Consider the following 57,671-nt stretch of genomic DNA (forward strand, 5'->3'; position numbering starts at 1 on the left):
ACCCAGGAAATGTATGCCAAGCGCCGCCATATTTATGTGCGCGAGATTAAAGGCCTGTTTCAAAAAATCCGACGCAGTGCCAACTGGGCGCTAATGCTAGCTTTCTTCTTACTGCCTTGGATTAACTGGGGCAATCGTCCCATGGTCTGGTTTGATTTGCCTGGCCGGGAGTTTCATATCCTTTCAGCCACATTTTATCCTCAGGAGTTTATCTTACTCTCCTGGCTACTGATCATTTGTGCCTTTGGGCTGTTTTTTATTACTGTCTTCGCAGGACGGGTCTGGTGTGGCTACACTTGCCCCCAAAGTGTCTGGACGTTCCTGTTTATGTGGCTGGAACACCGTATTGAGGGTACAAGAAACCAGCGCATCAAGCTGGATAAACAGCCCATGCATACCCATAAGGCATGGCGTAAAACAGCCAAACATACTGCCTGGCTCCTTATCGCCCTGGTCACAGGCATTACCTTTGTCGGCTACTTCACCCCTATTCGAACACTGGTTGCAGAGCTACCCACACTTAATGCGCACGGATGGTCCTATTTCTGGGTCGGCTTCTTCCTGGTGTTTACCTACCTGAATGCTGGCTGGCTGCGCGAGCAGGTGTGCATTTATATGTGCCCCTATGCACGCTTTCAATCGGTGATGTTTGATCGGGACACCTTGATTGTGTCCTACGACCAGACACGAGGGGAGCCTCGTGGAAGCCGTAAAAAATCGCTCAGTCACACTCAGGCGCGTGAAGCCGGGAATGGAGACTGCATTGATTGTGAACTGTGTGTCCAAGTTTGCCCAACCGGCATTGATATACGCGAAGGCCTGCAGTACGAATGTATTACCTGCGCCGCCTGCATTGATGCCTGCGACAGTATTATGGATAAAATGGGTTACCCTAAAGGGCTTATCCGCTATACAACTGAAAACTCACTAGAGGGCAAGAAGAGCCATATATTGCGCCCTCGCCTACTTGGCTACTTTGCCGCACTGGTGGTGATGGTGGCCACCTTTGCCTGGGCTGTTAACGACCGTATGCCCCTGGGCTTTGAAGTTGAGCGAGAGCGCACTCAGCTTTATCAAACCACCCGTGATGGTCGCATTAGCAACGTCTATAGCCTGAATATCCGTAACCTGGATAACCAGGATCACACCTACCGTATCAGTGCAGCTGGTTTACCCAGTCTATCTCTGGACGATGTCACGGTAAGCGTTCCTGCAGGCGGTTCCCGCCTTCAGGTGGTTACCGTCCTGGCCGACCCAGATGACTTGCAGCAGCCCAGCCACCCCATCACCTTTACTTTGCAGGCCCAGCAGGATGAGCGTATCCGCTTAGAGCGCGAAACTCGCTTCCTGGGCGATATTAGGAGATAAAGACACGATGCCTTCCCATAACGTTACCCCCTGGTACAAACAGTTTTGGCCCTGGTTTTTAATTGGGCTACTGTTCTCATCAATTATTGTAAGTACCACCTTTGCCGTCCTTTCGATTAAAACCGCAGACGGCATGGTGGTACAGGAAGACTATTACGAGCATGGCAAAGCCATCAATATGATTCTTGCCAAACAGGAGCGTGCCGAGGAACTCAACCTTTCAGCCGAGCTGCGCATAGATCCGCTGACCAGCGATATTGTGCTCGACTTGGCCGGTGATGAGCGCCCGGACAAACTCTACCTGATGCTCATTTTCCCTACCCAGGATGATCGGGACCAGGAGTTTGTGTTAGAACACGTGCGAGACGGGCGTTACACTGCGCAAGGGCCGGATAATCTGCGCTACCGCTGGTACCTACAGTTACAGCCAGAGCAGACAGAAGCCGATTGGCGCCTGATTGGTGTTGCCCGTTTCCCCGATGAAAACAGTATTGCACTGCTACCTGGAGGGCGTTCCGCGAGCGAATGAGCACTACCGCTAACGTCCCTGGCTGCTATCACTGTGGCAATCCGGTGCCCTCAGGAGCACCTTGGCAGATCACCTTTGACGATGCCACCCATCCGCTTTGCTGCCCTGGCTGCGAAGCGGTGGCCCATGCCATTGTGGATGGTGGTCTGGAGAGTTATTACCACTACCGCACTGAACTCCCTGAACGTCCTGATGAGCGTCAGGCAGCTAAAGCCGAAACATGGTCGGTATTTGATGACCCTGGCTTACAGGCACAGTTTGTTCATCCCGACGGCGACGATGGAACGGTCAGAGCGACACTGGCAATAGAGGGCATTACCTGTGCCGCCTGCGCCTGGTTGATTGAGCACCGTTTAAATGCCCTTGAAGGTGTTACCTCAAGTGCCGTGAACTTAACTCACCATCGCCTTCGAGTAAGCTGGGCCCCTGACGTCATCACGCTTTCCCAGCTCTTCGCCGAGCTTGCTGCGATTGGTTATGACGCTCAACCCTACGAGCCAGACCAGGCCCAAGCGCGCTTGCAGCACGAAGAGCGTATGAACGTTCGCCGCCTGATCGTTGCCGCCGTCGGCATGATGCAGGTCATGATGTTCTCTATTCCTATCTATGTTGCCGGGCCAGGGGAACTGAGTGCCGACTTCTATGCACTGTTTCATTGGCTCTCCTTTGCATTGGCGACACCGGTCGTGTTTTTCTCGGCCCAGCCCTTCTTCCGTAATGCACTGCGCGATCTGAAAACCGGTGTACTGGGTATGGATGTGCCGGTTTCACTAGCTATCGGTGGCGCCTACCTGGCCAGTGGCTATGCCGTACTGTTTGATGTGGGTGAGGTTTATTTCGACTCAGTGGCAATGTTCACCTTCTTCCTGTTGTTTGGCCGCTATGTGGAAGGACGGGCCAGACGACGCAGCGGGCATAGCGGTAATGCCCTTAGCGGTGTCCTCCCCGTTTCAGCCACACGCCTGGAAGCCGATGGCAGCGAACGTATTTTACCCGCCAGTGAACTGGCCGCCGGTGATCGCGTGCTCATCAAGCCAGGTCATGGCGTTCCTGCGGACGGCATTATTGAAGAAGGAGAGTCAAGCCTCGACGAATCCATGCTTACCGGAGAGTACCTGCCGGTCACCCGGCGTGTTGGCGACAGTGTGACGGGGGGTAGCCAGAATATGGAAAACCCGCTGATCATCAAGGTCACTCATGCGGGTAACGAAGCAAGAGTGGCGGGCATTGTCGATTTAACCGATCGCGCATTTGCCAGCCGCCCCCGGCTTGCGCAAATGGCCGCACGTATGGCACACCTGTTTGTATTGCGCCTGCTGGTGGTGACCGCCTGCGTTACCGTCGCCTGGTGGTTTATCGACCCCTCCAGGGTGCTATGGATAATGCTCTCAGTACTGGTGGTTACCTGCCCCTGCGCCCTGGCCCTGGCGACCCCCACCGCCCTGACAGCCGGGCACGGGCAACTGCGCCAGCGGGGCGTATTGATCACCCGTGCCGATGCAATGGAGTCGCTATCCAACGTTACCCGGGTGATTTTCGACAAGACAGGGACGCTAACCCGGGGCGAAATGCACCTAACCCAGACAGACCCTATCTCCTCCGAACTCAGCGCTGAACGAGCACGCGCTATCGCTGCGGCCCTGGAGGCTCACTCCGAGCATCCCATTGCTCGTGCATTCCGTCCGTTTCGCGATGCCACGCTACAGGCTCGCCATGTGCACAGCTATACAGGCAGCGGCTTGGAGGGCACGCTAAATGGAGCCACTTGGCGTTTAGGAAAACCTGACTTTTCCAGCGCCACCTCCATCACCTCGCCAGGGACCGGGCAGTGGCTACTGCTCAGCGAAAATGGCACCCCTCGTGTATGGTTTAAGCTGCATGATGGTATTCGGGACGATGCCGCAGAGACGGTGGCTGCACTGCAGGCCAACGGGTTAGTCGTCGAACTGCTGTCCGGGGATACACAGGAAGCCGTTGAAAGCCTGGCCCGGCAACTTAACATCACCACATGGCATGCAGGCCGATCTCCAGAAGGCAAGCTTGAGCGGTTACGTGAACTACAGGCCCAGGGCGAACGTGTCGTCATGATCGGGGATGGTATCAATGATATCCCTATATTGGCTGGAGCTGATGTGGCGATTGCCATGAACGGCGCCACCGACTTGGCACGCACCCGCGCCGACGCAGTGTTGCTCAGCCCTCGATTGATGCGTATTTTTGACGCCATCGAGATCTCCCGTGCAACCCGAAGGATCATGCGCCAGAATATGATGTGGTCGGTGTGCTACAACTTCTCGGCGTTGCCCTTGGCCGCGATGGGGCTCATACCACCCTGGCTTGCCGCTATTGGCATGTCGCTCAGTTCACTTGTCGTCGTTGGCAACGCATTACGCCTGTCTCGCTGGCGCACCCGGCCTGCTCCTCTGACAATGCCTGCAACCCCGGTGACTGCATGACCATCCTATACCTGCTAATTCCTCTTTCGTTGATTTTACTGGGCTTGGCGGTCTGGGCTTTTTTCTGGGCAGTAAAACACGATCAGTTTGATGATCTGGAAGGCCCTGCCCACCGCATTCTTTTCGATGACGAAAATGACCTGACCGCAGAGCAACGCGCCGAGCACAAGAAAACATCATCCCAGCGCACTGACTCAGATGAACCCGAGCCACCAGCATGAACCCCACCGGGCTCGACTTGCCACCCGTAATGGCGGCATTTGTATTTGGTTTAATGGGTGGCGCTCACTGTATTGGCATGTGCGGTGGCATTATGAGCGCCCTCACGTTTGCCGTCCCTCCCAGCATGCGCCACCCGGCACGCATGGGAGGGCTGCTGCTTAGTTATAATCTGGGCCGCATTCTCAGCTATATGGTGGCGGGTGCGCTGGTAGCAGCCCTCGGCACGCTTATTTCGCTCTCCCCCATGGCTCGCCTGCTATTGCAGGTATTTGCGGCGCTGATGCTGATCCTGATGGCTCTCTATATTGCCAACTGGTGGAAGGGGTTGCTGAGGATCGAGGCGCTTGGACGGCATTTATGGCGCCATATAGAGCCAGTCGGCAGACGCTTAATGCCTGTCGTCCACCTTCCGCAAGCGTTTACTCTGGGCGCTTTATGGGGCTGGTTGCCCTGCGGCCTGGTCTACTCGATGCTTGCCTGGAGTTTGGCTATTGCCAACCCAATACAGGGCGCCCTGCTGATGGGTGCCTTTGGTCTGGGTACGCTACCCGCACTACTTGTCACGGGCATGGCGGCTCAACAGCTGAACCACTTGATTCGTCATCCGGCTACACGCAGCGTGGCCGCGCTTACCATTATCAGTTTTGCGGTATGGCAGTTATGGGCACTACTGGGCCATCACACCCATTGACCGGACAGGGTGCATTACTTGATATAGCTCAACGCTTTCACAGTTGGCATGCACTAGCATTTGGTAGGATTTAAGCCTGTTTTTTCGGTACTAAAAGCCCGTTATCAACTTTTGTATTTCCAATCCTGGAGCGCCTTCCATGCCCGCACACGCCACTGCTGCCGCACCACACACTACACCCGCAGCGCCTTCGGCCACTGCCTGGGATGAAGCGTTGCTACGCCGATATGATAAAAGCGGCCCGCGTTATACATCCTACCCAACCGCGCTCGCTTTCCACGAGCAATTTACCGCTGACGATCTCACCCAGGCGCTTGAACGCAGTAACGAAAGCCAGCGGCCACTCTCGCTTTATGTACACGTGCCGTTTTGTCGAAAAATTTGTTTTTATTGCGCCTGTAACAAAATTGCCACCAAAAACACACAACTCGCCGAGCCCTACTTATCCAGGCTTGATCGTGAAATGGTGTTGGCCGCCCGCCACGTGGACACCAGGCGTCCAGTACAGCAACTGCACTGGGGCGGCGGCACACCCACGTTTCTCTCGCTGGCACAAATGAGTGATCTGATTGACCGCCTGGATGCCCGATTTGGCTTATCCATGGCCCCCGACCGTGATTACGCGATTGAAATCGACCCAAGGGAAGCGGATGTATTCACCCTGCGTCATCTACAGTCGCTTGGTTTCAACCGTCTAAGCCTCGGGGTACAGGATTTAAATCCTCAGGTACAAAAAGCCATTAACCGTGTGCAACCGCGTGTGCTGACAGAAACGTTAATGGACGAAGCCCATCGCCTGGGCTTTCGCTCACTTAACCTGGATTTGATTTATGGCCTGCCCTTTCAAACAGAGCGCAGCTTCGCTGAAACGCTGCGTCAGGTAATAGAACTGAATCCCGCACGGCTTTCGGTCTTTAACTATGCCCATATGCCAACCCGCTTTGCCCCACAACGGCGTATTAATGAAGAGGACCTGCCAAGCGCTGATGAAAAGCTCGCCATTCTGCACACCACCATAGAAATGCTTACCAACGCAGGCTATGTGCATATTGGGATGGATCACTTCGCCCGTCCCGATGACAGTTTGACCATTGCCCAACGCAATGGCTCATTGCAGCGGAATTTCCAGGGTTACTCCAGCCACGCCCAGTGCGATTTGATTGGACTGGGTGTCTCAGCGATTTCCCGCGTTGCAGACGTATATGCCCAAAACCCCACTTCACTTGAGCTTTACGAAACTGCTTTGGATCAAGGTAGACTGGCAACCACAAAAGGATTACGGTTAAATGAGGATGACCTGATACGCCGGGATGTCATTGAACGCTTAATGTGCGATATGGGAATCGACTTGGCAGCAGTGGGTCAGCGCTGGGGAATTAATGCCGCTGACTACTTCAACCCAACCCTTGAGCAGTTGCGGGGGGCTGAACAGGATGGCTTACTAGTACGCGACGGCTTGTCACTAAGAGCCACCGCTATGGGCCGCTTACTGATTCGCCATCTTGCCATGGCATTCGATGCTTATTTACCTAAGCAGTCGGCGCGGCGTTACTCGAAAATTCTGTAACCCTCTTGAGGCGCCTTCACCCTGCGCCTATGATGGCTAATAATCAAGGGAGAAATACATGCCACATCCTGTCAGCCAACGACGTTCGCTGCTGCAAGAGGCACGCTGTCAAACCTGTAGCCTTAGTTCACTCTGTCTGCCTCTGGCGTTAGAGCTTGAAGATATGGGTCAGTTTGATGCCATCATTCGGCGCCGCGCCCCATTAAAAAAGGGGGAACCGCTTTTTCGTCAGGGTGACTCCTTTACCAGTGTTTATGCCGTGCGCTCTGGCAGTCTTAAACAGACCACCAGCGAAGGCGATGGTAATGACCAACTGACCAACTTCTACCTGCCAAGTGAGTTGGTTGGCTTGGATGGCATTGATGAAGAGCATTACCCTGGCAGTGTTATTGCACTTGAAACCACAACGGTCTGTGAAATTCCCTTTGACCGTCTGGATCTGCTGTCAGAGGAACTGCCTGAACTTCGTGGTCAGCTCTACCGGAGTATGAGCAAAGAGCTTAGGGATGACCGGCGCATGATGCGGCTGTTATCGCGTAAAACCGCTGACCAGCGTCTGGCAAGCTTTCTGATCACCCTTTCAGACCGCTTCCGCCGTCGTGGCTACTCGCCCTACAGTTTTCGGCTTTCCATGTCCCGTGCTGATATCGGTAACTACCTAGGCTTGGCGGTAGAAACGGTTAGCCGTATTCTTAGCCGTTTTCAACAGCAGGAAGTGGTGGCGGTTTCAGGACGCGAGATTAATATCCTCGATATGCAGCTGTTAATCACCCTGGCCGAAGAGGACGAGCAGGCAGTTACCTCACGTTAAGTGCCTGAATACGCCCTGCCATCAATGCTGCCTGCTTGGCTTCAAGCCCTGCAAAATCAAACAGTGTGCGGTCAGCAAGCTGCGAAGGAGCGACGTTTGTCACCGCTTTAAACATGCTTTCCAGCCTTCCTGGATGCTTCTTATCCCACTCGGCCAGCATATCCTTGACCACCTGACGTTGCAGGTTGGGTTGAGAGCCGCACAGATTGCAGGGAATGATAGGAAACTCCATCAACCGGGAAAACTCTGCAATGTCAGCCTCTTTGCAGTAGGCCAGCGGGCGAATCACGATGTTTTTACCATCATCAGAGAGCAGCTTTGGTGGCATCGCTTTAAGTGTGCCGCCAAAGAACATATTAAGAAACAGTGTTTCCAGAATATCTTCCCGGTGATGCCCCAGAGCAATTTTGGTTGCGCCGATCTCTTCGGCAAAACCGTATAGCGACCCACGCCGTAACCGCGAACAGAGTGCACAGGTGGTCTTACCTTCCGGGGTTTTCTCTTTTACAACCGAATAGGTATCGCGCTCCAGAATATGGTACTCCACCCCCAGCCTATCCAAATACTGCGGTAGCACGTGCTCTGGAAAACCGGGCTGCTTCTGATCCATATTCACCGCCACCAGGGAAAAATTGACAGGGGCATTACGCTGCAGACTGCGCAGAATCTCAAGCATGGTGTAGCTGTCTTTCCCCCCCGAGAGACATACCATCACCCGGTCTCCCTCATCAATCATCTGATAATCGATAATGGCATTACCCACCTCACGGCGCAGACGCTTTTGCAGCTTATTAAATTCGCGCTTCTGTTTTGCGTCGTGCATCTCAGGCTGAGGTTGCAGGCTCACCGCTGAGGCGACATCTGCCGTCGCGGGGTCAAAATAATCAAGAGGTTGCATGGTATTAGCACTGCCGGTGGAATAAAGAGCAGTGGCTATTCTAACAATACTCGCCACCTCCACCCAACATAAACCCAGCAAATACAGCGGTTTTAGGTGACCTGGGCGGCTCCACGCTGCAAGCGAAGGTACAGTAACGCACTGGCCGTCGCATCACTTAATACGCCATGCCCTCTCATGGCAGGAAGCTGCCACCGTTCAAGTGCATCGCCAAGACAGCTACTGATATCCACCTGAGGATGTAGGCGTCGTAGCTGCCGATGATGCAACTTGGCAATATCCACCTGGGCATTGGGCAGGCCGAAGCCCAGTCCCGCTTTGAATAGGCTATTCAGCCGTTCAAAAGAGCAACCTACCTGCCAACCGATGAGAGGCCGGTTACCCACAAATTCAGCTAATGCACCTAGATTTTCCGCACTGGGGGTTAACGCCACATCGGTGCCATAAAGCTGATGGTGCCTGCGTAGCGTGGCCTTATCGGCACTACGGGTATTGGCGATCGTCGCCACCCAGGCACGGCTGGTTTGGACATGGCGCTGGTTCAGAACAACAGCCGCCACGCTGACGACCGGATGCTCATCAACAGATACCCGGCATGCCATCGCCACCAGTTCCTCCCCCATATAAGGCTGAAACAGCCAGGCGTAGGGAGAGCCTTCACAACGACGGCGGTCACTTTCCCGCTGTAATAACATCCGTAACGAGCCACTAAAGAGCGCCACGTGTCGATCTAGCAATCGCATACTGCTCACGAATACTCCAGATGATATCGTTGGGAAAGACGCTGCTTGAAATCCTTGACAATATGCAGTGCCTCACGCAGTAAATCGCGTTCAAGCGATGAAAGCTCCTGTACTACCACACGGTTGGTTCTCTGTTCAGACGTTTCGCCCAGTTCATGCAACTGCTGTTTCAACCGCAGTTCTGTAAACAGCGCCAGCGCTTCACCCAGATCATCGGCAAAGCGACGATCCAGTCGACCATCGGCCGCCAACGCATCCAAACGATCCAGAGTTGAGGTCGCTTTAATACGCCGTTCAAGCGCCATGGTGCGCACACCATGCACAATAGGAAAAATGCCACCCTTTTTAATATCGATGCCATGCTGGGGCTTTTTAAGTGAGCCAAACAGAGTCAGTGGTGTCGAAAACCGCAGGGCAGTACGTGCAAAATAGGAGAGCAGTAGTTCATCACGGGAGCAGTGCTCAAATAATTCATCGCGCACATGCTCCAGTAAGCCTGGATTACCCGCCACCGCATGGGCATCCAGTAGAATAGCCAGCTTCATCAAGCTGTCGCCATCCCTTGCGCTGGCCCACTTCACAATATTTTGCTTCCATTGGGAAACCGTCCCCACCCACTCTGGATTGGAAACCATAATATTGCCTGGACAGGGAGGGTAGCCCAACTGAATAAGTGTCTCCGTCAAGGTTTTCATTTGCTCTGCCACGTCGGGCCAATGACTGTCATCTGCTAAAATCAGCCCATTATCCTGGTCTGTTTTCAGGATCTGCTCGCCCCTTCCCTCACTTCCCATCACCATCAGACAGCTATGGGAATGATGCTGTTCATCAACAGTAAACACCCAGGCTTTGCTCATAATGCGCCCGTTGAGAGCTGCCAGCAGATCCATGGCAAAACGCAGCTTTACCCCTTGCGCCATTAATGCATTTACCAGTTCAGGGGTACGCTGGCTTGCGGCTGCCAGCGTCTCAAGATTGTTCGCCTGCTCCACTTGAAGGCTAACCACGTAGCTACGACTTGAGAAGTAGCTCAACACATCGGTCAGTTCAACAACGCCTTTGAGCGCCCCCTGCTCCATCACCACTACCCGGGCAACCTTATGGCGTGTCATTAATACCAGGGCTTCAAACAGGTATTGGTCGGCTGTTACCGTCACCAGTGAGAAGTGTGCCAGCTCTTCAACAGGGGTTGCATTGCTACAGTTGCCAAGTACCAGGCCATTGAGCAGATCGGTCTTGGTGACCATGCCAAATTTGCCCTGGGTGTTCACCAATAGGCTATCGGCATGGCTATCATTAAGCTGGATAACTGCATTGTTAATATCAGCAGAAGCATCCATCAACAGCGGCTCACGCATGCACTCACTCACTTTGGCCAGCATAAAGCCAGCCATGGTCACGCCCCCTTCTGCACGCTTTTCGGCTAACAGGCGCGCTTTGTGTGATAACGAGTGTTTGAAGAAATTTTCAAATTCCGGGTAGTGGCGACACAGCTGCATGAACAGCGCTTTGGGCATGATGTAGCAAAGGCTTTCCTGCTCCGCTTGAAAGCGATACCGGCTTTTTCCATTTAGAATGCTGATAGCACCGAATAAATCACCTGCGGTGTAGTGGCCTATACGCGAGCTGGAAGCAGGCAGTGTGGGATCAAGTTCTGCTATCTCTCCCTTATGGATCAGAAATACCGATTCTCCCGCTTGTCCTGTTTCTAAAATTATCTCGTCACGATCAAAGTAAGCGAGATCCATTCCACGACGAATATGATCACGCCCCTCTTCATCTAGCAACGTAAAAGGCAGCTGGGATAACTCAACCTCCACCATGCGCGTCCTCACTAAACCAAAGGCAAATGAAACACCCAAAATGACACAACAGCATAACTAATCAGCAACACAGCTAAGCACCCGATACTTCTCTCGACATGGAAGCTTCGATATATACTCCCCTGCACTCACAACTACAGCACTCTTTCTAAAACGCTACTAAAGGGTAATAAACAGCCTTTCCTACAGACTATCAACACACCACCATAATACTTTTCTCTATAACGCTAACGTCGAATCAATATTTTATCAGCGACTAAAGTAGTGCACTTACCTCTACTATCAGGTACTGATATGATATTTATTCAAATGTAGCAAACATTACTTTCAAGCGACCCATAGACCATCGTCCCATCACCACTCACCGAATAGAAGAAATTACAAAAAAAACCATAAAAAACAAATACAAGTAAGTCTCTTACCGCTTACCAAACCCAGCACGGGCAAGCCTGATACCAAAGTCTGGGATTTATTTTTTGTATTTATTGACCAGTATTACCAGGGAGTCAGGCGGGGTAATCAGTCGTCACTAGCCAATGCTATTGCTGAGCACTGTCACGAACCATCATCCAAGTTCTAATAAGTGGGTCAACATGGCCCACTCTTGGATAACACTAATGGATAGCACTGCAAAATAATAAAGTGGCGTACTCGGAAAATCTGGCACAATCGCTGGTAAGTAAACAGTGGTTTCCCATGTGCGATTGCCCTGGTGAATCACACCCTATTTTGAGTTCACTTTCCAACCCTAAAAATCACGAGTGGAGAGCAACACAATGGCAGACGACAAATCTAATGCTGCTGAATATTGGAAAGCCAACGTTCGCTTGATCTTCGGATGCCTGATTGTATGGGCATTTGTCTCTTACGGATGCGCTATCCTCTTCCGCCCACTGCTGGCGAGTATTTCTGTAGGGGGCACCGACCTGGGCTTCTGGTTTGCTCAGCAAGGCTCCATCCTCACCTTTATCGGCCTGATTTTCTTCTATGCCTGGAGAATGAATCAGCTCGATAAGAAATTTGGCCTGGGGGAGTAAGCCAGCATGAGCCAGTTTGCAATTAACTTACTATTTGTCGGCGCCTCGTTTGCGCTCTATATCGGTATTGCGATATGGGCACGTGCAGGCTCTACAAAAGACTTCTATGTTGCCGGTGGTGGCGTTCACCCAATTACAAACGGCATGGCCACGGCGGCTGACTGGATGTCAGCGGCTTCCTTTATTTCCATGGCTGGCCTAATCGCATCTGGCGGTTACGCCAACTCGACTTACCTGATGGGCTGGACCGGCGGTTTCGTTATTCTTGCCATGCTGCTCGCTCCGTATCTGCGTAAGTTTGGCAAGTTTACGGTTCCAGACTTTATCGGTGAGCGTTTCTACAGCCGTACCGCTCGGGTGGTGGCCGTTATCTGCCTGATCATTGCCTCGGTCACCTACGTTATCGGCCAGATGACAGGCGCGGGGGTTGCCTTCTCACGCTTCCTTGAGGTACCCAGCACCTGGGGTATCTGGATTGCAGCGGCAATCGTATTCCTTTATGCCGTATTCGGTGGCATGAAGGGCATTACCTACACCCAGGTTGCCCAATACATCGTGTTGATTGTTGCCTACACCATCCCAGCGGTCTTTATTGCGATGCAACTGACAGGCAACCCCATTCCGATGTTTGGTATGTTCAGCACCCATAGCGAGTCGGGTGTTCCATTGCTGCAAAAACTGGATGATGTGGTGGTAGCGCTTGGCTTCCAGGACTATACAGCAGACGTTGACAACAAGCTGAACATGGTGCTGTTCACGCTCTCGCTGATGATCGGCACCGCCGGTTTGCCCCACGTTATCATCCGCTTCTTCACCGTTCCAAAAGTGGCAGATGCACGCTGGTCAGCAGGTTGGGCACTGGTGTTCATCGCCCTGCTTTACCTCACCGCACCAGCCGTTGCCTCCATGGCACGCTTGAACCTGATGACCACTGTCTACCCGGAAATGACCGGCCAGGTGGAAGATTACGAAACAGCCGCCGCCGAGCCGATTCTGTATGAAGATCGTCCTGACTGGTTCAGAACCTGGGAAGACACTGGCCTCATTACCTTCAATGATTTGAATAACGATGGCCGTATCCAGTTCTATGACGACACCAATACCGAGTTTAACGAAACCATTGCAGCTGATCGTGGCTGGGCGGGTAATGAGCTGTCGGTGAACAACGATATCCTGGTACTTGCCAACCCAGAAATCGCCAACCTGCCCGGCTGGGTGATTGGTTTAATCGCGGCAGGGGGTATCGCGGCTGCCCTATCAACTGCAGCGGGCCTGCTACTGGCGATTTCGTCCGCTATCAGTCACGATTTGATCAAAAACACCATTAATCCCAACATTTCAGAGAAGAGTGAAATGCTGGCAGCCCGGATATCCATGGGGGGTGCGATCCTGCTGGCAACCTATCTGGGCCTGAACCCACCAGGCTTTGCTGCCCAAACGGTGGCTCTGGCTTTCGGCATTGCCGCTGCATCACTGTTCCCGGTACTCATGATGGGTATTTTCTCAACCCGTATGAACAGTGCCGGGGCGATTTGTGGCATGCTGGCAGGCCTGACCGCCACACTGCTGTATATCTTCACCTACCTGGGCTGGTTCTTTATCCCAGGCACCAATATGCTTCCCAATACCCCTGACAACTGGTTCATCGGCATCTCCCCACTCTCCTTCGGTGCGGTAGGTGCGTTGATCAACTTTGCAGTGGCCTTTACTGTCTCCAGCATGACAGCAGCGCCACCGAAAGAGATCCAGGAACTGGTGGAAAGCGTACGCTATCCAAAAGGTGCTGGTGCCGCAGTTGACCACTAAGCCATAATCGTTCCTGAATGCTCCTGCAAGGGAGCAGGTCAAGGAATCCACGTTGCATCGGGCTTCTTCAGGGAAGCCCGATCTGTTTCAGGAATAGTTGTTATGATCTGGCACTTGATTGCCGCTATCTTTGCCGCACTGGCCGCCGCTGGCATTGGCTTAATTCTTCGTCATCTATCCCGTAACCGACTCCCGAAATGGATAATTCCTGTCTTCGCCGGACTGGGAATGTTGGGCTACCAAATCCATGTGGAATACTCATGGTTTGAGCATAAACAACGACAACTGCCGGCATCAGCAGTGGTCATTGATAGTGCCACCGGGACAGAGATGTGGCGCCCATGGACATTCTTCTTCCCAATGACAACCCGCTTTAGCGTTGTGGATCGCGACAGCATTCAGCGCACCCAACACCAGGGGGCCACGCTGGCAGAATTTATGCTTTATCACTTTGAGCGCCACCACACCGATCTGGTGATCCCTCAGCCCTATTTGCTTAACTGCTCCAACCGCGAGTTGGTGGCTATTGATATGGATACCCGCGAGCCTGATGTTGAGCGCCTACGCACCCTACGCTCTGGCTCCACATTATTGCAAACGGTATGCCAGTCGAATGTGTGAATAGCCCAGCTGGCCTGTTTGCCAAGTAGCAGCACTTAAGCGCCTGACGCTTGAGGCGATTTCCCCTAGAATGAACCTCTTCACATGCGATGCCCTCAAGGGCGGGGCGTACAGGTCAGGAGAAAAGCATGTTTCACGGCGGGCTGCTGGTCGCAGTATCACTCCTCTATATTGCAGTGCTGTTTGGTATTGCGTGGTACGGTGACCGGCGCGCACGTACCCATGGCGCCAGCCGCCGGCGCCCCATTATTTATAGCCTCGCGCTGGCCATTTACTGCACTTCCTGGACCTTCTACGGCGCGGTTGGCCAAGCGGCCACTGCCGGCTGGTCATTTGCGAGTATCTTCGTCGGCCCGATTCTGACATTTCTGCTGTTTTGGCCGGTATTGGTCAAAATGATCCGCGTCGCCAAGCATCAAAACGTCACCTCAATTGCCGACTTTATTGCTTCCCGATATGGTAAAACCCAGTCTCTGGCGGCCTTTGCCAGCCTTGTCGCCCTCATTGGCACCCTGCCCTATATCGCTCTTCAGCTTAAGGCCGTATCAACAACATTCAGCGTACTCACCGATGCCACCGACCTGACCCACACCCCCCTGTTCGGTGACACCGCCTTCTATGTGGCCATCGTGATGGCCATTTTTGCCATCCTGTTTGGCACACGCCATACCGATGCCACCGAGCACCACGAAGGGTTAATACATGCGGTTGCCTTCGAGTCATTGGTAAAGCTACTCGCCTTTGTAATACTCGGCGCCTTTGTCACCTGGGGAATGTTCGATGGCCTTAGTGAATTGATGGGCCACGCAGAAAGTCAGTTGGAGCTACAACGCCAACTTACCCACCAGGATTTTGGCCAAAGTTTCTGGGCGCAGACCCTACTGGCCATGCTGGCTATTCTTTGTCTACCCCGCCAGTTTCATGTTGCCGTTGTGGAAAACATACACCCCGACGATGCCACCAAAGCACGCTGGCTATTTCCACTCTACTTACTCGCCATCGCGTTTTTTGTGGTGCCCATGGCGGCGGCGGGGCTGCTGCTATTTTCTGATAGCGGAGTGGAACCCGACACCTATGTTCTAGCACTTTCAATGGCATCGGGGCAGCAGTGGTTAACGCTATTGACCTTTATTGGTGGATTCTCTGCGGCTACCGGTATGGTCATCGTCGCAGCAGTGGCGGTTTCCATTATGATCTGCAACGAGATCGTGATCCCCGCCCTGTTCAGGTTGCGCTGGTTTGATACCAAAGCCCGTGACTATGGCCGTTTTGTTTTACGGGCGCGTCGTTTAACCATCGTCGCGGTATTGGCCATGGCCTATGGCTTCTACCAGATGATCGCTGAGTTTACCTCTCTGGCCTCCATTGGCATGCTCTCCTTTGCAGCGGCAGCCCAGTTTGCACCAGCACTGATAGGCGGGCTGTACTGGAAGCGCGGTAACCGTCTGGGCGTTATTGTCGGCATGAATGCAGGCTTTGGGATCTGGGCCTACAGCTTACTGATGCCCGCCATGATCAATGCCGGGGTTCTTCCCCTGGAGTGGCTGGCAGGCGGCCCACTGGGGCTTGCCTGGCTTACACCCACCGCACTCTTTGGCCTGAATCTTGGCGACGCCTTCACCCATGGCGTTATGCTCTCCCTGGGCATTAACCTGTTCTGTTATATCTTTGTTTCACAGATTACGTCTCAGCGTGTCGTGGAGCGTATTCAGGCATCGCTGTTTGTGGATAGCGTCGAAACCCGCCAAACCTCGGTGAACCGCCCCTGGACGGGAGCGACCACAGTGGGTGACTTAAAGGTGTTGTGTGAACGCTTCCTGGGGGCTGGACAGGTGGACAGGGCCTTTGAGGATTATGCCCGCCGTGCAGGCAAACCTTTGGACAACAGCACTCGTGCCTCCATTGATGTCATCCAGTTTACCGAACGCTTTCTAGCCTCCGTATTAGGGGCATCCTCTGCACGCATTGTAGTCAACTCAGCCCTTCAGGGCCGCGGGATCGGCATTTCTGATGTCATCTCCATTGTCGATGAAGCCTCCCAGGTACTGGAGTTTAACCGCGCCTTGCTACAGGCCACGATCGAAAACATCAACCAGGGTATTAGCGTGGTTGACCAGAATTTACGCTTGGTGGTCTGGAACCAGCGTTATTTAGAGCTCTTCCGCTTTCCAGACCACCTGATCCGGGTGGGCGCTCCGATAGATCGCATCTTCCGCTATAACGCCCATAATGGTGAATATGGCCCTGGCGACCCGGAAGAGCACGTACAGCTTCTGCTGGATAACATCCGTGACGGGCAGCCTCACCGCTACGTGCGTTATCGCCAGGATGGCAGCGTGCTGGAAGTACAGGGCAACCCCATGCCCGGTGGTGGGTTTGTCTATACCTATCAGGACATTACCCAGCAAAAGCGCATTGAAGAGGCGCTGATTCGCTCTGAGAACAATATCCGCATCTACACGGATAACGTGCCCGCGTTGATCGCTTACTTCGATAAAGAGTGCCGCTATCTATTTACCAACCGGGCCTATGAGCAGGCGTTCAATATTGATCGTAATGCCGTCATTGGGCGACGTTTTGGAGACGTGCTGCCGGTCAAACAGACCGAAGAGCGCCAGCCATGGGTACAACGTACCCTGGCAGGCGAGCGGGTCAGCTTCGAGGTCTCCATGCGGGTTAATGACGCCATGCGCTATATGCTGGTCACCTATACACCGCACTTTGGCGATAGCCAGTCGATTTTAGGCTTTTTCGCACTTTATCAGGATATCACCGAACGTCGTCAGGCGGAGATCGCCCTAAAAGAGACCAATGAAACCCTTGAGGAGCGGGTACGTGAACGTACCCAGGAACTCTCGGAAGCCAACGCCGCTCTACGCCAGGAGAACCGGGTACGTGCCGAAGCCGAGCAGGCCCTGCGCCAGGCCAAGCAATTGGCTGAAGATGCCAATGCTTCAAAAACACGCTTTTTGGCTGCCGCCAGCCATGACCTGCTACAACCACTTAATGCTGCACGGCTGTTCACTTCAGCGTTAATGCAAAATGTCACCACCAGCGACACACAACGAACCATCGGCCATATCGATAACTCGCTTCAAGCAGCAGAGGAGCTGCTGAGTACGCTGTTGGATATTTCCAAACTGGATGCCGGAGCACTCACACCACGCCGTAGCCACTTCGCCCTGGCGGATATTTTTCTCCCGCTACGCGCAGAATTTGACGTGATGGCCGATGACCGCGGGCTTGACTTAGTGGTTGTACCGACCCGGCAGTGGGTTGATTCAGATCCCCAGATGCTGCGCCGAATTGTGCAGAACTTTCTCTCCAATGCAATTCGCTATACCCAGGAGGGCCGTGTGCTATTAGGCTGCCGCCGCCAGGGTGAGCGGCTCTCTATTGAGGTCTGGGACAGCGGCCCCGGTATTCCGGAATCGAAACTAACGGAAATTTTTCAGGAGTTTCGTCGGTTGGATCAGGTCTCCCGTCATAAAGAGAGCGAAAAAGGACTGGGGTTGGGCCTTTCCATTGCGGATCGAATGAGCAGGGTACTCGACCACCCGATCAAGGTACGCTCCTGGGAAGGCATCGGCACCGTGTTTGCGGTCAGTGTGCCCATTGTGGCAGCCCGGGAAACCATCGTGGCGGATAACGAGCCACAAAGCCGCCGCAGTGGCAATAAGCTGACAGGCACCTGCATTGTGTGTATCGACAACGAAACGCTCATTCTAGAGGGTATGTCCGCCATGTTAAGTGGCTGGGGCTGCGAGGTATTTACTGCCACCAGCATTGGTGGGGCCAAATCAATTCTGCGCAATATGGATAGTGACCCCGATGCGATCCTGGCGGATTATCATTTGGATAATGAGGTCACGGGGCTTATGGCGCTGGAAGCCCTGAGCGAACGCTTAACCCACGCCGTGCCGGGCATCGTCATTACCGCCGACCGTACAGAGGTCGTGGCCGAAGAGGTAAAACGTGCAGGGTATCAATTACTGTTAAAGCCTGTTAAACCAGCGGCACTGCGCGCGCTGCTCACCCGTACACTACAGGCTAGCCGGGCCAATTCCTAAGACGACAGCTCCCTATAGGCCACCACAGCATCAACAACAACGCCGCGCTTATGTTGCCATAAGCGCGGCGTCCGGTAGCCACTTACCACGTGCTTACGACTCGACTTTGGGTGGCTCCACTTCCAGTTTTTGTGCTGCAATCACGGCCTGGGTGCGCGAGTGAACACCCAACTTACGCAAAATAGCGGTGACATGGGCTTTAATCGTCGCTTCAGAGACATTTAACTCATAGGCGATCTGCTTGTTTAGCAACCCTTCTGTCAGCATGTTGAGTACCCGAAACTGCTGCGGCGTCAGTGATGCAATGGCCTCAGCAAACCGCGACTCCTCTTCGCTGGTCTCTTCCAGGACATTCGCCAACGCTTCAGGCAGCCACACTTCGCCCTGTAAAATCTCCCCCACCGCTTCAGCAATAAGCTGCAACGAAGAGGATTTGGGGATAAAGCCAGATGCACCATAGTCGATTGCACGACGTACCACGTAGGGTTCATCGCTTCCCGATACCACTGCTACCGGAATATCAGGCATCTGGCCACGCAGTTGGATCAATCCAGAGAAGCCATGTGCTCCAGGCATATGTAAATCCAACAAAATCAAGTCCGCATCGGGATGACGGTTTACGACCTCAGTGGTGGCTTCCATGGTGTCGGCTTCAACAATCTCAGCCTGGGGTGCCAACTGACGCAACGCTTGGGTGAGCGCTGCACGAAACAGTGGATGGTCGTCAGCGACGATAAACTTATGGGCTACTGCCATGGATATTCCTCCGGTTCCTCGAGCAGCGGGGTTGCCTGCCGCCGCGACGCTAGGCTCATACGGTTGAAGCATGGTACCCCATGGGCTTCATCATGCCCAAGCGTCACATGCACAATTTGTCATCAATAGGTCATCCGACTGAAAACAGCAGTGCCGGCTCCACGGCCGGCACTATAACGGATCAGCAGTATTTGACTGATTCAACATAGCAAACGCTGGCTGCCCGTCATTGAACACTATGCCCCTGCGGCGTACCGCAAGAGGCATATCAGACTACTGATTGGCACGGTGTTCAATCAGGTCATCTACCACCGAGGGGTCTGCCAGTGTACTGGTATCGCCAAGGCCGTCACACTCATTGGCAGCAATCTTGCGCAAAATACGGCGCATGATTTTACCCGAACGTGTTTTTGGAAGGCCAGGCGCCCACTGGATCACATCCGGTGAGGCAATGGGACCAATATCTTTGCGAACCCACTGGGTTAGCTCTTTTTTCAGTTCCTCCGATGAATCTATACCATCATTAAGAGTAACGTAGATGTAGATACCTTGCCCTTTAATATCGTGGGGAAAGCCTACAACAGCGGCCTCAGCAACTGCAGAGTGAGCGACCAGGGACGACTCAATTTCTGCCGTACCCATGCGATGGCCGGAAACATTAAGTACGTCGTCAACGCGGCCAGTGATCCAGTAATAGCCATCCTCATCACGGCGGCAACCGTCACCGGTAAAGTACATGCCGTCGTAGGTGGAGAAGTAGGTTTGGACAAAGCGCTCATGGTCGCCCCAGATTGAGCGTGCCTGGCCAGGCCAGGAGTCCAGAATCACCAGATTGCCTTCGGTGGCGCCCTCCAGTTGATGGCCTTCGTTATCCACCAGCGCAGGCTTCACACCAAAGAAAGGCGTGGTAGCAGAGCCAGGCTTAAGATCAGTGGCACCTGGCAGCGGTGCAATCATGATGCCACCGGTCTCGGTCTGCCACCAGGTATCGACGATGGGGCATTTTTCGTTACCGATCACCCGATAGAACCACTCCCATGCTTCCGGATTGATCGGTTCCCCCACCGACCCCAACAGACGCAGGGAGTCGCGTTTGCTGGAGTTCATCACATCGTCGCCATGAGCCATTAGCGCCCGCACCGCAGTGGGAGCCGTATAGAGAATATTGACGTTGTGTTTATCGACAATATCACCCATACGGCCATGGGTGGGATAGCTTGGCACCCCTTCAAACATCACGGTTGTAGCACCATTGGCAAGCGGGCCATACACGATGTAGCTGTGGCCGGTTACCCAGCCAACATCTGCTGTACACCAATATATTTCGCCCTCTTGATAGTCGAAAATATAGCGGTGCGTCATCGCTGCATAGGTCAAATAGCCACCGGTGGTGTGTTTCAGGCCTTTAGGAGCACCGGTGGAGCCGGAGGTATAGAGAATAAAGAGCGGGTCTTCGGCCCCCATGGCTTCCGCAGGGCATTCGGTAGACTGTTGGTCGACCAATTCGTCAAACCAGATATCGCGCCCTTCCTGCCATTCGATATCGCCGCCGGTACGCTTCACCACCAGAACATTTTTACATACATCCGTACCATCACGGGTCAGGGCTGAGTCAACATTCTCTTTCAGAGGCACATGCTTGCCCCCACGCACCGACTCATCGGCGGTAATCACCAATCTGGAGTCGGCACCAATTACCCGCTGGGCCACCGCATCCGGAGAGAATCCCCCAAAGACAACAGAGTGAACAGCCCCGATACGGGAGCAGGCCAGCATCGCCATGGCTGCCTCAGGAATCATCGGCATATACAGCGTAACGGTATCGCCTTTACCAATACCCAGCGATTTGAGCGCATTGGCTAGCTGGTTGGTACGCTCATATAGTTCCCGGTAGGTGATATGCTTTGAGTCATTGGGGTTGTCTCCTTCCCAAATGATAGCGGTTTGATTACCACGCTTTTCTAAATGGCGGTCCAGGCAGTTAGCGCTAACATTAAGCTGACCATCTTCGAACCAGCGGATATCGACATTATCACTCGCAAAGGACGTGTTCTTGATCTTGGTGGGCACTTTGATCCAGTCGAGGCGCCTGGCCTGCTCAGCCCAGAAGCCTTCCGGGTCCTCCATCGACTGCTGATACATTGCCGCATACTTATCTTTATCGGCCCACGCGCTGGCGGCGATGCTATCGCGCACCGGATAGACGTTCTTATGCTCGCTCATGGAATTGCCTCTGTCCGTGAAAATGCACTCTCTGGAAAAGGTAGCCGGTATTATTATTGGTCGCACCGACGCGGTTAACATTTACCTAGCATAAACCTCCGGGAAGCAGCTTCCCTTTAGACATTGGTATTAACATTTTTAGCATATAAAACAAAAACTTAAATCACCATCACGGTTCAACGAAAGCAGTGTAGACCAAGGTCTGACCACAATGGCGACAACGATAACGGCGCCCTTTCACCACCAGAGCATGGCGTTTGGCAGTGAAGCCATGAGTTTGGCAGCCGCAGCGATAACGGTAGGGGCGGGGCTGAGACTGCTGAATATCAAAACGGTGTGTCACCCTGGGAGCCAAACCAAACAAACCACGCATAACAGACTGCCATTCCCGTCCATGAGGCTTTAGGCGTGGGCCATTGTCCAAATGAAATACCAGCCAGTGAGCCATTTCATGGGGGATAACATCATCAAAAAAGGCGCTACGATTGGCGCTTAACAATACCGGATTAAAACGCAAACCACCGCGCCCTAAATGGGCCTGCCCTGCCGACGCCCCTTTCAGGTCAAACCAGACGTTAGGCGCGGGCAGCTCCGGGTAAACCTCGTGGCAGCGGGCCAGAGCTTCGTTTACCCGTTTAAGAACTGCCTGATGCAGATCCGTAGACGACAGGCTCGTCAGGCACTCAGTCGGCCAGGAGGGAAGTGGCAAGGTCTTCATTAGTGATAAACTGACCATTAATAATGTTGCGAACGATTGTTACCGATCCGCACCTGTTTCTCAAAGATGACTTTTAAAGACGAGGCTCCCAATGGCAGAGCGCCATCACATGCCAGCAGCAAATTCGCCTGATAATTCACCGCCCCAGCCGCTGCTTGAAGATGAACAGCTTGATAGGCTGGATGACTTTCTGGATTCCGACCAAGTGGGTGAAGATGCTCTTGACCTCATTTCGGCCCATGGGTTTCTAGTGGCACTGGCAGTTGCCCCCAGCGAGCTCTCCCCCACCCAGTGGCTGGCGGAGCTGTTTCAAGGTGAGCCCACCTACCGGGATGATGCCGAACGAAATGACATCATCCACCTGCTGACCCTGTTGCGGGATAACGCAGTGGCCGTTCTCGAACAGGGTGGCCTGCCTGAGCTTCCCTTTGAGCTAACCCTGGATGGCCTGCCCTCAGAAGAAACGCCTATTGGCGACTGGTGTGCTGGCTTTATGGAAGGTGTCTTCAGCGACGAGAGCGCCTGGTTCCAGGATGATGAGGAAGCCGCCGCCACCCTGCTACTGCCCTTTATGCTGCTCTCGGGGCTATTCGATGATGAGCCAGACATGGCGGAGATGGCCAAGGATCAAGCCAGCCAGGAAGCCTTCGTGGCTCAGTTGCCTGAACTGGTGCTGGACCTCTACCTTCACTACCGTGTCCCACCTGAAACACCGAAACCCAAACCACGCAAAAAAACGCCAGCCAAAGGTAAAAAGCGCAAATAACCTTTGCGGTGCTGTAACTCCGTGGTCAATCGCTTCCCCGTAACAGGGCAGCAAGCTATTTCAACGGCTATTTAAGGCGGGTAACCATACCGTCCAGCACCCCGTAGACCCACTCCTTGGCGCGCTGCCCCCAGGGCCGCGCTGCCCAGGCAGCAGCATCCACTTCCTGGCTGGCAGCAAAATTACGCTCAAACAGCGCGCGTACCTCCTCCGCCACGGCAGCAGATGCCACCTCCTGATTGGCTTCCAGATTCCAGTGCAGATTCCAGTGGTCAAAGTTGCATGACCCAATGCTAACCCAATCATCAACCAAGACAAATTTGGCGTGAATAAAGGTGGGCTGAAACTCAAAAATCCGCACCCCTGCTTTCAGCATCGACTGGTAAAAACGCTGCCCGGCGTAGCGCACACCAGGATGGTCATGCTTTCTACCGGGCAGCAGCAGGCGCACATCAACACCACGCCGTGCCGCCCGGACAAGCCGACGGCGTAGCGAAAAGGTCGGCACAAAATAGGGGGTGCATAGCCACAACCGTTCGTTTGCTTGACTGACCCGACCATAAAGCGAATGGCGTATGGCCTGATAGCGATACCCTCTGGCCGACATCACCCGACCGCTGACACCATCGGGATAACAGGCTGGCATACGTTGGGCAATCAACACCGCTTTACCTGGATTACCTGCCGCTGCGCGGGTTAACCGCGAACGCCACAGACGGCGAAATAGTCGTTCCCAATCGGCAACCACGGGGCCTTCAATGCGTATGGCTATTTCATACCAGGCATCCAGAAACTCATCCACCGCCCCAAAGCCACCCGTAAAGGCAATTTCGCCATCAACCACTACAATTTTGCGGTGATCACGGCTTAAGTTACGCGCCAGTGAATGAAAGCCAATGGGATTGAACAACCGTAGCTCAATACCCGCCAGTTGTAGCCGGGAGCGCTCCTCTCGTCCCAGCCCCATGGCGCCATAACCATCCAGAAGAAGGTAAACTTTTACTCCCCGTTGGACTGCATCGATAAGGGCATCACAGACCTGGTCGGCGAGCTTACCGGACTCCATTAAATAGAGCTCGACCATAATATAGTGCCGAGCCTGGCTGACCGCTTCCACCATGGCGGGTAGGAAGCGCGCGGCTTCCGGCAGCAGGGTAACGCGGTTTCCTTCTCGCCACTCATGCTGCATACAGGCTCCTTATCCAGTAGACGTCATCGTTCAACGGGTTAACGAACGATGCACGTAGAGATCGTAACGGCTCGTTTTGCCTTCCAGGGTATGCTGAGGGGCAGGCCCGGCAATCGGCGGTGCCTTGCGCGGACGCTTAACCACCACGCGGTGGGTCGCCACATCCAAGGCGGCCTCCAGTAAGCGTGGCGCATCGTTATCATCTCCGGCCAGCTCACGGAACAGGCGCATCTCTTTTTTAACTAGCGCGGATTTTTCCCGGTGGGGAAACATCGGGTCGAGATGAACCACTTGGGGGTCAACGCCAGCCTCAGCCACCAGCGCGGCAAGTGCTTGTGACGCATCCCCATGGCATAAGGTCATTCGGGAGATAATCGCTGCCGTATCCTCCGCCTGCCCGGCACGGCGCAGTCCGTCCTGCAGTAACGCAGCAATCACTGCGACACGCTCAATCAATAGCACCCGTGCGCCGAGGCTTGCCAAGACAAAGGCATCTCGCCCTAACCCGGCGGTGGCGTCCACTACACTTGGGGTTATACCTTTGGCAAGACCACAGGCTTTAGCCACCAATTGGCCACGCCCCCCGCCGAATTGACGACGGTGAGCGGCCTTACCTGTCACAAAATCCACGCTGAGAGGCTTGCCATACTGCTGTTCATCCCCAACAAGCGCCAGTTGGCCAGCCACATAAGATAACCGCAGCCCTGTCGGTAACAGCAAGGTTTCAGGTTGATTCAGCGACTCATTCTGCATCATGCAGGCTTTTTCCAGGCCACATCGTTACGCAGGTAAACAGGTTGCACATGATGGGCCGCCTGCCCTAACCCCGCTTCAAAATCACGCAGGCCGAGCCAGGCCATCTCTTCTGCCCTGGGCTCAAGATCGGTAAGGTGCTGGGTCATTCCCGCATGCACACCGGCATTGAACTGCTCCCACAGGGAAAACCCTGAGCCCACTCCCACCCAGTCGGCTTCATCGGCGGGCAAGCGTAAGGCGGCAGGGGGTAAAACCGCTTCGTCACTCTGCTGGCTTAGCGCATCGTTTAAACAGTGCCATGTAGCCACATAGATCTCACCCATACGGGCATCCAATGCCGTTACGATGTGCCTGAAATGGTATCGCCGGTGAGCCTGCAAGGCCAATGCCTCCAGCGTTGAAATACCTACGAGGGGGCAGTCCAGCCCAAATGCCAGCCCCTGGGCAGTACCTGCTGCAATACGCAATCCTGTAAATGACCCAGGACCACGGCCAAATGCCACGGCATCAAGCTGTTGGGGGGTAATTTGTGCCTCAGCCAGTATTTCATCCACCATCGGCATTAACCGCTGGGTATGGGCACGGGGGGTCAGCTCGAAGTGCGCCAGACACTCCCGCTGCTCGCCATCCTGGCGTAACAATGCCACTGAGCAGGCACTGGAGGAGGCGTCCAGCGCAAGAAGGTGTAATGACATAGCGGATTCGTACTCATTAGAAATAGATGGGCATTATACCTTTGTACGCCTCCAACGACGATGGCCCGCAATGCGGGCCATCCGATCCAGGCAGGAGACGCTTAATTCAGTGCTTCTTTCACCTGCCGGGTAATATCGGCAACGCTGCCTACCCCTTCAACCCGGTGGTACTTCGGCGCAGTCTGCGGGTCCTCTTGGGCCCACTGCTGGTAGTAGTTAACCAGCGGTGCGGTCTGGTCATGATAGACCGCCAGGCGATTACGCACGGTGGATTCCTGGTCGTCTTCGCGCTGAATCAGCGCTTCACCCGTGACATCATCTATTCCCGGCTCTTTGGGTGGATTATGCTCCACATGGTAAACGCGCCCTGAGGCCGGGTGAACGCGGCGCCCAGCCAGTCGACTGACGATCTCTTCATCCGGAACAGCGATTTCCAGCACATGATCCAACTTCACTCCGCCTTCTTTCATCGCATCGGCCTGGGGAATCGTGCGGGGAAAACCATCGAACAAAAAGCCATTTTCGCAATCAGGCTGGCTGATGCGCTCTTTGACCAAATCGATGATGATGTCGTCTGACACCAGCCCACCGCTATTCATGATCTCTTTTACTTTTAGTCCCAGCTCTGTGCCATCCTTGATCGCCGCGCGCAGCATATCCCCGGTGGAGATTTGGGGAATCTTGAACTGCTCGCAAATAAACTGAGCCTGAGTCCCCTTCCCCGCGCCGGGGGCACCCAACAGGATTAAACGCATGGCACTGCTCCTTGAATGAAAGAAAGAAATAAACCGAATCAATAAATCGACAATAACCGTGCCGTTCAGGCGACACAACTCTCCAAAAGCCTGAAAGCACGTTTTTTTGATATTTTTTTAAGCGAAAACAGCAAAGTGGCGCCACCTTGTACTTTGGTCACCCTCTGCACCACACTAAACACAAGCGGCGCCCTTATGGGCGCCGCTTGTGACTTCATCCGTTTGCGATTACAGCAGTAAACGCCGGATATCGGTCAGTACCTCGGCCAGGAAGGCCGTAAAGCGTGCAGCATCGGCACCGTTAATTGCGCGGTGGTCGTAGGAGAGCGACAACGGCATCATAAGGCGCGGCTGGAAGGTACTACCATCCCATACCGGCTTCATCTGCGCCTTGGATACCCCAAGAATCGCGACTTCAGGTGCATTAACGATAGGCGTGAAGGCTGTACCACCAATCGAGCCCAGGCTCGAAATAGTGAAACAACCACCCGTCATCTCGTCACGCTTGAGCTTCTTGGTTTGCGCTTTCTTACCGAGTTCCGCCATTTCCCTGGCAATCTCAATCAGCGATTTTTTATCCGCATCACGCAGTACCGGCACCATCAGGCCATCGGGTGTATCCACGGCAATGCCGATATGGACATAGTGCTTCCATACCAATGTTTCACCGTCACCCTTCAAGCTGACATTGAACTGCGGGAACTTACGCAGCGCAAAGGCACAGGCTTTTACCAGGAACGGCAACGGCGTCAGCTTCGCTCCCTGGGCTTCGGCTTCCGCCTTCATGGCCTTACGGAAGCTCTCAAGTTCGGTAATATCCGCTTCGTCAAACTGAGTAACGTGGGGTACGTTAAGCCAGCTGCGATGCAGGTTGGTCGCGCCCATTTTGAGCAGGCGCCCCATTGGCTTCTCTTCGACGTCACCAAACTGGCTGAAATCAACCTCCGGTATGGCGGGAATGCCTGCGCCACCAGTAGCTGCTGGTGCAGCACCGCCCTGCGCTTTACCCTGCCCCGCAATGGCTTGCTTCACATAAGCCTGCACGTCCTCTTTGAGCACGCGCTCTTTCGGGCCACTGGGCTTCACAAGGCCAAGATCCACCCCTAGCTCACGAGCCAGCATACGCACTGCGGGGCCTGCGTGTACCAGCTTTCCATCACGCGGCTTATGAGCAGCCATTTGCGCTTCAGGGCTGGGCGTGCCACCAGAGGCAGTTGCGGCACCGCTCTGCTCTGCTTTCCTGGCAGCCGTTTTCTCAGGGGCAGCCTGCTGCGGTGCGGCTTTCTTCTTCGCACCACCGCTGGCAGCCACTTCGATGTAGCCAATCACGTCACCTTCGGAGACGGTGTCACCCTCTTTGACGGTAAGCTCCAGAAGCTTGCCTTTATAGGGGCTGGGCACGTCCATTGAGGCTTTGTCGGACTCCAGGGTGATCAGCGGGTCTTCAACATTAACGTCGTCACCGGCAGCCACACCAATTTCAATGACCGGTACATCAGAAGAGCCCGACAGATCCGGCACGCGGATCTCTTTGCGTTCTGGCTCACCGTTACCGGTCTCTTCTTCGTCGCTATCACCTTCGGGCTCGCTGGTGGGAGCGGCAGCCGCTTCCTGAGTGGGAGCGGTGTCTTCAGCAGCATCACCGTCGCCGGAGATTTCCATCTGGCCAATAACATCGCCTTCAGACACTGTATCGCCCTCTTTCACCGAGAGTGACACAATTTTGCCGCCATGAGGGCTGGGCACATCCATGGATGCTTTATCGGACTCAAGCGTGATCAGCGTATCTTCAACCTCAACTTCATCGCCTTCACTCACCGCGACTTCAATAATTTCAACGCTGTCAGACCCGCCCAGGTCGGGCACTTTAATATCAATGGTCTGCTTGCCGCCAGAGGCCTTTTGGGGAGCGGGTTTGGAGGGCTCTTCCTCTGTTTCCTGCTCTTGAGCCGGTGTCTCGTCTTCGGTGCTATCCGACGACTCCGCACTGGCTTCATCGCTTTCGCCCCCACTTTCGACTTCCAGCTCAACGATATCGTCCCCTTCAGAGACCGTATCGCCTTCTTTCACCAACACTTTGATCACCTTACCACCTTTCGGGGCTGGTACATCCATGCTGGCTTTATCAGATTCCAGAGTGATCAGGGTGTCTTCCGCTTCGATGACGTCGCCTTCTGACACCGCAATCTCGATGATTTCGACATCGGTATCACCACCGATATCGGGAACTTTGATGATTTCGCTACTCAAGGTCGCGCTCCTTCCAAATCGGATCGAGCCGGCGGACTCAACGCCCGCCGGGCAGCGGTTTAGCTAGTCAGCGGGTTCGGCTTGTTGGCATCAATGCCATACTTTTTCAGCGCTTCGCCGACGTGCTTACGATCAATCTCACCGCGGTCAGCCAGGCCACGTAGTGCCGCGACAGTAACGAAGTAGCGGTCTACCTCAAAGAAGTAGCGCAGCTTCTCGCGGGTATCGGAACGACCGAAGCCATCAGTACCCAACACAGTGTAGTCATTCGGCACCCAGGCACGTACTTGATCAGCATAGAGCTTCATGTAGTCGGTAGAGGCGATGACCGGGCCGTCACGGCCTTCCAGGCACTTGGTCACATGGGGCTTGTTAGCTTCGGCATCAGGGTTCAGAAACGCTTCACGCTCCAGTAGCAGCGCTTCGCGACGCAGCTCGTTAAAGCTGGTGACGCTCCAGATGTCTGCACCAATCCCCCAGTCGTTGGCCAGCAACTCGGCAGCGGCTTCTACTTCACGCAGAATGGTGCCTGAACCCAGCAACTGAACACGCCCTTTATCACCCTGGGTTTCCCTGAGCAGGTACATACCTTTGATGATATCGCCGGTAGGTACGTTCTCAAGTGCCGGATGTTCATAGTTTTCGTTCATCACGGTCAGGTAGTAGAAGCAGTTCTCCTTGTCGGTGAACATGCGCTTCAGGCCATCTTGAACAATCACGGCGACTTCATGGGCGTAGGTCGGGTCGTAACTGCGGCAGTTGGGAATAGTGGACGCCTGGATCAGGCTATGACCATCCTGGTGCTGCAAACCTTCACCGTTCAGCGTCGTCCGGCCCGCCGTACCACCAACCATAAAGCCGCGCGCCTGCAGGTCGCCCGCGGCCCAGGCCAGATCACCGATACGCTGGAAGCCAAACATCGAGTAGTAGATGTAGAACGGCAGCAGCGTAACATTGTTATTGCTGTAGGAGGTCGCAGCGGCAATCCATGCCGACATGGCGCCAGCTTCCGAAATACCCTCTTCAAGCACCTGGCCTTTCTGGTCCTCGCGGTAGTACATGATCTGGCCTTTATCGACCGGCTCATATTTCTGACCTTCAGAGGTGTAGATACCCAACTGACGGAACATGCCTTCCATACCGAAGGTACGTGCTTCGTCAGGAATAATCGGCACCACCTGCTTACCCAGTTGCTTATCTTTCACCAGACCGTTCAGAATGCGCACAAAGGCCATAGTGGTAGACACTTCACGCCCTTTGGAACCGCCCATCTGGGAGGCAAAGGTCTTGTCTTCAAGGCTGGGGATCTCAAGCGCTGCAAAATCGCTGCGGCGGCTCGGCAGGTAGCCGTTCAGACGCTCGCGCTGAAGGTGCATATACTTAAGCTCGGGAGAGTCCTCTTCCGGCTTGTAGTAAGGCACGTCTTTAAGCTGCTCATCAGTGAGCGGAATCCCGAAGCGGTCACGGAACTTCTTGAGGGCTTCGTACTCCATGCTCTTCACCTGGTGCGCTTCGTTGGCCGCTTCGCCATCGCCGCTGCCCATACCGTAACCTTTTACTGTATGCGCCAGGATCACCGTAGGCTTGCCGTTCGATGTATTCACGGCTTCATGATAGGCCGCGTACACTTTGAACGGATCGTGACCACCACGGTTGAGCTTCCAGATGTCATCGTCGGAGAGGTCTTTGACCATCGCCTCGGTTTCGGGGTACTTACCGAAGAAGTGCTCACGGGTATAGGCACCACCGTTTGCCTTGTAATTCTGGTACTCACCGTCGACCGCTTCATCCATCCGCTTTTGGAGGAGGCCCTTCTTATCCTTCTCGAACAACGGGTCCCAGTGACGCCCCCAAACGACTTTAATGACGTTCCAGCCGGCACCACGGAACACACCCTCAAACTCGTCCATCACGCGGGAGTTACCGCGCACCGGACCATCCAAACGCTGCAGGTTACAGTTGATGACGAAAATCAGGTTATCAAGATTTTCTCGGCCCGCCAGGGAAATAGCGCCCAGGGATTCCGGCTCATCACACTCGCCATCCCCCATAAAGCACCAGATCTTGCGGTCGTGCATATCTTTCAGCTCACGGTGATGCAGGTATTTCATCACGTGGGCTTGATAGATAGCCTGAATCGGTCCAAGCCCCATGGACACCGTGGGGAACTGCCAGTAATCCGGCATCAGCCAGGGGTGTGGATAGGACGAAAGGCCATCGCCGTCAACTTCACGCCGGAACTTGTCCATCTGCTCTTCGGACAGACGGCCTTCCAGATAAGAACGGGCATAGATACCTGGTGCCACGTGCCCCTGAATATAGATCAGGTCACCTTCAAAATCGCCTTTCGGGGCGCGGAAGAAATGGTTAAAGCCCACATCATATAGCGTGGCCGATGACATGAAGCTTGCTATGTGACCGCCCAGACCAGGGTTCGCACGGTTGTTACGAATGACCTGAGCAATGGCATTGTAACGAATCAGGGAGCGAATACGGCGCTCCATGAACAAATCGCCAGGCATAGGCGCTTCGCGGTGAACCGGGATCGTATTACGGTGCGGGGTTGTCACCGAGAAGGGCACCTTCATCCCGTCCCGGCGCAGGCGATCCGCCAGGCGGGTCATCAGGTAGCGGGCACGCTCTTCGCCCTCACGATCCAGCACCGATTCCAGGGATTCCAGCCACTCCGTGGTTTCGACCGGATCGAGATCTTCTCTTGTCTCCAGACTCATAGAGGTCTCTCCGAATGACGATAAATGACAATGAGCCCCGCTAACCCATAGGGCCTGGGGCGGCTGCGGCGTTGGGCCACCACAGGCCAGTAAATAGCCGACACAGTGTGTCGTGCAGGGAGTTTTTGTTCTACATTCAACAAGCTACACACATTTGAATGTAGTAAAGCTACACAAATGTCTTAAAAGTTAGCCTTTTGTATATGCGAAGATACCGCAAAGTCGCCACTCTGCCAATTCTGTCGCCATGAAAAAGCCTATCGAAAACAATATATTGCACCGCAACATAAGCTATTTACAGCATCTCCTCCCGCCTTTACAACGCTACGACTAACCGGTAGCAAAGTGTAAACAAACTACCGTTTTATTTACTTACTGGAGAGGCACTTACTTGCGTCTCCCCCCCCTTCAAGATGACTGGCCAACCAGCCGTTGATAAAAATATGCCCAGTCAAACGCAGGACCGGGGTCCGTTTTCCGCAACGGCGCCACCTTGGCGTGGCTGGTAATCCTTGATGAGGTAAGTTGCGGGTAGCGAGCCATCAGCCACTGGGTAGCGTCTACCAGAGCACGGTACTGCGCTTTGGCGAAGGGGGTTTTATCGTCCCCTTCCAGCTCAATACCGACTGAAAAATCATTCAACGCTGTGCGCCAGGCCCTTCTGCCAGGATCCCACCAGCGTGAACGACCGGCGTGCCAGGCGCGCTGACCGGCGTCAACAAACTGGATACATTGCCCATCACGGCGGATCAAAAAATGCGCCGAGACACGTAAGTGGGCAACCTCAGCAAAAAATGGGTGTTCATCGGGGTTCAACTGATTGGTAAACAGCGCTTCAATGGCACTACCGCCAAACTGACCAGGAGGAAGGCTAATCGCATGAATCAACAGCAGCGATACCTCATTGGCTGGCCGGGCATCACAATTTGGCGACGGCACCTGCCTGGCAGGCATCCAACAGCCATGATGAGCCTCTTTGTCAATCACGCACACATGCTCCTCTACGTTGTCACGCTCTTTCACTATAATGCGCATCACACTTGATGACGCTCAGAGAATCCACCGCCATGCATTATCAAAACGCACTTGCTGAAGAGATCCGCTCAAGCGCCGCTCGCCTACTGGCTGAAGACGTTGGCCCCGGAGATATTACCGCGCAACTGATTCCTGAGAATCAGTGGGCCACGGCGAAGGTTATTACCCGTGAGGCAGCCGTTCTGTGCGGAGTTGCCTGGGTTGATGAGATTTTTCGCCGCCTGGATAGCCGCGTTAGCTTACGTTGGCAGGCAGCAGATGGCGATCAACTCGACGCGGACCAATGCTTTTTAGAGCTGGAAGGCCCCGCCCGCAGTTTACTGACCGGTGAGCGCGCAGCGCTCAACGTGTTGCAAACACTGTCAGCAACAGCCACGGCAACACGCCACTACGTCGATTTGATTAAAGGCACGGGGGCGCGCCTGCTGGATACACGTAAAACACTACCAGGAATCCGGCTCGCCCAGAAGTATGCGGTAACCTGCGGCGGTGGTCACAATCACCGCCTCGGTTTGTGGGATGCTTTTCTCATTAAAGAGAACCATATTGCCGCCTGCGGCGGTATTCAGGCTGCCGTAGCACAAGCCCGCAAGCTGGCCAGCGACCTGCCCGTGGAAGTGGAAGTCGAAACGTTTGAAGAGCTTGACCAGGCACTGGCTGCTGGTGCCGACATCGTGATGCTCGACAATTTTGCTGTGGAGGATCTACATGTTGCCGTTGAAATCACTGGCGGCAGGGCAACCCTGGAGGCCTCTGGCAACGTAGATGCCTCCACGCTAAAAGCCATTGCTGAAACAGGGGTTGACTGTATTTCCAGCGGCGCCTTGACCAAAGACGTGAAGTCCATCGACTTATCAATGCGCATTACCCAGACCTTTAACGTCTAGGCACGTCAGGTTTCGATTGCTTTCAGTTGTTTGACCATCCGGTAGCGCTTTAATAACTCACCGCTCCGCTCTACCCACTGCTCTCCGAGGTTTTCAAAGCCTCGGCGAAGCAGACGCTCGTGGAGCATCAGGCTCGCCTCGATTTCTGCACGAAATTGCCCCTGCTCAAGCAGCAACCTTTCGGCATGAATCAACAGCGTGGAACCAATTCCCCGCCCCGCCAGGGAAGGCCATACATAGAGTGTCTCGATACGCCCAGCGCTCACACTCAGCTCCAAAAAGCCAACGCAACGGCCATCACAGGTAGCTACCAACGTGGTGTACAATGCTTGGCGTGCAGCCCAGGCGCTTGCTTCACGGGGCAGTACATTGGCCCAGGCACGTCGCTCACTCAAATTGTAGTGGGTGGCAGCCCCCTGCATTACGGCGTGATAAAATACCTCGGCCTGATCGGCGGCATCCCGTGCAAGGCCTGCCCGGTATGTTATCCGTGCGGTGGGAGCTGCCTGGCGTTGGTCAATATTCAGCATGCTTACCTCTAGGTTGCTTGACAGCACAGCCGTTAATGAAACAGGCCGCTCACACTTTAATAAAGGCCTGGGGCAGCTATAAAGTTGCAAACCGCTAAACCGTCAGGCCATGCTCTGTCCGTTATAGGCCCACATATCTTATACTCTCGCCACCCTGGCATTCCGTTACTTCCATAAGGCAGTGTAATGCACGATATCCCGAGTAGTGACTCTTTTACACTGACACCTATCGGTTACATTGAGAGTGACTACCCTGACAAGTTCGGCGTACCCCGCCAACCTGGTCTGGCACCAGCGGCCAATGCCAGCCTCGCGCTTACCCCGCCTTTCGACGATCCACTTACCGTACGTGGCCTCAGCGAGTTCAGCCATCTATGGGTAACCTTTATTTTTCATCAAAGCCCCCAGCGCTGGACTCCACTGGTACGCCCACCACGCTTAGGGGGCAACCGTAAGGTGGGCGTGTTTGCCAGCCGCAGTACACACAGGCCTAACCGCCTTGGGCTTTCCTTGATTGAGCTTACCGGGGTTGATACCGCCAATGGCGTACGCTTGCATTTAGCAGGCTGTGATTTGGTCAGCGGCACCCCGGTTGTCGATATTAAACCCTACCTGCCCTGGGCGGAGGCACGTCCAGAGGCCAAAGCGGGATTTGCTCCCGAGCCCCCTACACGGCTGACGGTAACGTTTAGTGAGGCCGCCTTGGCATCACTTTCCCTGCGATCCGATGCAGTAACACTACGGGCACTGGTGGAGCAGGTACTCAGCCAAGACCCCCGCCCTGCCTATCAGTGCAATCAGCAAACGCCCCGCCTCTACGGCGTGCGACTAAGAGATGTCGACATTAAGTTTCGGGCGGTACAAAATGACGCCACCACCTTAGAGGTGGTGGCAATTGACAGCTTGTCTATCCAACCCTGTGTTACGCCGGGAAGGTAATACCCAGGCGGCGACCAACTTCCTCGTAAGCTTCGATCACGCCGCCCAGGCCTTGGCGGAAGCGATCTTTATCCAGCTTCTCACGGGTGTTGGCATCCCATAAACGGCAGCCATCCGGGGAGAATTCATCACCTAGCACGACCTCGCCTTTAAAGATCCCAAACTCCAGTTTGTAATCCACTAGCAGCATATCGCCTTCGGCAAACAGCTGCTTGAGGATATGATTCACCTTGAACGTCAGTGTCTTCATTTTGGACAGCTGCTCTGGGGTCGCCCAACCAAAGGTTTCCGCCAACGATTCGTTGATCATTGGGTCACCTTTTTCGTCACTCTTCAAAAACAACTCAAAGGTTGGTGGATTCAGCGCGATTCCCTCTTCCACGCCCAAGCGTCTAACCAAACCGCCTGCTGCAATATTACGCACCACGCACTCGACGGGAATCATCTGCATTTTTTTCACCAGGCTTTCAGTCTCGGAAAGCTGCTTTTCAAAATGCGTTGGAATTCCAGCCTCTTGCAGGCGCTCCATAATAAAGGCGTTAAAAATATTGTTCACCATCCCCTTACGGGCTAGTGACTCTTTCTTTTTACCATCGAAGGCACTGGTATCGTCACGAAAATGCAGCACCAGCAGGTCTGGGTCGTCAGTGGTATAGACGGATTTTGCCTTACCGGCATAGAGTTCTTGGCGCTTTTCCATGGGGGCTCCGAAAGAAAGTCAAAATCAAAAAGTTAACGTAAGTAGCCGGAGACACGTTCAAGCAACTCTCGCTGGTCGTTGGCGCTGAAAGAACGCTCACTGGCATTGATGGCACTCAAAATGGTTTGGTTACCATCCGATTCCAGGGCGAGACGAATTGGCTGAGACATACGGCGCACATCCTGGCTGAATACAATTTGCAGCGGATTACGGCCACGCTCGGTTTCTGTCATGTACTCCACCAGGAACTCGTAGTTATCCGCAGAGGTATCCAATAAATCACGCTGGCCTTCAACAGTGAAATCCAATGCCAGATAATGATTCAACTCAGCCCAAACACGGTCAATAGGCTGAGGAATCACCACTTGCCACTCGTCGTCCTGCTGGCGCATTTGCAATGTTTGCTGGCTGGCAAGGCGTTGCGCTGTCCAGGAAGAGGAAGCACTGGCTGACGCACTGCGTGCATCCAGATACTGCTCTAGTGCATCCAGGCAATTCGACATGGTTTGTCCGCCTTGCTCACAGCGCACCTCACTGCTCCCTGCCCGCAGGGCGCTTTGCAGGTGCAGCGTGGCTTGAGAGGTAACAATGACCCCCTGGTTGGCACTGCTCTCCTGGATACCCAGCTGACGGCTTTGCGCAAAGGCTTCAAGCTGTGGCCAAACGGTACCGGTATCTGCAGCCACCACCAGCCAGGCCTGCCCACCTACCTCACGGCGTTCAACATACTCAGGCTCTAAACCACTGCCAATCGTCAACGACTGAGGTGGCGAGATATCTGCCGCTTCCCTGATGCCAGTGCCCTGCATCGCTACCTGGGGTACAGGCATTACATCACGGTAGCGCTGGGTGTTACGGGTTTCCGGCAGCACGAGAGGGGGGGCTGGAGCGGCCTCTGTATAGTCCAGATTGCGGTCGTGATAATAACCATCTCGCGCACACCCAGCGAGCGTGACAGCCGTTGCAAGTGCCAGCGGTATCCATTTCAGCGCACGTTTTTCAAGCACAGAGCTCATCAAGCCACCTTAACAGTCAACAAGTCAGTTACCCGGTGGGCCAAACGCCTACACCGGATAGCAAAGGGTATGCGCCGGATTACTCCTCTACGACGCCCGCCAGCTGCAGTGCTTCACTGACAGTGGCGTGGTATTTTTCTGAAAGCCAGGTCAACGGCAGGCGAATGCCTTCGTCCATATAACCCATGCGGTTCAGCGCCCATTTAACAGGAATGGGGTTGGCTTCGATGCCCAGATTGGTATGTAACGGCATCAGGCGTGTATTGATCTGGTGAGCTTTATCCGCATCCCCGGCAACCGCAGCAGCACATAAATCGTGCATCGCTTTAGGAACCACGTTAGCCGTGACGGAGATATCACCATGCCCACCCATCAACATAAAATCGCACGCGGTCGCATCATCACCGGAATAGAGCATAAAACCACTGCCTTTCAGGCGAGAGATTAGATCTTCTGCGCGCTCAAGGTTCCCGGTGGCATCTTTCAGGCCGATAATATTATCCACTTCGGCTAAGCGTAGAACCGTTTCGTTATACAGATCAGAGCAGGTACGCCCTGGAACGTTATACAGGATGACCGGCAGCTTGCTACCTTCAGCAACGGCTTTAAAATGCTGGTAAAGGCCCTCCTGAGTCGGTTTGTTGTAGTAAGGACAAACTGACAAGCAGTAATCAGCGCCTACTTCACTGGCGTAACGCGCCAGCTCAACCGCTTCAGAGGTGGCATTGGCACCCGTCCCGGCAATGACCGGAATCCGACCATTCACCTCTTCGACCACACTGCGAATCACATCAAAGTGTTCAGCAAAAGACATGGTGGTAGGTTCTCCCGTGGTGCCCGCTGCGACGATGGCATCGGTGCCATTGTCGAGGTGGAAGTTCACCAGACGACGAAGCGCCTCCCAGTCGATGTCGCCATTGACTTTCATCGGCGTCGCCAGGGCGACGATGCTGCCTGTGATCATCCGTTTGTTCCTCACCTGCAAAGTTTTGAAATCAAGCTATCAACCCTCAACATTGACAACGGCTATTCAGTCACAATGTCGAACACTGGGTACATTAGAGCGGCGCACCTTGAGGCGATGCAACCAAAGATCAGAGGCCGCCACGCGTTGCCATGAGTAACGTGCTTTTCGCCCCTAGGGGTTCCACAGAGAGCAAATGGTACTCAGGGGATTCGGGCCTGTACAGCGTAAAGCGCTGTGAGTTTACGCCAGCGCTTGCCCATAGCGCTATGAATGGCTTTGACATGCTCCTTCCAGTTGCGTGTAATCAACGGTGAAAGCCAGCCCATACAAGGAGTTTATTATGCCAGTTGAAGTCGGCAAACCCGTACCTGATTTTTCCGCCACAGCCACAGGCGATACAACTGTGACGCTATCGGAACTACGGGGTAAACAAGTCGTCATCTATTTCTACCCCAAAGCCAGCACACCCGGCTGCACCACAGAAGGTGGTGACTTCCGGGATAACAAAGCACAGTTCGATGCTGCCAATACCGTGATTATCGGCGTTTCCCGGGATAGTCTTCGCGCCCAGGAAAACTTCAAAGCCAAGCAGGACTTCAACTTCGAACTGATTTCCGATAAAGACGAAAGCGTCTGCCAGCTGTTCGGCGTCATCAAGCTGAAGAAAATGTATGGCAAAGAGCATCTGGGCGTTGAGCGCAGCACCTTTTTAATTGATCGTGAAGGAAAGCTGGCTCAAGAGTGGCGTGGCGTGAAAGTGCCGGGGCACGTTGCTGACGTACTGGCAGCCGCAAAGGCCCTGCATACCGGCAGTTGAGCTGGCCTGGCAACCGCGCGTCGGCATACGATCATGCCGACGCGACGCATAAAGGGAAGGAAGCCTTGCCGGAACTACCGCCTACTCCCGCTCAATAATCTGCACACTTTCCGGCTCGTCTCCTCTGGGCCAGGCATATACCAGTGCTTTTAGCAGCGTCGCTAACGGTATCGCGAAAAAGACCCCCCAAAAGCCCCATATACCACCAAAAAACAGCACGGCGACAATAATGGATACCGGATGAATATTGTTGGTTTCCGAAAACAGTACTGGCGCCAGTACGTTGCCATCCAGAGCCTGGATCACACCATAGGCAATCAACACATAAACAAACTGCTCACTGATACCAAAATGGAACCCGGCTACCGCCGCAACTGGGATCGTGGCCACTGTCGCACCGATATAGGGAACCAGCACTGAAAACCCGACCAGTACGGCCAATAGCGCTGTATAGGGCAAACCGAAAAACGCAAAGGTGAAGAACGAAACGGTCGCCACGATGACAATTTCAATCGCCTTGCCGCGAATATAGTTGGCAATCTGGCGATCCATCTCTTTCCAGATACGTGTCAGCAACGTGCGCTTTTGAGGCAAAAGTGACAGTGAAAAGCCAACCAGAGCCTGGCGATCCTTCAGCATAAAAAACACCAGGATGGGCACCAGCACCAGATAAATAATCAACGACATCACATTACCCAGTGAGGCTAATGAGAGCGTTAAGGCACGCTGTCCCAACTGACTGATTTCACGACCAGCAACACCAATCCAGCTCTGCATTTGGTCAGGAGTAATCAAGTTCGGATAGCGCGCCTGCAGCTCATCCAACAATCCTTGGCCGCTGGCAAACATGCGCGGTGTTTCCTGCACCAGTCCTACCAACTGATTCCATATCAGCGGCATCAGAATAAATGCCAGGGTGAGCAGTACACCAACAAAGGCCATAAATACGATAATAACGGCCAATAGATGTGGTACGCCACGCCGGGTTAAGGCGCTCACCACTCCCTGTAGCAAAAATGCCAGAACCAACGCAGTAAAAAACGGCGCCAGCATACGGCCAAACCAGATAATGGCCGCAAATCCTGCGACCAGTACCAGTAATAGAATTAACGCCTCTTCGTCTGAAAAGTAGCGTTCAATCCAACTTTTCAGGATGGTGCGCATGGTCATAAGTGTGAGTTCCCTGCTTTACGAATCCAATAAAAGTAAACAGCGTCGCGCTGCTCACGCTTTTCCAGAACATGGGTGCTTTGCTCAGTAAAGGATTCCATATCCCGCCAGGAGCCCACATCCGTTGCTCTAACTTCTAACAGCTGCCCTGGCGCCAGCCCAGCCAGCGACTGCTTTGCCTTTAACAATGGCAACGGACAGGGCAACCCACATGCATCAAGCACCATATCCGGCGCTTGCCCATCGGTTGTTGACTCACTCTTTGTTTGCTCAGACATAGTCCCTCTCTTCAAAATGTCAGCAACAACTCAGCATTGTTACATAAACTGATTTCTTAGCGATGGTGATATAGCATTCGATTTAACGGCACTTACCCGCATGAATCAATGTCACACCACTGACTTACGCGCTTTATCATCATTAATGAGGATGCTATGCCGCACCTTCGCATCGTTTATCCACGCTGGGCCTGTGCGCTTGTATTTGCGCTTGGCACACTCGCTTACAGCCCCACTGGGCATACCTTTGATGATTACCAATTACCCAGCCTGGGCGGAGCCTCCACAGCGGTAAGTAGTGAGGAGTATCGTCTGGGGCGTGCCTGGCTGCGCCAGTTCCGGGCTCATGCCCCTCAGTGGCAGGACCCCATTGTCAGTGATTACCTGGATGGCCTGATTGCCCGTCTGGCCCCTCATAGCCAGCTTGGCAGGCTTCAGGCCACCATCGTCATGGTGGATAACCGTTCGCTCAATGCTTTTGCAGTTCCCGGCGGCGTCGTGGGTATCAATTCGGGATTATTTGCCTTCGCTGATGATGAAGGCGCCTTTGTTTCTGTGTTGGCCCACGAATTGGGCCACCTTTCACAACGCCACTACGCCAGAAGGACAGCCCGGGCAGAACAAACCCAGATTCCCGCCATGGCTGCCATGCTCGCAGGTATGTTGATTGCCGCCAGCGGTGGTGGAGATGCAGGCATTGCAACCGCAATGGGTTCCCAGGCTGCACTGATTCAGGACCAACTCACCTACTCGCGGCGCTTTGAGCAGGAGGCCGACCGAATTGGGCTTCAGGCGATGGCGAATGCAGGCTACGACCCCGAGGCAATGGTGCGTATGTTTAGCGCCATGCAACGTATGGCCCGCTTACAGGGCGGCAACCCGCCGGAGTTTCTGCTCACTCACCCGGTCTCTGACAGCCGCCTGAGCGATGCCCAGGCCCGCGCCTCGCAGCTCAATGTAGCGGATGCGTATACCAGCAATACCTTATACGACATGATGCGCGCCCGGGCCCTGCTAAGCATTAACCGCAACTCGCCCCAGCAGGCAGCCTCTCGCCTGGCCCAAGATAATGCAGAGGAATCTGCACAGCGCTACCTGGACGCACTGATCGCTGCCCATAATGGCCAGACTGATCAGGCACTACAGACCATCGACCAGCTAGCCCAGGAACTGCCTGACTACAGTATGCTGCCTACCTCAGCTGCCAGCATTGCGCTTGATGCACAACGTTATGACGATGCCATTGCCCGCAGTCAGCGTTTGCTGCGCCTGGTGCCTAACTACCTGCCCGCCCAGTTGGTATTAGCCGAAGCACAGCTACAGCGTGACCCTGCAGCCGCCTTTAACCTGCTGCGCGACATTACATCGCAGCATACAGAGAACCCACAGGGATTTAGCCTGCTGGCAGAGGCGGCGGGGCGCAGCGGTCATAACGGCTGGGGCCATCTGGCGCGTGCAGAGCATTTACAGCTAACGGGCAGAGTGGATCGAGGCATCCAGCAACTCAGCATTGCTAGAGATGCGGCCCGACATGAGAACGACCAGCAGTTAATCGCCCGTATTGAGCAGCGACGTGATGACTTTCTTGAATATCGCGCAACGCTGGAGAAATTTTGACCGGGAGCGCGCGCGTTTATACGCCATGCCCCGAGCGGCCGTTCCGCTTGGGGCATAATGACAGAGAGGTATATTATCAAACATTAAAGTTCAGCATTCTCTCTAATGGCTTTAGCGCCTGTTGACGCAATGAGGCATCCACAAAAACCTCGCCACTTCCATGGCGCAACGCCCCGGCCAAATTGTCCAGCGCGTTCATGGCCATCCATGGGCAGTGAGCACAGCTGCGACAAGTAGCACCATTACCGGCAGTAGGGGCTTCAAAAAGCGTTTTGCCGGGTACTGCCTGCTGCATCTTGAAGAAGATGCCGCGGTCAGTCGCCACAATCAGCTGCTCGTTAGGCAACGCTTGTGCGGCTTTGATCAGCTGAGAAGTCGAGCCAGCCACATCTGCAAGCTGAACGACGGCCTCAGGCGACTCGGGATGCACCAGCACCGCTGCATCAGGATAAAGCTGCTTTAGGTCTTCAATGCCTTTTGCCTTGAACTCCTCATGGACGATGCAGGCACCATCCCACATCAGCATATCAGCGCCGGTCCGCTTCTGAATATAGCCCCCCAGATGCTTATCGGGTGCCCACAGTATCTTTTCACCCTTGGCCTGCAGGTGCTCAATCACATCGACAGCGATGGATGAGGTGACCACCCAGTCGGCTCTGGCTTTTACCGCAGCGGAGGTGTTGGCATAGACCACCACGGTGCGATCCGGGTGCGCATCACAAAAAGCGCTAAACGTATCGGCGGGGCAGCCGACATCCAGCGAACAGGTCGCTTCAAGGGTGGGCATTAACACCCGCTTTTCTGGTGAGAGAATTTTTGCGGTTTCCCCCATGAAGCGAACGCCTGCAACCACCAGTGTGGTGGCCTCATGGCGGGCACCAAAACGTGCCATTTCAAGCGAGTCCGCCACACATCCACCGGTCTCTTCCGCCAGTTGCTGGATGGCATCATCAGTATAGTAATGCGCTACCAGCACGGCATTGCGAGCCTTCAGAAGCTGCTTTATTTCAGCAACTCGAGCTTCCTCTTCCGCCGGAATACGGGTGGGGCAATACGGGTTGGGGAGCGGAGCATCAAGCTCCACCTGGGAAGTCATCATAGTCATCGTGTCTACCACTGTGACAAACAGGGAATCCCCCTGTTAAACATCCGTCACGGTATATGCACTCCACACATACCGCTCTCAATGCGACGGCCTCTGCGTCTCTCGCGGTGGCACGCCGCTCTGGCCTCAGCACGGCCAGCACTACCAGCGCATTCATTGCCAGTAGCCATTCAGATTATTGTGATGGCAAATTGTGGTTGGCTGCAAGCACTATGTTGGCTGCCTGATACAAAACCGCTACATAACGACACAACAACAAAACGCCCTTGGCAGCAAGCTGCCAAGGGCGTCGAATTTGGTGGGTCGTGTAGGATTCGAACCTACGACCAATTGATTAAAAGTCAACTGCTCTACCAACTGAGCTAACGACCCAAATACTGCTGAGCGATTAGTAACGACTAATGCTATTAGACTGATAAGCCACGCGTGTAAGTGGCTGTTCGGATGGTGGGTCGTGTAGGATTCGAACCTACGACCAATTGATTAAAAGTCAACTGCTCTACCAACTGAGCTAACGACCCCCTCGAACGGATGCATATAGTACGGATACACCCACTCAATGGCAAGCTTTTTTTACCTTTTCGTCTACAGGAAACCGACTCAACAGCACATGGTTAGCGCCGCTTGGGTTTGCGCATGGCCTGTACCGGACGGCGTTTGTGCTTGTCACGACTCCAGCGATTTTTCTCATCCGGAGTCAGCTCTGGCACTTTGCGGGTTTCCAAATTTGCCAGCGTAGCCAAGTCATCCACTTCATCCTGGGAAAGCTCTACCCATTCACCAGCTTTGGCACGTTTGTCCAGAAAGATATTGCCGTAACGAACCCGCTTCAGACGGCTAACGGTCAACCCCTGGGACTCCCATAGACGCCGGACCTCCCGGTTGCGGCCTTCTAAAATCACCACATGAAACCAGGTATTGATCCCTTCACCACCGAACTCCTGCACATCGGTAAAGCGTGCGGGGCCATCTTCCAGCATCACACCATCCACCATGGCCACAATATGTTCACGCTTGACTTCACCCATCACCCGTACTGCGTATTCACGCTCTACCTGGGTGGAGGGGTGCATTAGGCGGTTGGCAAGTTCACCATCGGTGGTAAACAGCAGCAGGCCGCTGGTGTTAATATCCAAACGGCCAATGGCAATCCAACGCTCGCCCTTCAACCGCGGCAGCCGTTCAAATACGGTGCGCCGGCCTTCAGGATCTTTACGGGTACATAACTCGCCTTCAGGCTTGTTGTACATAATCACTCGGCGCGGCACTTCATTTTCAGGCCGCAATGAAACCGGGCGATCATCGAAACTTACCTTATCCCGGGCTTCGACCCGGTCACCCAGCTTGGCTAGCTGGTTATTCACCTTGACCCGTCCATCTGCAATGGCGGTTTCCATCTCCCGGCGAGAGCCAAGCCCTGCACGGGCCAGCACTTTTTGCAGTTTTTCGCTGGTAGGGGAAGGCGTAGTGTTATTCTGACTCATGGTCGTCTGACCTCACATCGTTGGTCTGCGTGCGCGTGCCGTCGTCGTCAGAGCGCTGCGCACGTGCCGCCAAGCGCGCCTCCAAATCGGCAAAACTAAGCGGCTGGGTTAACGCCGTCCCGGCGTGGTTGTCGGCTATCTCAGCCGTGGTTATCTCTTTTCCCTGGGGTGGCGCATCCTGCATGGTTTCTTGCGTTTCGTCCAGTGCTTGTTGAGGCTTGTCCTGCTGCTCAGCTTCAGCGGGGTCAACCATGTCAGGTGCCACCTCTGAAAGCCGGGCATCCTCCTCTATTTGCTCTTCCCAACTGGCCAGTTCATACATGGGTGGCAAGGCATCCAGGGTTTGAAGTCCAAAGTCATCCAAAAAGCTACGAGTGGTCGCATACACGGCTGGTCGACCCGGTACATCCCGGTGCCCCACGATACGAATCCAGCCCCGCTCCATCAATGTGCGCATAATGGAGCTACTGACGCTGACACCACGCACCTCTTCAATATCACCCCGTGTAACAGGCTGGCGATAGGCGATCAGCGCCAGCGTTTCCAGCAGTGCACGGGAGTAACGCTGAGGCCGTTCATCCCATAAGCGCGACACCCACTGAGCCAGGCGCGGACGAATGCGTAGTTGAAAGCCAGAGGCCGTTTCCACCAGCTCCAAGGCACCCCCTTCATGCCGCTGGGCCAGCCGCGACAAGGTATCACGCAACTCTTTTCTGGCGGGGCACTCGCCCTCTAGAAACAGTGTTTCAAGACGCTCCAGCGGTAGTGGTTCACCTGCAGCCAGCAGCGCTGCTTCAATGATATCGTCTAACGTGGTGTCTCTCACCGCGACTCCCCGTCAGGTTCAAAAGCGGGCTCTTCAAAGGCATCGGCTTCCGTATCCTCTGTTTCAAATGCCCCCTCCTCTCCATCAGCAAGAGCAGCACGCCGGGCGCGCACATGAATAGGTGACAAGGGGGAATTTTGCACTATTTCGATCATGGCCTCTTTGGCTAATTCCAAAATAGCCATAAAAGTAACCACGACGCCTGCACGCCCCTCTTCCAGGGTAAACAGAGCCTCAAAAGAGGTGTAGCGTTGCTGGGCCTCATCCTGGCTTAGCTGCTCCATAATTTTCAGCATGCGTTCCCGTGTGGAGAGCACTTCACGGCTGATCTGGTGGGTCTGGGCAAGCTCGGCGCGTTTAAGGATATCGGTAAGCGCCCCCAGCAGTTCATCCAACCCCACATCAGGGTGAATGATCCGTGTTTCGAGCGGCGGGAGCCCTGCCTGAACACTAAACCAGTCGCGCCCTACCCTGGGTAATGTGTCCAGCGCTTCGGCAGCTTCTTTCAGGCGCTCATACTCCTGCAGGCGGCGAATCAGCTCAGCCCGCGGATCCTCTTCGTCATCCCCTTCTGCTTTGGGGGGGCGTGGAAGCAGTGTACGGGATTTGATTTCTGCCAGCATGGCGGCCATCAGGAGGTACTCTCCCGCCAACTCAATCTCCATGGATTTCATTAACTCAACGTACTCTATGTACTGGTGAGTAATCGTTGCCACATTAATGGTCAAAATATCCAGGTTTTGCCGACGAATCAGGTAGAGCAGCAGGTCCAGAGGGCCTTCGAAAGCTTCCAGAAACACCCGCAGTGCCTCTGGCGGGATATACAAATCTTCCGGCAGTTGAGTAATGGGTTCATCAAACAGCCGCCCAAGCGCCTCCACCACCGGTTCGGCGGTTATGTTCTTCAGGCCCTCATGCTCGTGGATGGCGCTTGGCGTCTCGCTCACGCGGGTCGAACCTCTTTGTCAGTCACTCGTTCAAACGTGGGCACCGTGTTATAAGCCCCTCAATAAGCCGACATGATTCACTCGCCTGCCTCAGCAGCTTTACGGTAACGCCCCTGATAATCAAACAGCTTATCTCGAAGCTGCCAGTGGCGCCCGACTTTACGCCCCACAATAAAATCAGGGTAGCGTAAACGGCGCTGCTCACTCACCACTTCCTCTGGCGTTACAGGCAACCATTCACTCCCTGGAGAGCGCAAATGGACACGCAAAAAAGCAGCATAAAACGCCCGCCGCTGCGCAGGTGTTTCCATCGCAAACCACTCCGTGAGGCTTGCGCCATCTTCGTCGTGGTAGGTCACTTTCAAGCGTGGCAAACCTCGCCCATTGGCCGTGGCCTCTAGCTGCATACCGCTTACCCTAAGTACCCTGGCATCCTTTAACTTGAGCGCATCTTTCAACTTGTCATCGGCATCAACCAGCAGCTGTTCACAACCGTGACAACGACGAGCGGCAATATCGTTTTCAGCGCCACAGCTATCGCATACTTTAAAGCGGAAGCGGAAATCACACTGGTGTCGTTTTCCTGCTTCATCTTCAAGGATGCCCTGGCAACGGCGGCCAAAGTGCTCGATAACCAACTCGCCATCCCGCTTACCCCAAAACAGATTGGCATGCCCACAGGAGGGGCACGCCACCTGTACTGGTTCACTGTCGCTGTCTGGCTTTGGCTCGCCCACTTCTGGCGCGTATATATCCCAGGGATTACCCGCATAGTCGAGAATCAGGCACTCGCTTTTGCCAGCCGACAGACGCAGCCCCCGCCCTACAATCTGTTGATAGAGACTGACAGACTCCGTAGGCCTGAGGATAGCAATTAAATCCACATGCGGAGCATCAAATCCAGTGGTGAGTACAGCCACATTCACCAGATATTTTAGCTTTCGGGCTTGAAATGCAGCAATCAGCGCTGTGCGCTCTGACGAAGCTGTTCTTCCCGTAATCAACGCCGTCTGCTCAGCGGGCAGATAACCCATAATCTCTTCAGCATGCGCCACGGTGGCGGCGAAAATCATCACCCCCTGGCGGTTTTGTGCGTACTCAACAACCTGTCGGATAATTCCAGGCGTAGCACGATTGCCCGCCACCACACGGTTCAGTTCCTCTTCTCGGAACGGTCCAACGGGAGCCGCCGCAAGTCTGGAAAAGTCGTAGCCTTCAATCGCCATATCCAGACGTCTGGGGGCAGCCAGGTAGCCCTGCTTCACCATTAGCCGCAGCGGCTGCTCGAACACACAGTCAACAAAAAAGCAGTCCTCTTTACCCCGCACCATGCCGTGGTGATGACGATGATAAATAAAGCCCTGCCCCAGGCGGAAAGGTGTGGCAGTCAAACCGAGAATTTTAAGCTGGGGGTTCTGGCACTGGAGATGGTTAACCACCTGTCGATAGCCTGCATCCTGCTCAAGCGAAACCCGGTGGCACTCATCGATCACCAACAGGGTAAAGCTGGCATCGGTAAAGCACTCAAGGTTACGCACTACCGACTGCACAGAACCAAATACCACTTGGCGCTGCGCCTCTTTGCGCTTAAGACCGGCGCTGAAAATATCTGCCTTCAGCCCATAGGCCTGATACTTGGCGTGATTCTGCTCCACCAGCTCACGAACATGGGCCAGCACCAGCACTCGGCCTCTGGCGAGCCGGGCCAGCTCAGCAATCACTAACGACTTACCACTGCCGGTAGGCAGCACCACTACCGCAGGATCACTCGTAGCGCGGAAATGCGCCACCACTGCGCTAACCGCCTGCTGTTGGTATGGCCGTAGCTGGGGTGTAGGAGGCAAAACAGTTATCGACAAATTAATTAGCCTGCTATTGAACTAACAACCCATTGGCTACCTCTAATCAGTAGCAGTTTATACCCCCTTTTTCCCTACACACGACGCGGTACGTGATTTTTAAATCCGCAGGATATGTCATGAAAACCAACCTTTTCAGTCCTGAGTGCCCCGAATGTAGCAGCCGCTTAAAACGCCTCCCTGCCACACGCAGGGCTCAAACCCATGTGTACTGTATGGACTGTGGGCACGATTTTGGCCGCTATGAGCATCTGGTGGAGCGCTATCGCCAGGAACTGGAAACGCTTGAGGCACAGCTGCAGGTACCGTTATCGGTCACCAGCCACACAGGCCAAATTCCATAACGGGGACGGGCAGCGGCGGCTCACAAGCCGCCGCTACTGTTGGCCTCACGATCACGCGGTTATGCTATTTAAGCCATGCCCGCGCATTACGGAACAGGCGTAACCAGGCACCATCTTCTGTCCACTCTGCCGGGCGCCATGAGTTGGTAACCGCGCGGGCCACACGCTCTGGATGAGGCATCATGATGGTGACACGGCCATCGGGTGTGGTAAGACCGGTAATACCTGAAGGTGAGCCATTGGGATTGGCTGGGTAGCGCGTTGTCACTTGACCGTAGTTGTCGATATAACGCAGCGCGATCTGGCTGCTCGACTGCATACTGCGCAGATGAGCCGTATCGCGGAATTCGGCACGCCCTTCGCCATGGGCGACAGCAATGGGCAGTTTGGAGCCTTCCATACCTGCCAGCAGAATGGAAGGGGTTTTCTCGACCCGGACCATGGAGACCCGCGCTTCGAACTGCTCCGATTCATTGCGTACAAAAGCGGGCCAGTTTTCAGCACCGGGAATGAGCGACTTCAACTGCGAGAGCATCTGACAGCCATTGCACACGCCCAGTGAAAAGCTGTCGTCACGGACAAAGAAATCAGCAAACTGCTCCTGGGCTCGTTTATTAAACAGCACAGATTTTGCCCAGCCACCGCCAGCACCCAGCACATCACCGTAAGAGAAGCCACCACAGGCCACCAAGCCCTTGAACGCCGCCAGCGAGACACGCCCTTCCAGGATGTCACTCATATGCACATCCACAGCATCAAAGCCTGCTTTATGGAACGCCCAGGCCATCTCTACCTGACCGTTAACCCCCTGCTCACGCAAGATGGCCACGGCCGGTTTCGCCGTATTGATAAATGGTGCGCTGATGTCCTCGCTAATGTCGAAGGTCGGTGCAGCACTAAGCCCTGGGTCGCGCACATCCAGCAGATTGTCAAACTCGTTTTTGGCGCACTCGGGATTATCCCTCAGCGCCTGCATACGATAGCTGGTTTCCGACCAGGTACGCTGGGTAAGCTGGCGGGTGGTTTCCAGTAGTGGCTCTTCAAACAGCGTCACACGCACCTGATCATCGTACCGGGGACGAGCGATGACGCCACAGGTTTCAATCCCCGCCATGGCGAACTGGGTTAACACCTCTTCAGTGTGCTGGCGCTTAACCTGAATCACTGCACCCAACTCTTCTGAGAACAGGGCATTAAACGCTTCTACCGGCTCATCAATCAGCCAGTCCAGCTTAATTTCCAGCCCAGCGTGGGCAGCAAACGCCATTTCCAGCAACGTCACCAGCAGGCCACCATCGCTGCGGTCATGATAGGCCAGCAACTTGCCGTCGCGGTTTAAGCCCTGGATCACCTCAAAAAACGCTTTGAGATCTTCAGGGTCATCCACGTCAGGACAATCATTGCCTACCTGACCATACACCTGCGCCAGCGCCGAGCCGCCCAACCGGTTCTGGCCATTGCCAAGGTCAATCAGAATCAGGTCAGACTCATCCTGCTCCAGGTTGATTTGCGGCGTTAACGTGGCCAACGCATCGGAGACAGGTGCAAATCCGGTAACCACCAACGAGAGCGGCGAGGTAATGCTTTTCTCCTCGGCTTCTCCCTGGGCATTTTCACTCTGCCAGGCAGTACGCATGGACATGGAGTCTTTGCCTACCGGAATGGCAATGCCAAGCTGTGGGCACAGCTCCATACCCACGGCATAAACCGCGTCATAGAGTGCCTGATTTTCACCAGGGTGATCGGCAGCGCTCATCCAATTTGCGGAGAGTTTAATGTCCGAAAGCCTGACAATGGGAGCAGCGGCCAAATTGGTAATGGCTTCAGCAACCGCTAAACGAGCACTCGCAGCAGGGTTAATCAGCGCGACTGGAGGACGCTCGCCCATGGCCATGGCTTCACCGGCATGAGTATCGAAACTCGCGGTGGTCACTGCCACGTCGGCGACCGGCACCTGCCAGGGGCCAACCATTTGATCGCGGGCGACCTGACCGGTAATTGAGCGGTCACCAATGGTGATCAAAAAGCTTTTGGAAGCAACAGTTGGTAAACGCAGTACCCGATCCAGAGCTTCACGCAGATCGAGATTATCGAGCATCACCCCTGAAAGTTCAGGGGTTTGGCGCTCAAAAGCGCGGGTCATTTTGGGTGGCTTGCCGAACAGCACGCTCATGGGCAGGTCGACGGGCTTGGTATCAAAATGACCGTCGCGCACTTCCAGGTGGTGGTGCTCCAGGGCTTCACCCACGACAGCATAAGGGCAGCGCTCGCGCTGACACAGGGCGTCGAAGGTGTCCAGATCCTCTGGTGCCACCGCCAGCACGTAGCGCTCCTGGGCTTCGTTACACCAAATTTCCAGAGGGCTCATGCCTGGCTCGGCATTCGGCACCGCACGCAGATTAAACAGACCGCCCCGGTTACCGTCTTTCACCAGCTCCGGCAGGGCATTGGAAAGCCCGCCTGCTCCTACATCGTGAATAAAGCGGATCGGGTTTTTATCGCCCAGTGCCCAACAGCGGTCAATCACTTCCTGGGCGCGACGCTCTATTTCCGGGTTTTCCCGCTGTACCGAGGCAAAATCCAGGTCAGCGCTGGACTCTCCCGACGCCATACTGGATGCTGCACCGCCACCCAGGCCAATCAACATGGCCGGGCCACCCATCACGATCAGCTTTCCACCGACCGGGATATCGCCCTTCTGAACGTGCTGAGCGCGGATATTACCGTAACCACCCGCAATCATAATCGGCTTGTGGAAACCGCGGCGCTCAATCCCCCCTTCACTGAGTGCATCCTGCTCATAGGTACGGAAGTAGCCGGTCAGGTTGGGGCGCCCAAACTCATTGTTAAATGCCGCGCCGCCAATCGGACCCTCCAGCATAATCTGCAAGGCGGACTGCATACGCTCGGGCTTGCCATAGTCAAAGGCTTCCCAGGGCTGTACAAATTCAGGAATACGCAAGTTGGAAACAGTGAAGCCTGCCAGGCCCGCTTTAGGCTTGCCGCCGATACCGGTGGCACCTTCATCACGGATTTCACCACCGGAGCCAGTAGCAGCCCCTGGGAAAGGGGCAATCGCCGTGGGGTGGTTGTGGGTTTCCACCTTCATCAGGATATGAATCGGTTCCTGGTGCGCATCGTAGCTTGCCCGTTCGCCCTCAGCACCGGTCAACGGCGTGGGAAAAAAGCGCCCGGCCTGGCTTCCTTTAATCACCGCCGCATTGTCGCTGTATGCGGAAAGCACGTTGTCCGGTGAAGTGGCAAAGGTGTTTTTGATCATCTTGAACAACGAGTGGCTTTGGGCTTCGCCGTCGATGATCCAGTCTGCGTTAAAGATTTTATGGCGGCAGTGCTCTGAGTTCGCCTGGGCAAACATCATCAGCTCTACATCGCTGGGGTTACGGCCAAGCTCAATAAATGCCTCAACCAGATAGTCAATTTCGTCCTCTGCCAGGGCCAGCCCCAACTCGCGATTAGCCGTAGCAAGGGCATCACGACCGCCCTCTAGAATATCCACACTGCCAAGTGGTGCCGGGGAGTGATGGGCAAACAGTCTGGCTGCATCCCCCACATCCGCCAACACGGTTTCTGTCATCCGGTCGTGAAGCAGGGCACTGATCACCCCAAGGCTTTCCTCACTGGGCTGGCCTCTCAGGCCAACCCGGTAATCGACACCACGCTCAATACGACGGATTTGATGCAGCCCACAGTTGTGGGCGATATCCGTTGCTTTGGAAGACCATGGCGACTGGGTACCCAAACGGGGTACTACCAAAATACGTTGCGCATTCTCCGCTGTCGCCACATGCTCATGGCGACCATAATCCAGCAGCTGCACCAGACGCTCCTGAGCGACGCCATCCAACTCCTCGTGATGGTCAATGAAGTGGATATAATGGGCAGACAACGCCTCCACCTCGGGAACACGTTCACGCAACACCGTTAGCAACCGATCATGGCGGAAGGCAGAAAGGGCGGGCGCGCCTCGCAGTTCGAGCATATCTGGGAGCCTCTAAAAGCTGGAAGAGTTCGAGCAGGAAAACACCAGGCCGCATTGCGGCGATCCCTCTATGATACTGGAAAGCGACGGCCACACGAAATCAACAAGGTGACAGCTTCTTCAAGGCTGGGTATCGTGGCAGCTTGTTTCATTCCGAACAGACGCCATGCTGACGTTGATTTACCGACATTTTATTACCTATACAAGCGCCTATTTAGCGTTAGCGGCAACCGTTGTACTGGTAATGATCCCGACACTTGCCTGGGTCCCACCGGGAGAACATCTTACGCAAATCAAAGCAAAAGATTTTATCACTGTGCATACCCGCAATACCCCCACTACCTATTATGAAGGCCGGCAGGGGCCAACGGGGTTTGAATACGAACTGATGCACCGTTTTGCTGACTACCTGGGAGTCAGCCTGAACCTCAATGCCAGCCACCACCCCGACAGCGTGCTTCCAGCCGTCCGTAGCCAGGGCGATCTAGGGGCAGCGGCACTGCCTTTGCTGTCAGACACTCCCGGCATTCATTACACGCGTCCGATCATTCAAATGCAGCCACTGGTGGTTTATCGCCGAGGCTTAACTGGCATCACCACTCCTGAAGACCTGATTGGCCTCGACATTGGCACGCTCAGCGGTGCAGGTACCAGCCAGGCTCTGCTGACACTGCAACGCGACCACCCCGAACTCAGTTGGAAGGAGTCCCAAGAGCTGGAAGTCGCCGAACTCTTGGCTCGGGTTGAAAACGGAACACTGGATGCGGCCGTTATTTTTGACCACCAATTTCGTCTTAACCGACTGTTTTTCCCTAATGTGGAACGAGGCTTCTATCTAGGCGATGCCCTTTCCATGGCATGGGCAGTACCCAGTGGACGAGGCCTGGGGCTGCTGGAAGCCGCTAATCAATTTTTACAGGAGCTACAGGAAAACGGCACTCTGGAGCATTTGGTAAACCGCTACTTTGGCCATGACGACTATCTGGAGTATGTGGGAACCCGCACCTTCCTGGCCCACCTTGATGAGCGACTGCCTGCATTTACCGATCTTTTTAAGCAAGCAGCCCAAGAGACAGGATTTGATTGGAAACTGCTGGCTGCGGTGGGTTATCAGGAATCGCATTGGGATCCCAATGCGGTGTCCCCCACTGGCGTTCGCGGCTTAATGATGCTCACCAATCCTACAGCCAGTGAAATGGGCATTGCCGATCGAACTGATCCGGCGCAAAGTATCGATGGAGGCGCCCGCTATCTGCGCAGTATCAAAGACCGCTTACCCCAAAGCATTACCGGGGAAGATCGCCTGTATATGGCCATGGCCGCTTATAATGTGGGCCTGGGGCACCTTTACGATGCCCGCAAGATTGCTGAAGACAATGACGGAGACCCTAATAGCTGGCAGGATGTACGTGCGACATTACCCCTGCTTCAGCAGCGCGAATGGCACAGTCAGACCCGGCACGGCTATGCCCGTGGAGGTGAGCCGGTGATTTATGTGCGCAACATTCGCCGCTACTATGAAATGATTGAATACGTTGAACGAAGTCGGCTGCAGTTTTTTCAATTGGAGCAGACACCAGACAGCGATGAGCCACCATTGTTGTTTGACTTAATCCCCCCCATTGAGCAGGGCATTTAGCAGGTGCCTGAACGTCTGGCAGCAAAAAAATTCTTCAACAGCTTTTTCGAAGGTACCGCCAATACCCCCCCGGTAACGGCCACCTGATGGTTAAACCACGGCTGGACCAGCAGATTGGCCTTGGACTCCACCATCCCGGTGCGTGGCTCCGCAGCACCATAGACCAACCTGCTTAGCCGGGCATGCACGATCGCCCCCGCACACATCATGCACGGCTCCAGCGTCACAAACAGTGTGCAGCCCTCCAACCGATAGTTGCCCAACTGCGCTCCTGCCTCACGCAGGGCACGTATCTCTGCATGGCCACTGGGGTCACAGCTTTCCACCGGGGCATTCTGCCCGACCCCGACCACACTTCCCTGGGCATCAACAACCACAGCCCCCACTGGCACCTCCCCCGCCGCCAGGGCAAGGTGAGCCTGGTCGAGTGCTCGATGCATGTAAAATTCATCGCTGCGTATCAAGGCAAACTCCGCTAAGGTAGCAAAACAATCGTTTTAATAACTAAATAGCCGTATAGGGTACACTTGCGATCATCGGCGACGAATAGATAGCACCAAGGATACCGAGAATGAATGATGCGCTGAATACGCTGGTAAGTTTACTAGAGTTGGAGACACTCGAAGAGACACTGTTTCGAGGCCAAAGTCAGGATCTTGGTTTTCCCCAACTTTACGGTGGCCAGGTATTGGGTCAGGCCCTGGCTGCAGCAGCCCGCACCGTGCCTGAAGAGCGCCGCCCTCACTCCCAGCATGGCTATTTCCTGCGTCCGGGTGACCCCCATCGGCCAGTGGTTTACCAGGTGGACACCATACGCGACGGCGGAAGTTTCACCACCCGACGAGTCACAGCAATCCAAAAAGGGCGTCCCATTTTTTTCTGTAGCGCCTCATTTCAAAGTGAAGAAGAGAGCTTTAGTCACCAGCGAGCCATGCCCGAAGTGCTCTCTCCAGAAGCACTTATCGACGCTGGAGACGCTAAACATGCCCGTTTCCCCGGCCATCCAGTCGAGTTTTTGCACCTGCCGGACAACCCGGACAATGGCGCTCCTGCTGGACAGTGCCTATGGTTTCGCATCGGTGGTACGCTGCCGGATAACCCGGCACTGCATCGCCATTTGCTCTCCTATGCATCAGACTTCAACCTACTGACCACGGGGTTAATCCCTCACGGCATTCAGTACGCAGACCCTAAGCTGCGCATCGCCAGCCTTGACCATGCACTATGGCTGCATGAAGACACCCGCCTGGATGAATGGCTGCTTTACGTGATCGACTCCCCCTGGGCGGGCGGCGCACGGGGGCTGGCACGTGGGCACATCTATCAGCGGGATGGGCGCTTGATCGCCTCGACAGCACAGGAAGGACTTACCCGCTATTCCCAGCAGAAGTAAAGCACACCGCTTAAAATGCCCGCGCCCGCTAATCAAGCGGGCGCGGGCACAACAAACCAAAATGCGGTTACTTAGCCACCATAAACATCGTTGATCGTTTTCAGCGGGTAATGCGCCGGGTAGGGTTTGCGCGCCACACCTGAGTCAACCGCAGCCTGAGCAACCGCGGAGGAAACACGCTCCAGCAGGCGGACATCCACCGGCGTGGGAATAATGTATTCACGACCGAAACTCATTTCGGTGCGCTCATAAGCATTCAACACTTCCTGAGGCACCGGCTCGCGGGCCAGATCTTTCAACGCATGCACTGCCGCCAGCTTCATCGCTTCGTTGATGCGTGTTGCCCGTACATCCAGAGCACCCCGGAAAATAAACGGGAAGCCCAGCACATTATTCACCTGGTTAGGAAAGTCCGAGCGGCCAGTAGCCATGATCACATCAGGGCGCGCCTCACGGGCTACATCAGGATGAATTTCAGGGTCGGGGTTGGTGCAGGCAAAAATCACCGGATCTGCAGCCATTTTCTTGACCTGATCGGCAGACAGCAGGCCGGGACCAGAAAGGCCGACAAACACATCCGCGCCATCGATGGCATCATCCAGGGTACGCATATCCGTGTCACGGGCGAACTCAGCCTTGTACTCGTTGATACCTTCACGGTGGCTATGGATGACTCCGCGACGATCAAGCATTACCAGGTTCTCTTTTTTGGCACCACAGGCAACCAACAAACGCATACAGGCAATCGCCGCTGCACCGGCCCCCATACAGACGATCTTCACATTTTCGATCGCTTTGCCAGCAATTTCCAGCGCATTGAGCATACCGGCAGCCGTCACAATAGCGGTACCGTGCTGGTCATCATGAAATACAGGAATAGTACAGCGTTCGATTAAGGCTTTTTCAATTTCAAAACACTCAGGTGCCTTGATATCTTCCAGGTTGATGCCACCCCAGGTATCGGCAATACGGGCGACGGTATCGATAAACGCCTGGGGGCTTTCAGCATCCACTTCGATATCGACAGAATTAATACCTGCAAAACATTTAAACAGGACGCCCTTCCCTTCCATAACGGGCTTGCTAGCCAGCGGACCAAGGTTACCAAGACCTAAAATCGCGCTGCCATCAGAAATCACAGCCACCAGATTACCCTTGCCGGTATAGCGGTAAGCATTCTCCGCCTCGCGGGCAATTTCGCGAACCGGCTCAGCAACGCCCGGGCTATACGCAAGCGCCAAATCCCGTGCAGTCGCAGTGGGTTTGGTTAACTCCACTGAAAGCTTACCGGGAATAGGTTTAGCGTGATAATCCAGAGCTGCCTGCTTATTTGCATCCGTCATGATTAGGGTCCAATGAGTCTAAAGTAGATAAGTCAGGTCAGAATATAGAAAAACTCCAAGCGCCTCAAGCACGCAGTCAACCTATCAACAAAACGTCCGTTTTAACGACTTTTCGCTCATATTCGTAACTTTTCAGAGTCATTTACTGCAACTTATGCTTCAACGCATTAGTCATAACGGTTTACTTATTGATGCAATGCAGTATTTATTGGAAATTCATTCCAGGAATGTAGCGATCTGTTTTCCACAACCTGTAAGGATAAAGTGGCTGTGGAAAACAAATGGCGGCGGAAACACAACAGCTTAAAACACCGAGGGAGAGATGATTCAGTAGTGAGAACAAAAAACCCACGCCGGGGCGTGGGCTTTTGAGCAAGACACATTCCGTGCCTGAGACAGGCAAAATCCGCTAGGATTAGCCGCGCTTGACAGCAGCGCCGAAACGCTTGTTGAAGCGTTCTACGCGGCCACCGGTGGTCGCTTGTTTCTGCTTACCTGTGTAGAACGGGTGGCAGTTGGAGCACACATCCAGAGAGAAGTTCTGTCCAGAAGTAGAACCGACCTGGAAGCTTGCACCGCAAGAGCAGTTGGCGGTGACCGTGTTGTAATTCGGGTGGATACCTTGTTTCATCTTGAGCCTCACGAGCTATATGCCGCCACCTGATCCGCTGCCAGGCACCGCATACGGGTTTGAAAAAACTGCTAACCGGTTACACGCTCCATCATATAGATTCAGAGCGGCCGCGCATTCTAGCAAACTAATCGCCGGAGGCCAATTGTCTGACACTTTTTCTTCCCAGACCCACGCTCAAGGGCCGTCTGCACCATTTAAGGTGCTGAGAGTCGCCCTGCCGTCGCCGCTGCGACGTTTGTTTGATTATCTGCCCGCTCATCCAACCCCCACCTGCGGCTGGCAACCAGGGCTCAGGGTACGTGTACCGTTCGGTCGTCGGGAAGTGATCGGCATTGTGGCAGAGCTAGCCTATGGCAGTGAACTGCCGCGTACCCAGTTGAAATCCATTAGTGAGGTCCTGGATGATGCGCCACTGCCAGGCGACTGGCAGTGGCTTTGCCACTTCGCCGCCCGCTACTACCAGCACAGCCTGGGCGACACCATGCAACTAGCCATGCCAGCACGGCTACGCCAGGGGCACCCCATGGCTGGGCGTACACAAACCCTGTGGCTACCGGTTGAAACCCATGACGTCACACAGCTACAGCGCGCCCCGAAACAAGCGGAACTTTATGCGCTACTACGCCAGCATCCCCATGGCCTGCCCGGCCGCGCCATCA

The 57,671-nt window shown here is 54.5% G+C and carries 48 protein-coding genes and 2 tRNA genes (2 of these 50 cut by a window edge); 20 read left to right on the top strand and 30 right to left on the bottom strand.

Translation table 11 applies throughout. From position 1 onward, the window contains the following. From ccoG to fnr, 7 genes are all read left to right on the top strand, one after another. Positions 1-1,368 carry the 3' portion of a cytochrome c oxidase accessory protein CcoG gene (gene ccoG, locus HP566_RS16450; protein WP_249978362.1) on the top strand. 69 nt of this gene lie to the left of the window's left edge, so 1,368 of the gene's 1,437 nt are visible here — the last part of the coding sequence; its start codon lies beyond the left edge, outside the window; its stop codon occupies positions 1,366-1,368. Positions 1,369-1,375: 7 nt separating this feature from the next. Beyond that, positions 1,376-1,897: a FixH family protein gene (locus tag HP566_RS16455; protein WP_249978364.1), complete on the top strand. Its 522-nt coding sequence runs from the start codon at positions 1,376-1,378 to the stop codon at positions 1,895-1,897. Then, positions 1,894-4,353, top strand: coding sequence for a heavy metal translocating P-type ATPase (locus HP566_RS16460; protein WP_249978365.1), 2,460 nt, complete (start codon positions 1,894-1,896; stop codon positions 4,351-4,353). The genes HP566_RS16455 and HP566_RS16460 overlap by 4 nt, the downstream gene beginning before the upstream one ends. Then, positions 4,350-4,574 carry a cbb3-type cytochrome oxidase assembly protein CcoS gene (gene ccoS, locus HP566_RS16465; RefSeq protein WP_249978367.1) on the top strand — a complete coding sequence of 75 codons (225 nt, stop codon included), beginning with the start codon at positions 4,350-4,352 and terminating at the stop codon, positions 4,572-4,574. Before HP566_RS16460 ends, ccoS begins: the two co-directional genes overlap by 4 nt. After that, entirely contained in the window at positions 4,571-5,266 is a 696-nt protein-coding gene (locus HP566_RS16470; protein WP_249978368.1) for a sulfite exporter TauE/SafE family protein, read from the top strand. The genes ccoS and HP566_RS16470 overlap by 4 nt, the downstream gene beginning before the upstream one ends. Before the next feature lie 139 nt (positions 5,267-5,405). Then, positions 5,406-6,833 (top strand): oxygen-independent coproporphyrinogen III oxidase, encoded by a 1,428-nt coding sequence (gene hemN / locus HP566_RS16475; RefSeq protein ID WP_249978370.1) that lies wholly within the window; start codon positions 5,406-5,408, stop codon positions 6,831-6,833. 58 nt (positions 6,834-6,891) lie between these two features. Continuing rightward, complete coding sequence (fnr, locus tag HP566_RS16480; RefSeq protein ID WP_249978371.1) at positions 6,892-7,644, top strand: fumarate/nitrate reduction transcriptional regulator Fnr; 753 nt, start codon at positions 6,892-6,894, stop codon at positions 7,642-7,644. On the opposite strand, the gene ttcA is transcribed toward fnr, so the two are convergent. From ttcA to HP566_RS16495, 3 genes are all read right to left on the bottom strand, one after another. Continuing rightward, positions 7,631-8,542 (bottom strand): tRNA 2-thiocytidine(32) synthetase TtcA, encoded by a 912-nt coding sequence (ttcA, locus tag HP566_RS16485; RefSeq protein ID WP_249978372.1) that lies wholly within the window; start codon positions 8,540-8,542, stop codon positions 7,631-7,633. The genes fnr and ttcA overlap by 14 nt on opposite strands. Positions 8,543-8,634: 92 nt before the next feature. Then, positions 8,635-9,285: a DNA polymerase III subunit epsilon gene (locus tag HP566_RS16490; protein ID WP_249978439.1), complete on the bottom strand. Its 651-nt coding sequence runs from the start codon at positions 9,283-9,285 to the stop codon at positions 8,635-8,637. A gap of 5 nt (positions 9,286-9,290) precedes the next feature. Beyond that, positions 9,291-11,108 (bottom strand): putative nucleotidyltransferase substrate binding domain-containing protein, encoded by a 1,818-nt coding sequence (locus HP566_RS16495; RefSeq protein ID WP_249978373.1) that lies wholly within the window; start codon positions 11,106-11,108, stop codon positions 9,291-9,293. Between the two features lie 776 nt (positions 11,109-11,884). On the opposite strand from HP566_RS16495, the gene HP566_RS16500 reads away from it, so the two are divergent. The 4 genes from HP566_RS16500 to HP566_RS16515 all read left to right on the top strand — a co-directional run bounded on the left by HP566_RS16500 (position 11,885) and on the right by HP566_RS16515 (position 18,642). Further along, the gene (locus tag HP566_RS16500) at positions 11,885-12,145 is read left to right on the top strand and encodes a DUF4212 domain-containing protein (protein ID WP_249978375.1); all 261 of its coding nucleotides are present in this window, start codon (positions 11,885-11,887) and stop codon (positions 12,143-12,145) included. Positions 12,146-12,151: 6 nt separating this feature from the next. After that, on the top strand, positions 12,152-13,951 hold the full coding sequence (locus tag HP566_RS16505; protein WP_249978376.1) for a sodium:solute symporter family protein: 1,800 nt from the start codon (positions 12,152-12,154) through the stop codon (positions 13,949-13,951). 102 nt (positions 13,952-14,053) lie between these two features. Beyond that, positions 14,054-14,572 (top strand): hypothetical protein, encoded by a 519-nt coding sequence (locus tag HP566_RS16510; RefSeq protein WP_249978377.1) that lies wholly within the window; start codon positions 14,054-14,056, stop codon positions 14,570-14,572. A 128-nt stretch (positions 14,573-14,700) separates the two neighbouring features. Then, positions 14,701-18,642 carry a hybrid sensor histidine kinase/response regulator gene (locus HP566_RS16515; protein ID WP_249978378.1) on the top strand — a complete coding sequence of 1,314 codons (3,942 nt, stop codon included), beginning with the start codon at positions 14,701-14,703 and terminating at the stop codon, positions 18,640-18,642. A 93-nt stretch (positions 18,643-18,735) separates the two neighbouring features. Here HP566_RS16515 and HP566_RS16520 read toward each other — a convergent pair whose 3' ends face one another. The 3 genes from HP566_RS16520 to HP566_RS16530 form a co-directional block, all read right to left on the bottom strand. Next, positions 18,736-19,398 (bottom strand): LuxR C-terminal-related transcriptional regulator, encoded by a 663-nt coding sequence (locus tag HP566_RS16520; protein WP_016916171.1) that lies wholly within the window; start codon positions 19,396-19,398, stop codon positions 18,736-18,738. Positions 19,399-19,671: 273 nt separating this feature from the next. Then, complete coding sequence (gene acs, locus HP566_RS16525) at positions 19,672-21,621, bottom strand: acetate--CoA ligase (protein ID WP_249978379.1); 1,950 nt, start codon at positions 21,619-21,621, stop codon at positions 19,672-19,674. 169 nt (positions 21,622-21,790) lie between these two features. Continuing rightward, entirely contained in the window at positions 21,791-22,339 is a 549-nt protein-coding gene (locus HP566_RS16530) for a SprT-like domain-containing protein (protein WP_249978381.1), read from the bottom strand. A gap of 91 nt (positions 22,340-22,430) precedes the next feature. Between HP566_RS16530 and HP566_RS16535 the strand changes: the two genes are divergently transcribed. Then, entirely contained in the window at positions 22,431-23,105 is a 675-nt protein-coding gene (locus HP566_RS16535) for a YecA family protein (RefSeq protein ID WP_249978383.1), read from the top strand. 67 nt (positions 23,106-23,172) lie between these two features. Here the strand turns inward: HP566_RS16535 and HP566_RS16540 are convergent, their stop codons facing one another. The 7 genes from HP566_RS16540 to ampD form a co-directional block, all read right to left on the bottom strand. Beyond that, entirely contained in the window at positions 23,173-24,294 is a 1,122-nt protein-coding gene (locus tag HP566_RS16540; RefSeq protein WP_249978384.1) for a phospholipase D-like domain-containing protein, read from the bottom strand. A gap of 30 nt (positions 24,295-24,324) precedes the next feature. Next, a complete protein-coding gene (locus tag HP566_RS16545; protein WP_249978385.1) occupies positions 24,325-25,050 on the bottom strand; it encodes a class I SAM-dependent methyltransferase in 726 nt (241 codons plus the stop codon). Next, a complete protein-coding gene (gene tsaB / locus HP566_RS16550) occupies positions 25,047-25,745 on the bottom strand; it encodes a tRNA (adenosine(37)-N6)-threonylcarbamoyltransferase complex dimerization subunit type 1 TsaB (RefSeq protein ID WP_249978386.1) in 699 nt (232 codons plus the stop codon). The genes HP566_RS16545 and tsaB overlap by 4 nt, the downstream gene beginning before the upstream one ends. A gap of 101 nt (positions 25,746-25,846) precedes the next feature. Then, a complete protein-coding gene (adk, locus tag HP566_RS16555; protein WP_249978387.1) occupies positions 25,847-26,500 on the bottom strand; it encodes an adenylate kinase in 654 nt (217 codons plus the stop codon). A 228-nt stretch (positions 26,501-26,728) separates the two neighbouring features. Further along, complete coding sequence (aceF, locus tag HP566_RS16560) at positions 26,729-28,750, bottom strand: pyruvate dehydrogenase complex dihydrolipoyllysine-residue acetyltransferase (RefSeq protein WP_249978388.1); 2,022 nt, start codon at positions 28,748-28,750, stop codon at positions 26,729-26,731. A 59-nt stretch (positions 28,751-28,809) separates the two neighbouring features. Next, positions 28,810-31,482, bottom strand: coding sequence for a pyruvate dehydrogenase (acetyl-transferring), homodimeric type (gene aceE, locus HP566_RS16565; RefSeq protein WP_249978389.1), 2,673 nt, complete (start codon positions 31,480-31,482; stop codon positions 28,810-28,812). A 408-nt stretch (positions 31,483-31,890) separates the two neighbouring features. After that, the gene (gene ampD, locus HP566_RS16570; RefSeq protein ID WP_340163085.1) at positions 31,891-32,466 is read right to left on the bottom strand and encodes a 1,6-anhydro-N-acetylmuramyl-L-alanine amidase AmpD; all 576 of its coding nucleotides are present in this window, start codon (positions 32,464-32,466) and stop codon (positions 31,891-31,893) included. Between the two features lie 83 nt (positions 32,467-32,549). Here ampD and nadC point away from each other — a divergent pair, with 83 nt between their 5' ends. Further along, complete coding sequence (nadC, locus tag HP566_RS16575; RefSeq protein ID WP_249978441.1) at positions 32,550-33,404, top strand: carboxylating nicotinate-nucleotide diphosphorylase; 855 nt, start codon at positions 32,550-32,552, stop codon at positions 33,402-33,404. Between the two features lie 5 nt (positions 33,405-33,409). Here nadC and HP566_RS16580 read toward each other — a convergent pair whose 3' ends face one another. Continuing rightward, positions 33,410-33,934 carry a GNAT family N-acetyltransferase gene (locus HP566_RS16580; protein ID WP_249978390.1) on the bottom strand — a complete coding sequence of 175 codons (525 nt, stop codon included), beginning with the start codon at positions 33,932-33,934 and terminating at the stop codon, positions 33,410-33,412. A 186-nt stretch (positions 33,935-34,120) separates the two neighbouring features. Here HP566_RS16580 and tsaA point away from each other — a divergent pair, with 186 nt between their 5' ends. Further along, positions 34,121-34,873 (top strand): tRNA (N6-threonylcarbamoyladenosine(37)-N6)-methyltransferase TrmO, encoded by a 753-nt coding sequence (gene tsaA / locus HP566_RS16585; RefSeq protein WP_249978391.1) that lies wholly within the window; start codon positions 34,121-34,123, stop codon positions 34,871-34,873. Here the strand turns inward: tsaA and purC are convergent. The 3 genes from purC to dapA form a co-directional block, all read right to left on the bottom strand. Further along, positions 34,857-35,573 carry a phosphoribosylaminoimidazolesuccinocarboxamide synthase gene (purC, locus tag HP566_RS16590; RefSeq protein WP_249978392.1) on the bottom strand — a complete coding sequence of 239 codons (717 nt, stop codon included), beginning with the start codon at positions 35,571-35,573 and terminating at the stop codon, positions 34,857-34,859. The genes tsaA and purC overlap by 17 nt on opposite strands. Before the next feature lie 32 nt (positions 35,574-35,605). Continuing rightward, entirely contained in the window at positions 35,606-36,589 is a 984-nt protein-coding gene (gene bamC / locus HP566_RS16595) for an outer membrane protein assembly factor BamC (protein WP_249978393.1), read from the bottom strand. Between the two features lie 79 nt (positions 36,590-36,668). Continuing rightward, a complete protein-coding gene (dapA, locus tag HP566_RS16600) occupies positions 36,669-37,553 on the bottom strand; it encodes a 4-hydroxy-tetrahydrodipicolinate synthase (RefSeq protein WP_249978394.1) in 885 nt (294 codons plus the stop codon). A gap of 343 nt (positions 37,554-37,896) precedes the next feature. Here dapA and HP566_RS16605 point away from each other — a divergent pair, with 343 nt between their 5' ends. Then, a complete protein-coding gene (locus tag HP566_RS16605; RefSeq protein ID WP_249978395.1) occupies positions 37,897-38,373 on the top strand; it encodes a peroxiredoxin in 477 nt (158 codons plus the stop codon). Positions 38,374-38,454: 81 nt separating this feature from the next. Here the strand turns inward: HP566_RS16605 and HP566_RS16610 are convergent, their stop codons facing one another. Further along, positions 38,455-39,543, bottom strand: coding sequence for an AI-2E family transporter (locus HP566_RS16610; RefSeq protein WP_249978396.1), 1,089 nt, complete (start codon positions 39,541-39,543; stop codon positions 38,455-38,457). Next, positions 39,540-39,821 (bottom strand): sulfurtransferase TusA family protein, encoded by a 282-nt coding sequence (locus tag HP566_RS16615; RefSeq protein ID WP_249978397.1) that lies wholly within the window; start codon positions 39,819-39,821, stop codon positions 39,540-39,542. Before HP566_RS16615 ends, HP566_RS16610 begins: the two co-directional genes overlap by 4 nt. 156 nt (positions 39,822-39,977) lie before the next feature. Here HP566_RS16615 and HP566_RS16620 point away from each other — a divergent pair, with 156 nt between their 5' ends. Then, complete coding sequence (locus HP566_RS16620) at positions 39,978-41,438, top strand: M48 family metalloprotease (RefSeq protein WP_249978398.1); 1,461 nt, start codon at positions 39,978-39,980, stop codon at positions 41,436-41,438. 76 nt (positions 41,439-41,514) lie between these two features. Here the strand turns inward: HP566_RS16620 and nadA are convergent, their stop codons facing one another. The 7 genes from nadA to HP566_RS16655 form a co-directional block, all read right to left on the bottom strand. Next, a complete protein-coding gene (gene nadA / locus HP566_RS16625) occupies positions 41,515-42,543 on the bottom strand; it encodes a quinolinate synthase NadA (protein ID WP_249978399.1) in 1,029 nt (342 codons plus the stop codon). A 296-nt stretch (positions 42,544-42,839) separates the two neighbouring features. Then, positions 42,840-42,915: transfer RNA gene (locus HP566_RS16630), tRNA-Lys, on the bottom strand. Positions 42,916-42,988: 73 nt separating this feature from the next. Next, a tRNA-Lys gene (locus HP566_RS16635) sits at positions 42,989-43,064 on the bottom strand. A 93-nt stretch (positions 43,065-43,157) separates the two neighbouring features. Continuing rightward, complete coding sequence (rluB, locus tag HP566_RS16640; RefSeq protein ID WP_249978400.1) at positions 43,158-44,027, bottom strand: 23S rRNA pseudouridine(2605) synthase RluB; 870 nt, start codon at positions 44,025-44,027, stop codon at positions 43,158-43,160. Then, complete coding sequence (gene scpB / locus HP566_RS16645) at positions 44,014-44,853, bottom strand: SMC-Scp complex subunit ScpB (protein ID WP_249978401.1); 840 nt, start codon at positions 44,851-44,853, stop codon at positions 44,014-44,016. Before scpB ends, rluB begins: the two co-directional genes overlap by 14 nt. Beyond that, entirely contained in the window at positions 44,850-45,800 is a 951-nt protein-coding gene (locus HP566_RS16650; RefSeq protein ID WP_425348207.1) for a segregation and condensation protein A, read from the bottom strand. Before HP566_RS16650 ends, scpB begins: the two co-directional genes overlap by 4 nt. A 77-nt stretch (positions 45,801-45,877) precedes the next feature. After that, positions 45,878-47,653: a DEAD/DEAH box helicase gene (locus tag HP566_RS16655; RefSeq protein ID WP_425348210.1), complete on the bottom strand. Its 1,776-nt coding sequence runs from the start codon at positions 47,651-47,653 to the stop codon at positions 45,878-45,880. A gap of 125 nt (positions 47,654-47,778) precedes the next feature. On the opposite strand from HP566_RS16655, the gene HP566_RS16660 reads away from it, so the two are divergent. Continuing rightward, a complete protein-coding gene (locus HP566_RS16660; protein ID WP_249978402.1) occupies positions 47,779-48,003 on the top strand; it encodes a hypothetical protein in 225 nt (74 codons plus the stop codon). A gap of 64 nt (positions 48,004-48,067) precedes the next feature. On the opposite strand, the gene purL is transcribed toward HP566_RS16660, so the two are convergent. After that, the gene (gene purL, locus HP566_RS16665) at positions 48,068-52,003 is read right to left on the bottom strand and encodes a phosphoribosylformylglycinamidine synthase (protein WP_249978403.1); all 3,936 of its coding nucleotides are present in this window, start codon (positions 52,001-52,003) and stop codon (positions 48,068-48,070) included. Between the two features lie 166 nt (positions 52,004-52,169). On the opposite strand from purL, the gene mltF reads away from it, so the two are divergent. Then, positions 52,170-53,642, top strand: coding sequence for a membrane-bound lytic murein transglycosylase MltF (mltF, locus tag HP566_RS16670; RefSeq protein WP_249978404.1), 1,473 nt, complete (start codon positions 52,170-52,172; stop codon positions 53,640-53,642). Here the strand turns inward: mltF and tadA are convergent. Further along, the gene (tadA, locus tag HP566_RS16675) at positions 53,639-54,103 is read right to left on the bottom strand and encodes a tRNA adenosine(34) deaminase TadA (RefSeq protein WP_340163086.1); all 465 of its coding nucleotides are present in this window, start codon (positions 54,101-54,103) and stop codon (positions 53,639-53,641) included. The genes mltF and tadA overlap by 4 nt on opposite strands. A 110-nt stretch (positions 54,104-54,213) precedes the next feature. On the opposite strand from tadA, the gene HP566_RS16680 reads away from it, so the two are divergent. Next, the gene (locus tag HP566_RS16680) at positions 54,214-55,035 is read left to right on the top strand and encodes an acyl-CoA thioesterase (protein WP_249978406.1); all 822 of its coding nucleotides are present in this window, start codon (positions 54,214-54,216) and stop codon (positions 55,033-55,035) included. Positions 55,036-55,106: 71 nt separating this feature from the next. Here the strand turns inward: HP566_RS16680 and HP566_RS16685 are convergent, their stop codons facing one another. Together HP566_RS16685 and rpmE are read right to left on the bottom strand one after the other, a co-directional pair. Next, complete coding sequence (locus HP566_RS16685; RefSeq protein WP_249978407.1) at positions 55,107-56,378, bottom strand: malic enzyme-like NAD(P)-binding protein; 1,272 nt, start codon at positions 56,376-56,378, stop codon at positions 55,107-55,109. A gap of 415 nt (positions 56,379-56,793) precedes the next feature. Continuing rightward, the gene (rpmE, locus tag HP566_RS16690) at positions 56,794-57,009 is read right to left on the bottom strand and encodes a 50S ribosomal protein L31 (protein WP_249978409.1); all 216 of its coding nucleotides are present in this window, start codon (positions 57,007-57,009) and stop codon (positions 56,794-56,796) included. Positions 57,010-57,028: 19 nt separating this feature from the next. Here rpmE and HP566_RS16695 point away from each other — a divergent pair, with 19 nt between their 5' ends. Next, positions 57,029-57,671 carry the 5' end (the start) of a primosomal protein N' gene (locus HP566_RS16695; RefSeq protein WP_249978410.1) on the top strand. It continues 1,739 nt past the right edge of the window, so the window shows 643 of its 2,382 coding nt (coding positions 1-643); it begins with the start codon at positions 57,029-57,031; its stop codon lies beyond the right edge, outside the window.

Source organism: Vreelandella olivaria (assembly GCF_023507745.1).
Classification (GTDB): Bacteria; Pseudomonadota; Gammaproteobacteria; order Pseudomonadales; family Halomonadaceae; genus Vreelandella; species Vreelandella olivaria_A.

What these genes read in the sequence shown, in the direction of transcription:
- HP566_RS16490 (WP_249978439.1), bottom strand. Translation starts at nt 9,285, where the DNA reads ATGCGATTGCTAGATCGACACGTGGCGCTCTTTAGTGGCTCGTTACGG.
- purL (WP_249978403.1), bottom strand. Translation starts at nt 52,003, where the DNA reads ATGCTCGAACTGCGAGGCGCGCCCGCCCTTTCTGCCTTCCGCCATGAT.
- HP566_RS16680 (WP_249978406.1), top strand. Translation starts at nt 54,214, where the DNA reads ATGAATGATGCGCTGAATACGCTGGTAAGTTTACTAGAGTTGGAGACA.
- bamC (WP_249978393.1), bottom strand. Translation starts at nt 36,589, where the DNA reads ATGAGCTCTGTGCTTGAAAAACGTGCGCTGAAATGGATACCGCTGGCA.
- HP566_RS16510 (WP_249978377.1), top strand. Translation starts at nt 14,054, where the DNA reads ATGATCTGGCACTTGATTGCCGCTATCTTTGCCGCACTGGCCGCCGCT.
- HP566_RS16470 (WP_249978368.1), top strand. Translation starts at nt 4,571, where the DNA reads ATGAACCCCACCGGGCTCGACTTGCCACCCGTAATGGCGGCATTTGTA.
- HP566_RS16605 (WP_249978395.1), top strand. Translation starts at nt 37,897, where the DNA reads ATGCCAGTTGAAGTCGGCAAACCCGTACCTGATTTTTCCGCCACAGCC.
- nadA (WP_249978399.1), bottom strand. Translation starts at nt 42,543, where the DNA reads ATGACTATGATGACTTCCCAGGTGGAGCTTGATGCTCCGCTCCCCAAC.
- HP566_RS16685 (WP_249978407.1), bottom strand. Translation starts at nt 56,378, where the DNA reads ATGACGGATGCAAATAAGCAGGCAGCTCTGGATTATCACGCTAAACCT.
- ttcA (WP_249978372.1), bottom strand. Translation starts at nt 8,542, where the DNA reads ATGCAACCTCTTGATTATTTTGACCCCGCGACGGCAGATGTCGCCTCA.
- hemN (WP_249978370.1), top strand. Translation starts at nt 5,406, where the DNA reads ATGCCCGCACACGCCACTGCTGCCGCACCACACACTACACCCGCAGCG.
- aceE (WP_249978389.1), bottom strand. Translation starts at nt 31,482, where the DNA reads ATGAGTCTGGAGACAAGAGAAGATCTCGATCCGGTCGAAACCACGGAG.
- nadC (WP_249978441.1), top strand. Translation starts at nt 32,550, where the DNA reads ATGCATTATCAAAACGCACTTGCTGAAGAGATCCGCTCAAGCGCCGCT.
- mltF (WP_249978404.1), top strand. Translation starts at nt 52,170, where the DNA reads ATGCTGACGTTGATTTACCGACATTTTATTACCTATACAAGCGCCTAT.
- rluB (WP_249978400.1), bottom strand. Translation starts at nt 44,027, where the DNA reads ATGAGTCAGAATAACACTACGCCTTCCCCTACCAGCGAAAAACTGCAA.
- HP566_RS16495 (WP_249978373.1), bottom strand. Translation starts at nt 11,108, where the DNA reads ATGGTGGAGGTTGAGTTATCCCAGCTGCCTTTTACGTTGCTAGATGAA.
- HP566_RS16610 (WP_249978396.1), bottom strand. Translation starts at nt 39,543, where the DNA reads ATGACCATGCGCACCATCCTGAAAAGTTGGATTGAACGCTACTTTTCA.
- tsaB (WP_249978386.1), bottom strand. Translation starts at nt 25,745, where the DNA reads ATGTCATTACACCTTCTTGCGCTGGACGCCTCCTCCAGTGCCTGCTCA.
- adk (WP_249978387.1), bottom strand. Translation starts at nt 26,500, where the DNA reads ATGCGTTTAATCCTGTTGGGTGCCCCCGGCGCGGGGAAGGGGACTCAG.
- HP566_RS16620 (WP_249978398.1), top strand. Translation starts at nt 39,978, where the DNA reads ATGCCGCACCTTCGCATCGTTTATCCACGCTGGGCCTGTGCGCTTGTA.
- HP566_RS16540 (WP_249978384.1), bottom strand. Translation starts at nt 24,294, where the DNA reads ATGCAGCATGAGTGGCGAGAAGGAAACCGCGTTACCCTGCTGCCGGAA.
- HP566_RS16660 (WP_249978402.1), top strand. Translation starts at nt 47,779, where the DNA reads ATGAAAACCAACCTTTTCAGTCCTGAGTGCCCCGAATGTAGCAGCCGC.
- fnr (WP_249978371.1), top strand. Translation starts at nt 6,892, where the DNA reads ATGCCACATCCTGTCAGCCAACGACGTTCGCTGCTGCAAGAGGCACGC.
- ccoS (WP_249978367.1), top strand. Translation starts at nt 4,350, where the DNA reads ATGACCATCCTATACCTGCTAATTCCTCTTTCGTTGATTTTACTGGGC.
- acs (WP_249978379.1), bottom strand. Translation starts at nt 21,621, where the DNA reads ATGAGCGAGCATAAGAACGTCTATCCGGTGCGCGATAGCATCGCCGCC.
- HP566_RS16460 (WP_249978365.1), top strand. Translation starts at nt 1,894, where the DNA reads ATGAGCACTACCGCTAACGTCCCTGGCTGCTATCACTGTGGCAATCCG.
- HP566_RS16455 (WP_249978364.1), top strand. Translation starts at nt 1,376, where the DNA reads ATGCCTTCCCATAACGTTACCCCCTGGTACAAACAGTTTTGGCCCTGG.
- purC (WP_249978392.1), bottom strand. Translation starts at nt 35,573, where the DNA reads ATGGAAAAGCGCCAAGAACTCTATGCCGGTAAGGCAAAATCCGTCTAT.
- HP566_RS16515 (WP_249978378.1), top strand. Translation starts at nt 14,701, where the DNA reads ATGTTTCACGGCGGGCTGCTGGTCGCAGTATCACTCCTCTATATTGCA.
- HP566_RS16580 (WP_249978390.1), bottom strand. Translation starts at nt 33,934, where the DNA reads ATGCTGAATATTGACCAACGCCAGGCAGCTCCCACCGCACGGATAACA.
- HP566_RS16530 (WP_249978381.1), bottom strand. Translation starts at nt 22,339, where the DNA reads ATGAAGACCTTGCCACTTCCCTCCTGGCCGACTGAGTGCCTGACGAGC.
- tsaA (WP_249978391.1), top strand. Translation starts at nt 34,121, where the DNA reads ATGCACGATATCCCGAGTAGTGACTCTTTTACACTGACACCTATCGGT.
- HP566_RS16500 (WP_249978375.1), top strand. Translation starts at nt 11,885, where the DNA reads ATGGCAGACGACAAATCTAATGCTGCTGAATATTGGAAAGCCAACGTT.
- HP566_RS16615 (WP_249978397.1), bottom strand. Translation starts at nt 39,821, where the DNA reads ATGTCTGAGCAAACAAAGAGTGAGTCAACAACCGATGGGCAAGCGCCG.
- HP566_RS16520 (WP_016916171.1), bottom strand. Translation starts at nt 19,398, where the DNA reads ATGGCAGTAGCCCATAAGTTTATCGTCGCTGACGACCATCCACTGTTT.
- dapA (WP_249978394.1), bottom strand. Translation starts at nt 37,553, where the DNA reads ATGATCACAGGCAGCATCGTCGCCCTGGCGACGCCGATGAAAGTCAAT.
- HP566_RS16545 (WP_249978385.1), bottom strand. Translation starts at nt 25,050, where the DNA reads ATGATGCAGAATGAGTCGCTGAATCAACCTGAAACCTTGCTGTTACCG.
- HP566_RS16505 (WP_249978376.1), top strand. Translation starts at nt 12,152, where the DNA reads ATGAGCCAGTTTGCAATTAACTTACTATTTGTCGGCGCCTCGTTTGCG.
- HP566_RS16535 (WP_249978383.1), top strand. Translation starts at nt 22,431, where the DNA reads ATGGCAGAGCGCCATCACATGCCAGCAGCAAATTCGCCTGATAATTCA.
- rpmE (WP_249978409.1), bottom strand. Translation starts at nt 57,009, where the DNA reads ATGAAACAAGGTATCCACCCGAATTACAACACGGTCACCGCCAACTGC.